Origin of the sequence: Adlercreutzia equolifaciens DSM 19450, from assembly GCF_000478885.1 — a bacterium.
In the GTDB taxonomy this organism is placed as follows: domain Bacteria; phylum Actinomycetota; class Coriobacteriia; order Coriobacteriales; family Eggerthellaceae; genus Adlercreutzia; species Adlercreutzia equolifaciens.
Map to the genome: position 1 here is coordinate 2,072,353 of NC_022567.1, position 57,671 is coordinate 2,130,023.

45 protein-coding genes (2 of these 45 only partly in view) are annotated in these 57,671 nt (G+C 64.3%); 15 read left to right on the forward strand and 30 right to left on the reverse strand.

Annotated elements, in window-relative coordinates; all coding sequences use genetic code 11:
- The 5 genes from AEQU_RS08260 to AEQU_RS08280 all read right to left on the reverse strand — a co-directional run.
- Positions 1 to 2,475: the 5' portion of a molybdopterin-dependent oxidoreductase gene (locus AEQU_RS08260; protein ID WP_022740470.1), read on the reverse strand. It extends 33 nt beyond the left edge of the window; only the first 2,475 of its 2,508 coding nucleotides appear in the window; the start codon lies at positions 2,473 to 2,475; its stop codon lies off the left edge, out of view.
- A gap of 168 nt (positions 2,476 to 2,643) precedes the next feature.
- The gene (locus AEQU_RS08265; RefSeq protein ID WP_022740471.1) at positions 2,644 to 3,582 is read right to left on the reverse strand and encodes a LysR family transcriptional regulator; all 939 of its coding nucleotides are present in this window, start codon (positions 3,580 to 3,582) and stop codon (positions 2,644 to 2,646) included.
- Between the two features lie 29 nt (positions 3,583 to 3,611).
- The gene (locus tag AEQU_RS08270; protein ID WP_022740472.1) at positions 3,612 to 4,391 is read right to left on the reverse strand and encodes a molecular chaperone TorD family protein; all 780 of its coding nucleotides are present in this window, start codon (positions 4,389 to 4,391) and stop codon (positions 3,612 to 3,614) included.
- A 283-nt stretch (positions 4,392 to 4,674) separates the two neighbouring features.
- Positions 4,675 to 6,303 carry an FAD-dependent oxidoreductase gene (locus AEQU_RS08275; protein WP_022740473.1) on the reverse strand — a complete coding sequence of 543 codons (1,629 nt, stop codon included), beginning with the start codon at positions 6,301 to 6,303 and terminating at the stop codon, positions 4,675 to 4,677.
- Between the two features lie 51 nt (positions 6,304 to 6,354).
- Positions 6,355 to 7,002, reverse strand: coding sequence for a cytochrome c3 family protein (locus tag AEQU_RS08280; protein WP_051353414.1), 648 nt, complete (start codon positions 7,000 to 7,002; stop codon positions 6,355 to 6,357).
- 208 nt (positions 7,003 to 7,210) lie between these two features.
- Between AEQU_RS08280 and AEQU_RS08285 the strand changes: the two genes are divergently transcribed.
- Positions 7,211 to 8,116, forward strand: coding sequence for a LysR family transcriptional regulator (locus tag AEQU_RS08285; RefSeq protein WP_041714646.1), 906 nt, complete (start codon positions 7,211 to 7,213; stop codon positions 8,114 to 8,116).
- A 274-nt stretch (positions 8,117 to 8,390) separates the two neighbouring features.
- Here the strand turns inward: AEQU_RS08285 and AEQU_RS08290 are convergent, their stop codons facing one another.
- The 7 genes from AEQU_RS08290 to rlmD form a co-directional block, all read right to left on the reverse strand.
- Positions 8,391 to 9,236, reverse strand: a complete 846-nt coding sequence (locus AEQU_RS08290) for a biotin--[acetyl-CoA-carboxylase] ligase (RefSeq protein WP_022740476.1) — start codon at positions 9,234 to 9,236, stop codon at positions 8,391 to 8,393.
- Between the two features lie 2 nt (positions 9,237 to 9,238).
- On the reverse strand, positions 9,239 to 10,552 hold the full coding sequence (folP, locus tag AEQU_RS08295; RefSeq protein WP_022740477.1) for a dihydropteroate synthase: 1,314 nt from the start codon (positions 10,550 to 10,552) through the stop codon (positions 9,239 to 9,241).
- Positions 10,553 to 10,916: 364 nt separating this feature from the next.
- Positions 10,917 to 13,268: an ATP-dependent zinc metalloprotease FtsH gene (ftsH, locus tag AEQU_RS08300; protein ID WP_022740478.1), complete on the reverse strand. Its 2,352-nt coding sequence runs from the start codon at positions 13,266 to 13,268 to the stop codon at positions 10,917 to 10,919.
- 15 nt (positions 13,269 to 13,283) lie between these two features.
- The gene (gene hpt / locus AEQU_RS08305; protein WP_022740479.1) at positions 13,284 to 13,832 is read right to left on the reverse strand and encodes a hypoxanthine phosphoribosyltransferase; all 549 of its coding nucleotides are present in this window, start codon (positions 13,830 to 13,832) and stop codon (positions 13,284 to 13,286) included.
- A 227-nt stretch (positions 13,833 to 14,059) separates the two neighbouring features.
- Positions 14,060 to 14,797: a Maf family protein gene (locus AEQU_RS08310; protein ID WP_022740480.1), complete on the reverse strand. Its 738-nt coding sequence runs from the start codon at positions 14,795 to 14,797 to the stop codon at positions 14,060 to 14,062.
- A 108-nt stretch (positions 14,798 to 14,905) separates the two neighbouring features.
- The gene (tilS, locus tag AEQU_RS08315) at positions 14,906 to 16,021 is read right to left on the reverse strand and encodes a tRNA lysidine(34) synthetase TilS (protein WP_022740481.1); all 1,116 of its coding nucleotides are present in this window, start codon (positions 16,019 to 16,021) and stop codon (positions 14,906 to 14,908) included.
- Positions 16,014 to 17,384, reverse strand: a complete 1,371-nt coding sequence (gene rlmD, locus AEQU_RS08320) for a 23S rRNA (uracil(1939)-C(5))-methyltransferase RlmD (RefSeq protein WP_022740482.1) — start codon at positions 17,382 to 17,384, stop codon at positions 16,014 to 16,016. Before rlmD ends, tilS begins: the two co-directional genes overlap by 8 nt.
- 44 nt (positions 17,385 to 17,428) lie before the next feature.
- On the opposite strand from rlmD, the gene AEQU_RS08325 reads away from it, so the two are divergent.
- A complete protein-coding gene (locus tag AEQU_RS08325; protein WP_022740483.1) occupies positions 17,429 to 17,800 on the forward strand; it encodes a phage holin family protein in 372 nt (123 codons plus the stop codon).
- Here the strand turns inward: AEQU_RS08325 and AEQU_RS08330 are convergent, their stop codons facing one another.
- On the reverse strand, positions 17,801 to 20,995 hold the full coding sequence (locus AEQU_RS08330; protein ID WP_022740484.1) for an ABC transporter ATP-binding protein/permease: 3,195 nt from the start codon (positions 20,993 to 20,995) through the stop codon (positions 17,801 to 17,803). It abuts the gene before it with no gap.
- 249 nt (positions 20,996 to 21,244) lie between these two features.
- Here AEQU_RS08330 and AEQU_RS08335 point away from each other — a divergent pair, with 249 nt between their 5' ends.
- From AEQU_RS08335 to trhA, 3 genes are all read left to right on the forward strand, one after another.
- Positions 21,245 to 21,760 (forward strand): ferritin, encoded by a 516-nt coding sequence (locus AEQU_RS08335; RefSeq protein WP_022740485.1) that lies wholly within the window; start codon positions 21,245 to 21,247, stop codon positions 21,758 to 21,760.
- An 89-nt stretch (positions 21,761 to 21,849) separates the two neighbouring features.
- Complete coding sequence (locus AEQU_RS08340; protein ID WP_022740486.1) at positions 21,850 to 22,695, forward strand: epoxyqueuosine reductase QueH; 846 nt, start codon at positions 21,850 to 21,852, stop codon at positions 22,693 to 22,695.
- 21 nt (positions 22,696 to 22,716) lie between these two features.
- Positions 22,717 to 23,457 (forward strand): PAQR family membrane homeostasis protein TrhA, encoded by a 741-nt coding sequence (gene trhA, locus AEQU_RS08345; RefSeq protein ID WP_022740487.1) that lies wholly within the window; start codon positions 22,717 to 22,719, stop codon positions 23,455 to 23,457.
- Positions 23,458 to 23,465: 8 nt separating this feature from the next.
- Here the strand turns inward: trhA and AEQU_RS08350 are convergent, their stop codons facing one another.
- Complete coding sequence (locus AEQU_RS08350) at positions 23,466 to 24,302, reverse strand: deoxyribonuclease IV (RefSeq protein ID WP_022740488.1); 837 nt, start codon at positions 24,300 to 24,302, stop codon at positions 23,466 to 23,468.
- A gap of 431 nt (positions 24,303 to 24,733) precedes the next feature.
- On the opposite strand from AEQU_RS08350, the gene AEQU_RS08355 reads away from it, so the two are divergent.
- Positions 24,734 to 25,678 (forward strand): AEC family transporter, encoded by a 945-nt coding sequence (locus tag AEQU_RS08355; RefSeq protein ID WP_022740489.1) that lies wholly within the window; start codon positions 24,734 to 24,736, stop codon positions 25,676 to 25,678.
- Between the two features lie 165 nt (positions 25,679 to 25,843).
- On the opposite strand, the gene AEQU_RS08360 is transcribed toward AEQU_RS08355, so the two are convergent.
- Together AEQU_RS08360 and AEQU_RS08365 are read right to left on the reverse strand one after the other, a co-directional pair.
- On the reverse strand, positions 25,844 to 26,971 hold the full coding sequence (locus AEQU_RS08360; RefSeq protein ID WP_022740490.1) for an aldo/keto reductase: 1,128 nt from the start codon (positions 26,969 to 26,971) through the stop codon (positions 25,844 to 25,846).
- 156 nt (positions 26,972 to 27,127) lie between these two features.
- Positions 27,128 to 27,436 carry a thioredoxin family protein gene (locus AEQU_RS08365; protein ID WP_022740491.1) on the reverse strand — a complete coding sequence of 103 codons (309 nt, stop codon included), beginning with the start codon at positions 27,434 to 27,436 and terminating at the stop codon, positions 27,128 to 27,130.
- Between the two features lie 290 nt (positions 27,437 to 27,726).
- On the opposite strand from AEQU_RS08365, the gene amrA reads away from it, so the two are divergent.
- Positions 27,727 to 29,181, forward strand: coding sequence for an AmmeMemoRadiSam system protein A (gene amrA, locus AEQU_RS08370; protein ID WP_022740492.1), 1,455 nt, complete (start codon positions 27,727 to 27,729; stop codon positions 29,179 to 29,181).
- On the opposite strand, the gene AEQU_RS08375 is transcribed toward amrA, so the two are convergent.
- The 4 genes from AEQU_RS08375 to AEQU_RS08390 all read right to left on the reverse strand — a co-directional run bounded on the left by AEQU_RS08375 (position 29,178) and on the right by AEQU_RS08390 (position 34,675).
- Entirely contained in the window at positions 29,178 to 30,359 is a 1,182-nt protein-coding gene (locus AEQU_RS08375; RefSeq protein WP_022740493.1) for a UDP-glucose--hexose-1-phosphate uridylyltransferase, read from the reverse strand. The genes amrA and AEQU_RS08375 overlap by 4 nt on opposite strands.
- The gene (locus tag AEQU_RS08380) at positions 30,356 to 31,768 is read right to left on the reverse strand and encodes a galactokinase (RefSeq protein WP_022740494.1); all 1,413 of its coding nucleotides are present in this window, start codon (positions 31,766 to 31,768) and stop codon (positions 30,356 to 30,358) included. The genes AEQU_RS08375 and AEQU_RS08380 overlap by 4 nt, the downstream gene beginning before the upstream one ends.
- Positions 31,743 to 33,812, reverse strand: coding sequence for a glycoside hydrolase family 2 protein (locus AEQU_RS08385; RefSeq protein WP_022740495.1), 2,070 nt, complete (start codon positions 33,810 to 33,812; stop codon positions 31,743 to 31,745). The genes AEQU_RS08380 and AEQU_RS08385 overlap by 26 nt, the downstream gene beginning before the upstream one ends.
- A gap of 224 nt (positions 33,813 to 34,036) precedes the next feature.
- A complete protein-coding gene (locus AEQU_RS08390; RefSeq protein WP_022740496.1) occupies positions 34,037 to 34,675 on the reverse strand; it encodes a TetR/AcrR family transcriptional regulator in 639 nt (212 codons plus the stop codon).
- Between the two features lie 321 nt (positions 34,676 to 34,996).
- On the opposite strand from AEQU_RS08390, the gene AEQU_RS08395 reads away from it, so the two are divergent.
- Both AEQU_RS08395 and AEQU_RS08400 read left to right on the forward strand, forming a co-directional pair.
- Complete coding sequence (locus AEQU_RS08395; RefSeq protein WP_022740497.1) at positions 34,997 to 36,100, forward strand: endonuclease/exonuclease/phosphatase family protein; 1,104 nt, start codon at positions 34,997 to 34,999, stop codon at positions 36,098 to 36,100.
- Between the two features lie 48 nt (positions 36,101 to 36,148).
- Positions 36,149 to 37,867, forward strand: a complete 1,719-nt coding sequence (locus AEQU_RS08400; RefSeq protein WP_022740498.1) for a response regulator transcription factor — start codon at positions 36,149 to 36,151, stop codon at positions 37,865 to 37,867.
- A gap of 325 nt (positions 37,868 to 38,192) precedes the next feature.
- Here the strand turns inward: AEQU_RS08400 and AEQU_RS08405 are convergent, their stop codons facing one another.
- The 4 genes from AEQU_RS08405 to AEQU_RS08420 form a co-directional block, all read right to left on the reverse strand.
- Entirely contained in the window at positions 38,193 to 39,908 is a 1,716-nt protein-coding gene (locus AEQU_RS08405) for an FAD-dependent oxidoreductase (protein ID WP_022740499.1), read from the reverse strand.
- Positions 39,909 to 40,200: 292 nt separating this feature from the next.
- Entirely contained in the window at positions 40,201 to 40,755 is a 555-nt protein-coding gene (locus tag AEQU_RS08410; RefSeq protein WP_041714652.1) for a DJ-1 family glyoxalase III, read from the reverse strand.
- A 198-nt stretch (positions 40,756 to 40,953) separates the two neighbouring features.
- Positions 40,954 to 41,382 (reverse strand): type II toxin-antitoxin system VapC family toxin, encoded by a 429-nt coding sequence (locus AEQU_RS08415; RefSeq protein ID WP_022740501.1) that lies wholly within the window; start codon positions 41,380 to 41,382, stop codon positions 40,954 to 40,956.
- On the reverse strand, positions 41,379 to 41,690 hold the full coding sequence (locus AEQU_RS08420; protein ID WP_022740502.1) for a hypothetical protein: 312 nt from the start codon (positions 41,688 to 41,690) through the stop codon (positions 41,379 to 41,381). Before AEQU_RS08420 ends, AEQU_RS08415 begins: the two co-directional genes overlap by 4 nt.
- Positions 41,691 to 41,997: 307 nt before the next feature.
- On the opposite strand from AEQU_RS08420, the gene AEQU_RS13050 reads away from it, so the two are divergent.
- Positions 41,998 to 42,348: a DUF4143 domain-containing protein gene (locus tag AEQU_RS13050; protein ID WP_342341755.1), complete on the forward strand. Its 351-nt coding sequence runs from the start codon at positions 41,998 to 42,000 to the stop codon at positions 42,346 to 42,348.
- Positions 42,349 to 42,363: 15 nt separating this feature from the next.
- Here AEQU_RS13050 and AEQU_RS08430 read toward each other — a convergent pair whose 3' ends face one another.
- From AEQU_RS08430 to AEQU_RS08440, 3 genes are read right to left on the reverse strand one after another with little or no spacing between them, the layout of a single operon-like run.
- The gene (locus tag AEQU_RS08430) at positions 42,364 to 43,227 is read right to left on the reverse strand and encodes a TorD/DmsD family molecular chaperone (RefSeq protein WP_022740504.1); all 864 of its coding nucleotides are present in this window, start codon (positions 43,225 to 43,227) and stop codon (positions 42,364 to 42,366) included.
- Positions 43,228 to 43,287: 60 nt separating this feature from the next.
- On the reverse strand, positions 43,288 to 43,863 hold the full coding sequence (locus AEQU_RS08435; protein ID WP_022740505.1) for a 4Fe-4S dicluster domain-containing protein: 576 nt from the start codon (positions 43,861 to 43,863) through the stop codon (positions 43,288 to 43,290).
- 3 nt (positions 43,864 to 43,866) lie between these two features.
- Positions 43,867 to 46,716, reverse strand: coding sequence for a molybdopterin-containing oxidoreductase family protein (locus AEQU_RS08440; RefSeq protein ID WP_051353416.1), 2,850 nt, complete (start codon positions 46,714 to 46,716; stop codon positions 43,867 to 43,869).
- Here AEQU_RS08440 and AEQU_RS08445 point away from each other — a divergent pair.
- Positions 46,643 to 47,545 (forward strand): LysR family transcriptional regulator, encoded by a 903-nt coding sequence (locus AEQU_RS08445; protein ID WP_022740507.1) that lies wholly within the window; start codon positions 46,643 to 46,645, stop codon positions 47,543 to 47,545. The genes AEQU_RS08440 and AEQU_RS08445 overlap by 74 nt on opposite strands.
- Before the next feature lie 164 nt (positions 47,546 to 47,709).
- Here the strand turns inward: AEQU_RS08445 and AEQU_RS08450 are convergent, their stop codons facing one another.
- Complete coding sequence (locus AEQU_RS08450; RefSeq protein ID WP_022740508.1) at positions 47,710 to 48,855, reverse strand: aldo/keto reductase; 1,146 nt, start codon at positions 48,853 to 48,855, stop codon at positions 47,710 to 47,712.
- 311 nt (positions 48,856 to 49,166) lie between these two features.
- On the opposite strand from AEQU_RS08450, the gene ade reads away from it, so the two are divergent.
- Positions 49,167 to 50,984, forward strand: a complete 1,818-nt coding sequence (ade, locus tag AEQU_RS08455; protein ID WP_022740509.1) for an adenine deaminase — start codon at positions 49,167 to 49,169, stop codon at positions 50,982 to 50,984.
- Positions 50,985 to 51,046: 62 nt separating this feature from the next.
- Here ade and dtd read toward each other — a convergent pair whose 3' ends face one another.
- Entirely contained in the window at positions 51,047 to 51,493 is a 447-nt protein-coding gene (dtd, locus tag AEQU_RS08460) for a D-aminoacyl-tRNA deacylase (RefSeq protein WP_022740510.1), read from the reverse strand.
- Between the two features lie 422 nt (positions 51,494 to 51,915).
- Between dtd and AEQU_RS11925 the strand changes: the two genes are divergently transcribed.
- Both AEQU_RS11925 and AEQU_RS08470 read left to right on the forward strand, forming a co-directional pair.
- Complete coding sequence (locus AEQU_RS11925) at positions 51,916 to 52,860, forward strand: gamma-glutamyl-gamma-aminobutyrate hydrolase family protein (protein WP_022740511.1); 945 nt, start codon at positions 51,916 to 51,918, stop codon at positions 52,858 to 52,860.
- 219 nt (positions 52,861 to 53,079) lie between these two features.
- Complete coding sequence (locus AEQU_RS08470; RefSeq protein ID WP_022740512.1) at positions 53,080 to 53,865, forward strand: DNA/RNA nuclease SfsA; 786 nt, start codon at positions 53,080 to 53,082, stop codon at positions 53,863 to 53,865.
- A 123-nt stretch (positions 53,866 to 53,988) separates the two neighbouring features.
- Here the strand turns inward: AEQU_RS08470 and AEQU_RS08475 are convergent, their stop codons facing one another.
- The gene (locus tag AEQU_RS08475) at positions 53,989 to 55,371 is read right to left on the reverse strand and encodes a Na+/H+ antiporter NhaC family protein (RefSeq protein ID WP_022740513.1); all 1,383 of its coding nucleotides are present in this window, start codon (positions 55,369 to 55,371) and stop codon (positions 53,989 to 53,991) included.
- Between the two features lie 229 nt (positions 55,372 to 55,600).
- On the opposite strand from AEQU_RS08475, the gene AEQU_RS08480 reads away from it, so the two are divergent.
- Positions 55,601 to 57,671, forward strand: partial view of a DEAD/DEAH box helicase gene (locus AEQU_RS08480; RefSeq protein WP_022740514.1) — the 5' portion only. Its footprint extends 617 nt past the window's final position; the window shows 2,071 of its 2,688 coding nt (coding positions 1-2,071); its start codon is at positions 55,601 to 55,603; the stop codon falls past the right edge of the window.

A 57,671-nucleotide genomic window follows, 5' to 3' on the forward strand; every position in this document is an offset into this window, starting at 1 on the left:
GTCGTTGACGGCGGTGTCGGGGGTCGCCTGGCCCATCTCGCTGTGGGAGAGGGCGCCGAAGTGGCCGTCCTTGAACTCGAAGCTGTTGAAGCTGCGGCCCGACACGAGCATCTTCTCCGGCACGCCGGGGTTGATCACGGCCTTCAGGGTCACATCGCCGCTCTTGCTCGCCAGCTTCACGTAGTCGCCCTCGGCGATGCCCTCGGAGACAGCGTCGGCCGGATTGATCTGCACCGTCGGCTCGCCGTCGAGCTCGAGTGTGTAGCCCACGTTCCACCACTGGGAATGGGTGCGCACGCGCATGTGCTGGGAGAAGATGTGGTACGGGTACTCGCCCGAGGTGCGCTCCGCGGAATTCACGTCGGCGTAGCGGGCCGGCTCCCAGTAGGGCATGATCTCCTTGGTCGCGTCGAACTCGGCCGGGGCGTACCAGGGCATGGGCGCGTCATTGTACAGCTTGAACAGGCCCGTCGTGGTACCGAAGCCCTGCTCGAAGGAGACGAAGTTGTCCACCGTAAACTCGCGGGCCGTCTTTGAGGCGCGCAGCGACTCAGGCGTCACGCCCAGGGCCGCCAAAGCATCGCTCGTGAGCAGCTTGTCCAGGTACTCCGAGGCCGTCTCGGTGAAGAACTGGCCGTACCCCATGCCCTCGGCGATAAGCTTGCAGATATCGTAGTCGCACTTGCTCTCGTACATGGGCTCGGTGCACTTTTCCTGAATCATGAACAGAGGCGTAGAGCCGCCGCCGCCTACAAAGTCCTCGTACTCGAACCAGTGGCACACGGGAAGGAGGATGTCGGCGTACAACGCAGTCTCGGTCATGTCCATGTCGGCCACCACCACGAAATCCAGCGCCTTCATCCAGCGCACCAGGCTCTCGTGATCGCCACCGGTGGCCATGAGGTTGCGCATGAAGATGGTCAGGGAATGCACCGGGCAGGACTGACCGGCATAAGTGCCCGACTCCAGTACCTCCTCCATAGAGAGCAGGGGCAAATCGATACCGGAAACGCCCTGGGCCGGGTTGCCCTCGGCATCCACAACTCCGGCTCCGCACAGCGGGTTCACAAAACCACTTCCCTGGGAATAGGTCCAGCCCACTCCGGCGCCCGACTTAGCCATATTGCCGGTGAAGGCAGCCAACACAAACACGGGCCAGTAGTTGAAGTGACCGTTGATGTAGCGGTCGGTACCAAACATGCAGTAGGTAGTCACCGGGCCATCCTGGGCGTACATGCGGGCGAGCTCGCGGATATCGTCCTCGGCGATGCCGGAAAGCTCGGCGGCGCGGGATACCGGATACTCGGCGATGCGCTGCTTGATGAGGTCGTAGACGAGGGTCACCGGGATGTCGTTCACCGTCTCGCGGCTGGTAAGCGACGGCTTTCCCGCCTCGCCCACGGCAGCCGGGGCGTCGGGGGCCTCGTCCCACACCACGAGCGGGTCGATGACGGCCGGCTGCCCGGTCATGGGATCGATCTGGTCGCTCGTCGTGGGTTCGACGCCCAAGTCGCTCATGCGCAGAAGGGCACCGTCGGCCTTCACGAACAGCGGGGCCTCGGTGCGGGCGCGGATGAACTCCTCGTCCTGCCAGCCCTGCTCCAGAAGGTAGTTCAGGGCGCCGAAGGCCAGAGCACCGTCAGTGGAGGGGTTCACGCCGAGGAACCAGTCGGCCTTGCCGGCGTTGGCGTTGAAGACCGGATCGATGACCACGTACTTCGCACCGGCCTCCTTGGCGTCCAAGATAAAGTGCATCGACTGCGGCGTAGAATTGCACGGGTCGGACATCCAGCAAACGAAAACCTTGGCGTTCGGCCAGTCGGCCTGCTCGTTCTGAGTACCGAAGCCACCGTAGCCGAGCGTGTTGCCCATGGCGAAGCTCGTCTCCAGGTCGGCACTCATGTTCGACGAGCTCATCCCCAGTACAGCCTTCAGCTGCTCGATGCTCTTGAGGGCCACGCTGCCGAAGTTGCCCGAGCCCACGTGCAGCACGTTGGAGGCGGGCCCGTCTTTCTCGGCGTACTCCTGGTACTTGGCGCAGATCTCGGCGATGGCCTCGTCCCAGGTGATGCGCTCGAACTCGCCGCTCCCGCGCTCGCCGGTGCGCCGCATGGGGTACTGCAGGCGCTTCGAGCTGTAGATGCGGCCCACATGCGAGAGGCCCTTGGAGCACACGCGGTTGTAGCGGTTGTCGGCCATCTCGCCGGCGGTGGTGCGCACCACTTGGCCGTCGCGCACGTGCACATCCAAGAAGCAGTGGCCCGCGCAGCCGCAGCGGCAGATGCCCGCGAAATGCTGCGTCTCGGGAATCTCCACGGAGGTGTCGGCCAAAGGCGCGTCCTCCTCGTCACCGCCGACCGTCTGCGGAGCGCATCCGGCTAGCGTGCCCAGGGCCGCCGTGGCCGCTGCTCCCTTGATGAAGCTGCGACGCGACAATCCGCGCGCCGGTACCATCGGCTCCTTCGTCTCTTCCATTTCCTCTCCTCTCTAGAAAGCCGCCGGGCACGCAGCCCGGCCTTTGAGGAAATTGTAGGAAGCAAGAAGAAACCAGAACAGAAGGCATTCATTGACTCAAGAGCAACCCCGGGTTTTTACCTTAGAAGAGAATACTAGCGATATGGGAAATTGCTCAGAAAAACACTGCTACCCCGTCTTCTCTTTCCTCTCGTCGATTTCGCGGACAATGGCGGGCCAGTCGATCTCCTCGCCGGCGAAGTAGCGCATCATGTAGGAATCGCCGGCGCCCCGGCGCGCGACGACGCCGTACTTCCACGCGAGGGCTGGCTCCTCAAAGGGTGCGCTCACCAGATTCGGATGCCGCGGATCGTCATCGAGCGGCAGGTAGGTGAGCGTGGCCGCCCGTCCGTCCTCGGCGTCGGCCAGGCGCAAGGGCAGCTCGTTGTCGCTGCGCACCACGTCCAGCGCCACCCCTCGAGCCTGGGCCTCGCGCAGCATGAGATCGGCCACGCCGTTGCCCTCGCAGTGCATGGAGAGCGGCACACCACGCAGATCCTCGATGGTCACTGCGGCGCGAGCCGCCAGCGGATGGTCGGACCGCATCGTCAGAAAGATGCGTCCCTCCCGGGCGATGCGACATTCGAACCGCGTCTCGTCCAATTCCGTGAACACCACGTGGGCGTAGTCCAGCGATCCGTCCAGCAAGGCAGCCAGCAGCGTGGGCCGTGACCCGCGGACGTAGCGCAGCTTCACGTTTATGTCGTGTTCCTCGGTGGGGTACGACCGGAAAGCGCGCCATTCCGCCGTCGTGAAGACATCGTCGGAATCGTAGGTGCCCCCCAGGCGTACCTCCGTTTTCTGGGAGAGCTTCATGGCCGCAACGGCATCCTCCAGCTCGCGGAAGCCCTCGACGAATGTGCGCGAGGCCTTGTAAAGACGATGGGCCGCCTCGGTGGGCTGCAGACGGTTCGCCACATTCACGAACAGCGGCTGACCTACCTCCCGCTCCAGGTTGCGCATCACCTTGCGCAACCCTTGACGCGACACACAGAGGCTTTCGGCCGCATGGGCGTAGTTCGTCGTCTCGTAGACCTTCGAGAAGTAGCTGATCTGAAGAATGTCCATGCGGCCCCTCCCCCTTCGCGTTGTCGAAATTATACCCGAGCGCCTTCAGCAGCGTTACCGAGAAAGGACAGCACGGACAGCACCAGAGCGCCCCATTGGGCCAGAAGGCCATAGGGGGAGGCGCCCTTGCGCAGGGGCGACTCCTGTTGCACCTGCTCCATAAACGCCGGCAGCCATTGGCCGGGGTGGTCGTTCCAGAATCGTCGCGCCTTCCCGAGCCAGTTTTGGGCAACCGACTCCTCGCCGCCCTGAAGCGCCGCCGCGGCAGTTGCCAAAAGCGCCGAGAGAAACGCGAGCTCGTCGGCCACACTGTCGGGCGGTTCGGTGGCATCAACGGGCTTGAAGCCCACCTCGCTCATAGACGCGGCTACCTCCAGCGTCACCGGACTGCGGAAGAGAGACGGCGCTCCCGCGCGGCCTTTCGCGCGATAGCGAAAAGGGGCCTCGTAGGGCCAGACGGGCACCTTCGCGCCCGGTGCCAAGAACAGCAGCGAGTAGCCGCGGCGCAAATCGCGCTGCAGCGCCGCCGCGTTCAAGCCCCGAAAGGACGCGAGCAGCTCGTCGCTCGCTGCAAGAGCTTCCGCCGGCGCGCCGGCGTCGGAGAAGGCGCCCTGCGCATCGGCGGCGAAACGGCCATCTACCAGAGCCACGGCCAGGGCATCCTCTTCCGGAAAGCGAAACGCAACAGACAGCAACTCGCACACATCGGCCGCCCCTGCGAGACGGCGTGCCCCACTTTCCTGAACCGACGGCACCGACGTTTCGTCGCCTCCGGATTGCATGGCCTCTGCCTCATAGACATCATCCATAGCGCCCCCCCTTCCACGTTCCATACTTGAAAAGAGTGTGCCACGAACCCGCTGGAAATAAGAGAAGACGCCCTTATACCCTAGAGGAGCCCAGGGTTGCCCCTTGGGCACCATTCTTTAAAGAGAAAGCGCTTTTCGTTCTCTTGGATCCCGCGTACGCAACACGCCCCCATAGCATCGGGCGCAACGGCTGCAAAGCCGTTGCGCCCGGCAAGGAAATTCGCGCCCCATCAGAGGGAGGGGAAAGAAGGGGCGCACCAGTAAAGCAAGTCTCGCGAAGAGCCTAGGCCAGCGCCGTCTCCTCAGCGATGCCGCGAGCGGCGATGCGGCCGAAGTTCGCACCAGAGCCGTTGCAGCCGCCGACGATATGGATCGCCGCATTACCGGAGGTGGGGAAAAACGCGATCTCGCCCGCCGCGTACAGATGAGTAATAACCTCGCCGTGGCGATCAAGCACCTGCGCCTGCGGATTCACCTTCGACCCACCCTTAGAGGTGCCGATGATGGCGTTTTCCTCGATGCCCCAGAACGGCGGCGTCTCGATTTTCTGCCCCTCGAAAGCCGTGCGCCCATAGGGGTCGGTCTCCCCCGTCTTGCCGATGTAGCTGTTGAACTCATCGACGCTCGCGCGCACCGCATCAGCGGGCAGTCCAAACATTTCGGCCAGTTCCTCGATGGTGTCGGCGGTCTTCACCGAGTCCATGCCGTTGGCCGTCGCCTCATCGATAATGGGCTGAGCATTCGTTTGACCATTCTGGCCCAGGCGCGCCGTCTCATCGAAGATGCATACGTGCCACATCTCGGGCTGCTTCAGCGGCGTTTTCAGGTCATAGAACACGTGGAAGCTGCTTTCGTCGTTGAAGCGCTTGCCGTCCTTGTTCACCTCGATGAGGCTGTCCTTCCAGTTGAAGGGAAGAAGGATGCCGCTTGCGGGTCCGTCGTTGCTCACCGCGACACCGCCAGGTCCGTAATTGGGAGGAGAGGGATAGCAGTAGCCGTTGATTTCCTCGAGCATTCGGTAACCATCGCCCTGCACATCGGCCGGAGCCGCGCCCACGATGCGCTTCGCCTCAGAAGAGAGCTCCTTCATGGTCAGGCAGTGCTTGTTCCACATATCCACATTGTTTCCCAAGCCGCCGACGGCCAGCAAAACACCCTTCGTTGCGCGAATATCAAGGGTCTCGCCGCTCTTGGCCTCGACATGGGCGCCCACGACAACGCCATCGGCGTCGCGATAGAGCTTCTGCGCCCGCGTATCGGACAAAACTTCTATACCGCGCTCCTCGATGGCTCCCTGCAGGCCCTCCATCCAGCCGAGCCCATTGCCGGGAGGATTGGTGTTATACGTGCGGGCGATAGTGTGGGAGGGCTCGTTCAAGGACACGTTCTGAATGACGTCGCAACCCAAATCTTCCAGCCAGTCCACTGTCTCGCCGGACAGCTCGCAGAAGGCGCGAATGACCTCCGGGTCGCCCAAGTCGCCGCCGTCGTTGCGAACGTCCTGGATCATGACCTCCACATCGTCGGTCACGCCAAAGTCCTCCTGAATGCGCGTTCCGCAACCGCACAAGGCGCCGCCGCTCTGCGTGCAACAGCATTCCGTAATAGTGGGAGCGGCGTCAACCACCAGCACATCAAGGCCCAAATCGTAGCCCTCGACGGCACCGCAGGCACCGGCAATGCCGCACCCCAGAACCAGCATTTCCACTTCGCGATCCCAGGTCTCCGGAACCGTGGCGTCCCAAGCCGGGGGCACCTTCGAGTTCTCATTCGCCTGGCTCTCTGCGGGGCCGGTGGCGCTCAGATCTTGGCTGGAGCAACCGCTTAGTACTCCGGCGGCTCCGACCGCCGTTGCCGCGACCGCCGCCGCTCCTCCGCGGATAAACGATCGTCTCGATAGCTCTTCGCTCATGTCTCCTCCTTTTTTCGAACTCCCTCTCCTTCTGAAAGGGCAGTTTGTCTCCTAGTCGTGGCAGGTATAGCATTCGTACACGTTCTGATGGTGGCATCCAAGGCAATACTGGGAGGGATCCGAAGCCGTATGCATGCCGTGGCAGTCGGCGCATTCCGCCTGTTTCTTATGACCTTCGTTCTCGGGAATCGCGTGGGGATTCACCACCGTTCCCTTGCTGTCGGTCAGCACCGTACAATCGGCGGTGCGCTCAGCCAGAGCCTCTTTGCTCTCGTGGCATCCGAAGCAGGTCTCTTCGCTCACCGGGTAGTCGAGACGATTGATCTTGCCTGGCTTCGACTTCTTCGTCTCCTGGTGAACCGTGGCCAATCCCTCAACTTCTGAATGGCAGTCCGTGCAGGAGAGGTTGGCGTGATTCGAAGCCGTGCATGTCGAGTCGGATAGGGAAGCCTGTTCCGTATCGTGGCAAACCGAGCAATCCATGTCGGGGTTCCATTCGGCAAGGCTTGTGCCAACTTCGCCTTCCGATCCTGAACCCGTCCCGGTAGCTTGCGGGGCATTCTCTTCGCTTCCGCTATCCGGCAGATTGGCCGCCTGCGGCGCACAGCCACCCAAAACGCTGAAGCCCGCGACCAGGGTGAGCGCCAACGCCACTTGAATCGTCAGCGCTGCCTTCTTGCGGGAAATTGCTTTGCTCATATTCACCCCCTTCCTCCAAGAGCTGTTGGAACCCATTGTGCTTGCGCAACAAGTCATAGCCGCAAAGGAAGTGGTAATACCACTCTCCCATTCCGGCATTCGCTTTTTACGTTTCGTAATTTGGCTATTCGACCATGGAATAGCCATTTCTCCCCCTGGAAAAAAAACGTTATGCTTTAGTTGGGATGATTTCAAAGGGGAGGACTACATGAACACGGAATGGCTCCAGGAGTACATCGTATTCGCGCGACATCTGAACTTCAGTTCTGCGGCAAAGACACTCAATATGGCGCAACCGACACTTAGCAAGCATATGATTGCGCTGGAAAAATGGGTGGGGGTTCCTCTCATTGAGAGAGGCGGCAGCCCCCAGCTCACCTATTATGGACACCGCTTTCTTGAGTGCGCTCAATCAACTCTCACTACCTTAAATTCGGGAGTGAAGGCTTGCAGGGAACTCAGGCATTCCAATCGGCCCGTTCGAGTTCAATGGTTCGACCATGGCACTTATCTGTCTGACCGGTTGCCACACGTCAAGGGAATTCCATTTGAGCTCACAAACACTTCGACGGAAGGTCTCGACGATCCCTATTTCGCTGTCCTTGACAACGATTCGGTAGACATCGTCAGTTCACTAGACTTCTCGATCATGCCCGATTTCTCGAAAGCAGCCCAAGAACGTGGCATCAAAACGGCGGCAACGGTTGCGGCGCCGGCCGCATTGGCTATGAGCGTCGAGCATCCGTTGTCTCGCATCGGGAAACTCCAGCGCGCCGACCTCACCCAAGCGGAATTTCTCATTGTGGATCGCGCCTATTACGACCTCTGGCGCTCCTACATCGCCCACGTTCTCGGCGGCGACCTCAACCTTCACTTCACTTTGAAATCAGTGCACGGTGTCACTGCCAACATGGGTTCCATAGACCTGGGACGCGGCATCGTCTTCTACACCGCAGAGGAGCTTCGCCGCTTCTACAGTGGCAGGGATGACGTTGTCATCATTGAAGAACTTGACGGAGCACCGTTATCGATGCCCTTGGGGATCCTCTATCGAGAGGACAACGAGAACCCTCTTGTGCATCAGCTCGCACGGCATTTGACGAACAATAGCTGACAAACTCTACCCCCCTTGCAGCTTCATCATCAACGGCGCCGCCCGAACCGCGTTCGCAAGCATCCCCAGCTGTGCCCGTGACACGAAAGGGCCCCTTGGTGCACGAAATCGGACTTATATAGCTTTCGATGGCAAGCCCGACGGCCCGAAAAGGCTATATAAGTTCGAAAGTGCGCAGATCAGCCTCTTCGAAGATTTCCAAAAGTCTATATAAGTCGAATTTCGTGCACCAGGAGGGTGCGTTTTGTCACCGACTGGCAACCAATGCTGCCTTTTACGGCATCACCATGACGTGGGCCTCACCGGAGGCGACGGGGACGGTTTCGTCGGCGGTGCGGACGAGGAGGCGACCGCGCTCGTCGACACCGGTGGCCGTGCCTTCCAAAGTAGCGGTGCCGGCGGCATCCTCGATGCGCACCGCGCGACCGGTAAGGAAGGAGGAGCCTTCGTAGCTGCCCAAAGTCGGCATGAAGCCGAGCTCGCGCCAACGACCGTAGTTCACGAGGATGCGGGCGATAACCTCGCGCTGGATGTCGGTGATGGCCTCCTCGCGACGGGCGGCCTGCTCGCGCTCCGGCAATGCCGCAATGGCTTGGGCCAGCGACACGAAGTGCCCCGGCTCAGAGTCGGGGGCCGGCATGAGCTCGGCCATGTACTCGGGGACGTTGCGGCCCTGCACGGGGCGGTCGACCTCGGGACGGAACACGTTGATGCCGATGCCCACGCACACACCGCCCCCGCAGGCCTCCAGCGAGATGCCGCAGAGCTTGCGGTACTCGTCGGCGCGCTCGCAGTCGGCGGGCATATAAATCACGTCGTTGGGCCACTTCACTTGGATGCCGTCCTCGAACTGCGGCGCCGCCACCTGGCCTAAGGCGCGCTGGACCGAAAGCCCCACCACCAGGCTCAAGGTAGCCAAGCCGCTGCCGGCCACATCGGGACGCAAGAGGATGGACATGTACAGGCCGCCCTCCGGGCTGTCCCATTCGCGACCCTGGCGGCCATAGCCGCTGGACTGGCGTCGGGCGCGAACAATGAGACCCTCGGCCTTGCCCTCGCGCAACGCGTTCTTCACGACCTCGTTGGTGGAGGCCACCTCATCAAGCACGGTCAGCTTCATGGCTAGATCCTCCTTGCCTTCCCAACGCGCTGCGCCTCGGGCACGCGCCCCACGGGGGTTCCGTCCGCCAACTCCCAGCCAGGCAGAATTTCCAGCAGGGGCTTCACAACGAAATCGCGCTCCGTCACATGCGGGTGCGGAAGCGTGAGCTCGTCGTCGGAAGCGACGTACATCTGATAGTCGAGAATGTCGATATCGAGCGTGCGCGGGCCGTTCTCGATAGTGCGCACGCGACCGAGGGAGTTCTCGATGCCGTGCAAGTAGCCGAGCAGCTCTTTCGGCGGTAGGCCGCTGCGCAGAAGCACCACGGCGTTCACGAAGGCATCCTGATCCTCGTAGTAGGCCGGCTCGCTCTCGTAGAACGACGACATGTCCATGATCTGGGTGTCGGGCAGGCTGCACAACTGACCCACGGCGAGGTTCAGCTGAGCGATTTTGGCCTCGGTCTCCTCGCCGGGCTCGGCCACGAGCGCCACATTGGAGCCCAGGCCCAGAAGCACCGCCGGCCTCAGATCCTTCAACGCCGCAGCCGTCATCTCCACGTTATGGGTACGCACCACGCTGGCGCCCAGCTCGCAGGCGAGCAGCGCCTCAGCCGCCGAGGCCACATCGCGGTCGTGAAGCTCTTCCACATGGTAGGCCTCGCCCACGAAGCGCTTGCGCGAGACCGCCACCATGACCGGATAGCCCAGGTGCACGATCTCGTGGAGATTGCGCATGAGCTCGATGGTTTGCTTGGGCGTCTTGCCGAAGCCAGGGCCCGGATCGACGCAGATGCGGGAGCGGTCGATGCCGGCCGCCTCCAAAGCGGCGGCCGCATCGCGCAGGTAATCGCGCACTTCGGCCACCACGTCCTGGTAAACGGGGTTGTCCTGCATGGTAGCGGGCTCGCCCTTCATGTGCATGACCACGCAGCCGCAGCCGCAGCGGCGCACCGCCTCGCGCATGGCGGGATCGCGAAAACCCGACACGTCGTTGACGATGGAAGCGCCGGCATGCAGGGCGCGGACGGCCACCTCGGCATGGCGCGTATCCACCGACACGCAGACGCCGGCCTCCACCAGGGCCGCCACGACCTCGCCGATGCGATCCCACTCCTCATCGGGCGTGACCGGCGTGGCGCCCGGACGCGTCGACTCGCCGCCCACATCCACAATGGCGGCACCGGCGCGCACCATTTCCAGACCATGGGCCACAGCCGCCTTCGGATCGAGATAAGCGCCGCCGTCGGAGAAGGAATCGGGGGTCACGTTCAAAATGCCCATGATGATGGGCGTGCTGGTGTCGAAGTCGTATTGTCCGCAATGCCAAATCATGAATGCTGAAGCCTCGTCTTCCTCGGCGTTTCCTCCCTTAGATTCTCAGCCGATAAGTGTAACGGCGCAAAAAGCCCGTGTACACTGGTTTTCAGATGAGTGTACCGTAATATCTCTTAGAGCGGGCTTCAAGTTTAGGCGCATGCACGAAAAAGAGCGCCCGAAGGCGTCATATCAGCTTCCGCAGGGGGCGACCTTGGTCGCCCCTTGTCGCAAGCGCGGCCTCTTCCGTAGCAAGGGGCGACCTTGGTCGCCCCTTGCTACAGGCATGGTTGCCGTTGCAGAAAGGGCTGACCAAGGTCAGCCCCTACGAAGGTTATGTATGTTGGCAATCGAGGATCGAGTCCAAGCGCAGCGTCCTCGCTCAATCCTTCTTGTTCGGATCAGGGGCGTCGGCGGAGGAATCCATGTCGTCCTCGCGGTCGATCTCGGCGTTCACCTCGGCTTGGGTGGGTGCATCGGCGCGGTCGGCGTGCTCGGCAGGCGTGCGGAAGGGGGCGTTCGGATCCTGGTCGCCCGGCTCTACCGGCTCGTTTCGCCAGTTCGGGTCGGCCAACGTCTCGCCGGCATCGGGATCGGCCGGCGCAGCACCCGAGCCACCCGGCGCGCCCGGCGCGTCGCTCGCGCCATCGCCCTCGCCTTGGGCCGCCAAAAGCTCGGCGTCCTTGGCGCGGGCCGCGGCCTCTTCCGCCTCCTTGGCGGCGATGATGTCGTCCTCGCGCGCCAAGTACTCGTCCCACTTGTTGTCGAGCAGCGCCTCGCAAGCCTCGCCTTCCACGGTCTCGCGCTCGAGCAGCACGCTGGCCATGAGATCCATCTGATCGGCATGGGAGGACAGAATCGCGTGGGCCCTATCGTGGGCCTCCTTCATGATTTTGGCCACCTCTTCATCGATGCGGCGGGCCGTCTCCTCGGAGTAATCCTGGGTGTTGCCGTAGTCGCGACCCAAGAACACCTCGTGGTTGGGCTGGCCGAACACCTGAGTGCCCAGAGGACTCATGCCGTACTGAGTGACGATGGCGCGGGCCATCTTGCTTGCGCGCTCAAGGTCGTTGGAGGCGCCGGTGGTGATATCGTCGCAGAAGATCTCCTCGGCCACGCGGCCTCCCATGAACACCGCCAGCTCGTCTTTCATCTCGGAAAGCGAGTTCAAGACCTTGTCCTCATCGGGAATGGAAAGGGTGTAGCCCAGCGCTCGGCCGCGCGAGATGATCGAGATCTTGTGCACCGGATCGGCATGGTCGAGCAAATGTCCCACGAGCGCGTGCCCGCTCTCGTGGTAGGCGATAGTGTGCTTGGTCTTTTCGTTCATCACGCGGCCCTTGCGCTCCGGGCCGGCGATAACGCGCTCCATCGACTCGCTCACCTCGCGCATGGTGATGATCTTCTTGCCGCGCCGCGCCGTGAGCAGGGCCGACTCGTTCATGAGGTTCGCCAGATCGGCACCGGTGAAGCCCGGGGTGATCTTCGCGATCTTCGCCAGATCCACATCCGACCCGATGGGCTTGTCCTTGGAATGCACCTCCAGGATGCGCTGGCGGCCCTTCACGTCGGGGGTGTCCACGACGATTTGTCGGTCGAAGCGGCCCGGGCGCAGAAGCGCCGGATCAAGCACGTCGGCGCGGTTCGTGGCCGCGATGAGCACCACGGAGTCGTTGGACTCGAAGCCGTCCATTTCCACGAGCAGCTGGTTCAAGGTCTGCTCGCGCTCGTCGTGACCGCCGCCAAGGCCCGTGCCGCGCTGGCGCCCCACCGCGTCAATCTCGTCGATGAAGATGATGGCGGGGGAAGCCTCTTTCGCGTCCTTGAACAGATCGCGCACGCGGCTCGCGCCCACGCCCACGAACATCTCGACGAAGTCCGAGCCCGAGATGCTGAAGAACGGCACGCCCGCCTCGCCGGCCACAGCGCGCGCGAGCAGGGTCTTGCCGGTGCCCGGAGGGCCCACGAGCAGGCAGCCGCGCGGAATCTTCGCACCCATGGACTGGTACTTGGCGGGATTGGCCAGAAAGTCCTTGATCTCCTGCATCTCCTCCACGGCCTCATCGACGCCGGCCACATCGGCGAACGTCACGTCGGGGCGCTCCTCCAGAGTCTTCTTCGCCTTGTTCTTCCCAAAGCTCATCTGGGAATTGTTGGCCTGCTGCATCTTGTAGAAGAAGAACATCAGAAGGCCGCCGATGATGAGAATGGGCAGAAGCGTGGCCAGAACCTCCAGGAAGGGACTCGGCAACGTCACCTGATAGGAGATGTCGGGGTGGGCCGCCAAAAGCTCGCCGAGCGAATCGGAGCCTACGTAGGTGGAGGTGTAATTGTGCTCTTTGCCCAGCGTGGCCGGATCGAGCGTCGTGGTGGCCACGCCGCCGAGCGCCTTGCCGTCATCGCCGTGCTCGGTCGCCATGAGGGCGTTCAGGGAATCGAAGGCCCCGTTGAAGGCGGCGGCGGCCTCGGAGCCGGCGGTGGCCGCCGGGAAGTAGGTGCCCGACACCGTGTAGTCGCCGGCGGAGTAGGTGACCGACTTCACGCGGCCCTGCTCCACCGCTTGGGTGAACTCGGAGGTGATGAGCTGATCGGTCACGGTGGTGCCCATGGCGCCGGTACGCATGAACTGGCTGCCCACGAAAAACGCCACGGCCAAGAGGATGATGACCATGACCATCGTGGTGCGCTGGGTCGACGCCGGCGGGATTGGTTTCTTGGGATTGTTGTCTGCCATAGTTGATTGCTGCCTTTACTGGTAGATCTCGGGCTTCAGAACGCCGATGTAGGGGAGGTTGCGGTAATGCTCGGCAAAGTCGAGGCCGTAACCGACGATGAACTCGTCGGGGCACTCGAAGCCGATATAGCGGCACGGGATGTCGGCCTGGGCCGGCGTGTCCTTGCGCATGAGCGCCGCCACCGTAAGCGACGCCGGCTCGCGGGACTGCAGGTTCTTCAAGAGGTACTTCAGCGTGAGCCCTGAATCGATGATGTCCTCGGCGACGATGACGTGGCGTCCCCGGATATCGGTGCTGAGGTCCTTCAAGATGCGCACCACGCCGGAGCTCTTCGCGCCGTTGCCGTAGGAGGACACGGCCATGAAATCCACTTCCAGCGGCAGATCGATGGCGCGGATGAGGTCGCAGGTGAACACCGCCCCGCCGCGCAGGATGGACACGACCACAATGCCCGCATCCCCGGCAACGTCGGCATAGTCGCGGGTGATGGCCTCGCCCAGCTCGCGCACGCGTATCGCCAGGTCCTGCTCGGAGAAAAGTATCTCTGAGATGTCGTTATGCACGTGAACCACTTTCTCTTTGCCCGCAGCGCGCGCTCCTCGCGCAAACGCCGCAGCGCTCTTTAATCGCAGTCCAGTTTACCAAAGACCTTTTCCCGAACAGCCGTAAGACAGCAACGCCACAAATTATGTGCGCTAATTGTCATCGAGCCGCCAAGGGCCGCATCGATACTGGCGGCATGCCAGAGCCCGGCATCACGCAACCGCAAGACTCAGCCAAAACTGATCGCTTAACATTCTGCGGCCTCGGCGTTCACGAGGTCGGGGAATTCCTTGATGAGACGTTCCGCAGGCAGGCCGATGATGGTGTCGAGGGAGCCGTCGTAGTGGTCGACGAGCTTCGCCCCTTCTCCCTGGATGGCGTAGGCGCCGGCCTTGTCGAAGGACTCGCCGCGAGCCAGATAGTCGGCGATCTCCTCATCGGTCAGATCGCGGAACGTGACGCGGCTCGTGTCGGCGAAGGTGCGGAAGCCCAGCGAGATGTCCTCGGCGGCCGGCGCCGCGATCATCCAGACCGACACGGCCGTGATGACCTCGTGGGTGCGGCCCGAGAGCTGGCGCAGCATGTGCTTGGCATCCGACAGGCTGCGGGGCTTGCCGAAGATCTTCCCGTCGAGCACCACCATGGTATCGGCGCCGATGACGATGAGCATGCCCGTGTAGTTCTGGGCGAGCACCTCCTGCACCACAGCTCCGGCCTTGCGCTCGGCGAGCTTCTTGGCGGCCTCCTCGGGGTTGGCGGCCAAATCGGGCTCGAGGGACTCGTCCACGGGCGTGGCCGGGGTGTGGACGATGAACTTCACGCCGACCGCGTCTAAAAGCTCGCGACGGCGCGGGCTGCCCGACGCGAGGACCACCTCGAAGGCGGCCGGCTGGGATGCGGTTTCCCTTTCTTCGTTCACGGCCTGGCACAGCTCGTCGGCAGCCACCTTCGCGGCGACTTCGTCGTTTAGCTGATCGTCGTTCATGGAATTTCCTTTCGCTATGCCCTTCGGCATTCATCAACTACCATCGCTGAGAGGCGGCCCGGGGGTCGCCCCTGCGGTTCAATCCCACCGTAAAACCCACCTGCAAGTTTAATCGGACGTGCGTTTTCTGCGGGCTCGGAAATAGGCCATGGGCTCCACGAGGACGCCCCGCTTGTTCGCGCTCACGGCCAGATCATACTGGATATTGGCCACGTACCCGCTGTTGGGCGCGCCGTTCGCGAAGCCAGCGAGCACAGCTTCCACGCTAGCGGCCTCCACCCGCGCATCCGGGCCGAGCATGGCCTCCAGAAGGCGCAGCACCGCGCGGCGCTGCAGGGGGCGCTCCGCCTTCCCGAAAGCCGGCAGCAGCCGAAAGCCCTCGGAGCGGTCGATGCCGAAGGTGTCGTCCTCGGCCACCCATTCCGCCGATTCTTCCGCCAGCTTCTCAGCCATACCGCACAGCATGTCGTCCTCGTCGGCGATGAGGTTCATCGAGCGGGTCAGCACCTCGGGCAGCGCGCTGTTCCATTCCTTGGCCACCGGCACGATCTTGTGGCGTACGTAGGCGCGGAAGCGATCGGTGTGGGCGTTGGTGGCGTCCTCGCGCCAGAGCGCCCCGGACCCGTCGCGAACCACCGTCTCCCCCGCCGCCTCCCGGGCGGCAAGGTAGTCGCGCAGCTCGTCGCGCGTGACGTCGAGCAGCGGGCGCACCACCGGTCCGTTGCGGTAGAGCATGCTGCGGAAACCGCCGGGGCCGGTGCCCACGATGGAACGCATGTAGAAATTCTCGATGCGATCATCGGCGGTGTGAGCCGTGAAGATGCGCGCCTCCGAAAGGGGCCGTCCCTCGTGCTGGCACATCGAGCGCAGGGCCTCGTTGGCAGCCAGATAGCGCTCGCGCCGGGCCACGGCTTCCACGTTCTCGCGGCTGCGCTCGGCCTCGGCGGCGATGTCGATGGAGCAGATGAACAGCGGGATGTCCAGCGCCTCGGCCAAAGCCGCCACGAAGCGCTCGTCGGCATCGGCGTCGTCGCCGCGCAGCTGGTGGTTCACGTGCAGCATGGCCACCGGCCCCACATCGCCCGCCTCGCGCAGGGCGGCACCCAAATACGCCAGCGCCGTGGAGTCCGAGCCGCCGGACACCATGAGCAGCACGGCGGCATCGGGGGCTGCCAGGTCATGGGCCGCGATGGCGGTGCGAGCTTTTTCGAGTACGTCAGTCATTTTTCTTCTCCAGCATCACAATGGATTCCACATGGTCGGTGTGGGGGAACATGTCCACGGGACGGATGACGCGCACCTCGTAACCGCTTTCCACCAGTTGGCGCACGTCGCGGGCCTGAGTCGCAGGGTTGCACGAGATGTAAACGATGCGCTCGGGAGCAAGCGATGTCGCGGCCTCGAGGAACTCCGGCGTAGAGCCGGCCCGCGGCGGGTCCATGAGCAGAACGAGGGGCTGCGGGCGCTCTTCCGACGCCGCCAGCTCCTTCATGAACGCGGTAGCGTCCTGCGTCACGAACTCGGCGTTTTCCACACCGTTGTGGCGGGCGTTGTTGGCGGCGTCGCGAATGGCCGACGGCACGGAATCGACGCCGATAACGCGGGCCGCCCCGCGCCTCGCAGCCACCAGCCCGATGGTGCCCGTGCCGCAATAGGCGTCGATGACCGTCTCGGCACCCGTAAGGTTCGCCAAGCGAATGGCCTCGTTGTAGAGCACCTCGGTCTGCGTGGCGTTCACCTGGTAGAACGACTGCGACGAGATGCGGAACGTGAGTCCGCACAGCGTGTCGAGAATGAAACCGGGGCCGAACAGCACACGCTCCTTCTCACCCAAGATGACATTGGTCTGGCGCGTGTTCACGTTCTGCACGATGGTGGTCACCTCGGGCACGCGGCGCGCAAGCTCGCGGCAGAAGGCCTTCGATGCGGGAAACTCCTCGCCGTTGGTCACCACGGTGACGAGCACTTCCCCGCTCTCATGTCCCACGCGCACCACGGCGTGGCGCACGAAGCCCGCGCCCGTGTCCTCGTTGTAGGGCTCCATGCCCCAGCGGGCCATGATGTCGCGGATGGCGAGCGTCACCTTCTTGGCCGTCTCGTTTTCAATGGCGCAGGTATCGGTGGGGATGAGCCGGTGGGTGCCAACCTCGTACATACCCGTGAGGATGTCGGCGCGGGTGAGCTTGACATCTTTCCCCTTGCGCTTTGCGCCCTTGGCCGGAGCATAAGGGGAGATCACCTTGTTACGGTAGTGGAAGGGGACATCCATTCCCAGGATGGGCAGCAAGGCGCCAGCGGGGGCGATGCCTTCGAAAAGAGCGGCCACCTGCTGCTCCTTCGCAAGCAGCTGATCCGCATAGGAGACATCAAGCCGGCTGCAGCCGCCGCAGCGCCCGAAGGCGGGACAGAGGGCGCACGCCGAGCCCTTTCCCGCAGCCTTGGCGGTCTGGGACAAGGGGCGACCAAGGTCGCCCCCTACGGGATCGGCCCCGAAGCGTTTAGGGCGCGGCGGGTTGGCCCGGCTCGTCTTGGGTTTGGCGGGGCGGTTACTGGTGCGTTTCGGATTGTTGTCATGTTTTCTCGTCATGGCCTCATTTTGACATAATGGGGCCACAGGAAAAGGAGGCACTTATGAACTTCATCATTCGCTGGATCGTCACCGCCATCTCCGTCGCCGCCGCCGTGTGGCTCGTGCCGGGCATCGAGATCTTGAGCAACAGCGCATCCTGGGTGGGCATCGTGTTCTTCGCACTCATTCTGTCGCTCATCAACATGTCCATCAAGCCGATTCTGCAGATCCTCTCGCTGCCTGTGACCGTGCTCACCCTGGGCATCTTCTACCTCGTCGTGAACACGCTTCTGCTCTACATCGCCGCGTGGCTCGCCAACGGGCTGTTCGGCGCCGGCTTCTACATCGCCAGCTTCGGCAGCGCCTTTGTGGCCTCCATCGTCATCTCGCTGGTGTCCGCCCTCGTCAACGGCCTCATCGGCAACGACGCGTAACTATTCGCTGCGCAGCGCCTCAACCGGGTCTTTGCGGGCGGCGGCCATGGCGGGGAACAACCCGGCCACAAACGACAGGAACACGCTGATGGCCACCAGGATCGCTCCGGCCACCGGCGGCAGCATGGCGATGTCGGGCACGTCCAAAAGCCCGTACACAATGGCGTTGACCGGAATGCACACGAGCGCCACGACCCCCACGCCGATAAGGCCCGCCGTCAGGCCCTCGATGATGGTCTCGGCGTTGAACACCCGCGAGATGTCGCCCTTGCTCGCGCCGATGGCGCGCAAGATGCCGATCTCCTTCTTGCGCTCGAGCACCGAGATGTAGGTGATGATGCCGATCATGATGGACGACACCACGAGCGATATGGCCACGAACGCGATGAGCACGTAGCTGATCATGTCCACAATCGTCGTGACCGATTTCATGAGCGTGCCCACGAAATCCGTGTAGGAAACTTTCTTGTCGTCCTGCCCCGAGGCCACCATGCGGTCGTTGTAGTCGTCCAGAATGGCGATGACCTGCTGTTTGTCCTCGAAGTTGTCCGGGTAGATGTCGATCTGCGAGGGCTTCGAAAGCTCCGCGTAACCCAACTTGCTCAGGTTCGCGTCGAAGGACCGTGTCCCATTCGTCATGAGCGACATGATGAGCTCGGTCAGCTCATCTTCGGTCATCTTCATCTGGAAGGCGTTCTGGAAAGCGCCGGTATCCACGGACATGGCCAAAGGAATGCTCGCCGCCATGTCGCCCATCACCTTCTGCACCGAGGCCTGGGTCTTGGCGGTGATCGTGGCCATGACCTGCTCCATGTAGGCTTTCATGGAAGATTCCAGGGCCGCGGAGATCTTCGTCGCCATCTCCTTCTGCAGGGCGTTGGCGTCGACGATCTGCGCCGCGTACTGTCCCATAATGGCCTGCAGCTCGGGGCTTTGGGCGTAGGACTCCAGCGTCGACTGCGCCAGCGTCTGGAAGTCCGGCGGCGTGCCCGACGCCGCGGCCTGGGCATAGGCGGCGCCAAGGGCCTGGGTGTAGCCGGCCAGCGCCGCGCCCATCATCTCGCCCATGGCGTCGCTGTTGAAGGCGGAGGTCATGTCCAGGTTCAACGCGCTTGCATCGAGCCCGGGCATCGCCGGCAGATCGCTCGCCGACATCCCCTCGCCCAGCGCACTCGTGTCCATGTTCAGCTTCGACTCATCGAACTTGAAGGCGTTCTGCAGCGCCTCCTCGTCGATGCTGAACAGGTTCTCCATAGAGAAATCCGAGCCCGATTCCTCCTCCTCGGTGAACTCCTTGCCGTTGAACACGTCGATGGTCGGGTAATTCAGTTGCTCCTGCACGATGGCGGCCTCGGAGGCCTGCTCGATCAGATGGCGCGTCAGCTCGGGCGTGTAGTAGATGCCCATGGAAAGCGCCGTGGCTTTCGCGTCCGGCCGCGGCTGCACGATGCCGACGATTTTCAGCTCCTCGCCGGCGTCCACGAGCCCCTTCATGCACTCCTCGTCGCCGGTTTTGTCGACCCAAACCTTGTTCTCCTCGTCGTAGGTGTAGAAGTCGGCGGCGGGCACCATCTTCAGCGACACGCCCATGATCTCGTCGTAGGTGAACGTGAGGTTGTCGTCGGGGCTTTCCACGTCCTCCTCGTTCATGAACTGGTCGATCATGTCCTCGAGCACCGCGTGATCGCGCAGGCCCAGGGCGTAACTCACCAGATCGGGCACCGTGCCGTTCGCGGTCAGCACCACGACGCACTCGTTGTAGGCGGAAGGCCACCGGCCCGCCTTCACGTCGTACTGCTCTTCCACAATGGCGGTGTTGCCCATCATCTCACTGAACACATCGGTGGAGTACATCGTGGACATGAGCGCGTTGGACGAACCGGAGCCCATACCGAAGGCGGAGAACGTCGTGTCCGGGTTGATCTGGCGCACCCCGTCCTCGGTGTTGCCGTCGAAGATCTGGGGCACCACGTTGTAGGAGTACTCGATGGAGTTCACATAGCTGTTGATGTCGCCGCCGTTCTCGTCGAAGAACAGCTTGAGCGAGGCGAGGTCGTTGTTCTCCAGGCTCGCGAACATGTCGGTGACCATGCGCGTCTCGGGCACCTTGCCCTCGGCGGCCGGGTCGTTCTCGTCCCCGTTCTTGCCGCCCTGAAGGCCCATTTCCGCAAGCGGGTCGTCGCCGGCGCCCTCGCCCGTCGCGTCTCCCCCGTCGCCCGTTCCGCCATCGACGGCCATGCCCATGAGCGCCGTCATGTCGAAACCGGTGGACATGATCTGCAGCGGGTACACCGACAAGGTGTCTTCCTCGGTGCGCTCGATGTAGTTGTCCACGCCGTTGGCGAGCGCCAGGATGGCCGCGATGCCGATGATGCCGATGGAGCCGGCGAACGCCGTCATGATGGTGCGGCCCTTCTTGGTCAGAAGGTTGTTCGCCGACAGCGCGAGCGCCGTGAGAAAGCTCATCGAGGTCTTGCGGATGGGCTTGCGCGAGGCGTGCATTTCCGCTTCCGTGGGGAAATAGGGGTCGGTGTCCGAGCGGATGACGCCGTCGGCGAGGTTCACCGTGCGCGTGGCGTACTCGGCCGCCAGCTCCGGGTTGTGGGTGACCATGATGACCAGACGGTTCTTGGCGATCTGCGTGAGCAGGTCCATGATCTGCACCGAGGTATGGGAGTCAAGCGCGCCGGTGGGCTCGTCGGCCAGCACGATCTCCGGATCGTTGATGAGCGCGCGGGCGATGGCGACGCGCTGCATCTGACCGCCCGAAAGCTGGCTCGGCTTCTTGTTCAAATGCTCGGACAGCCCGACCGATGCCAGGGCCTCCTTGGCGCGGCGGGTGCGCTCGGCCTTCCCCACGCCCGAGAGCGTCAGCGCCAGCTCCACGTTCTGCAGGATGGTCTGGTGCGGGATGAGGTTGTAGCTCTGGAACACGAACCCGATGCGGTTGTTGCGGAAAGTGTCCCAATCGCGGTCCTTGTAGCGGTGGGTGGAAATGCCGTCGACGATCATGTCGCCGGAGTCGTAGTGGTCAAGACCTCCCATCACGTTCAAAAGCGTCGTCTTGCCCGAGCCCGACGGCCCCAGAATCGCCACGAACTCGTTGTCGCGGAACGAGATGGAGACGTCGTTTAGGGCCACCTGGGTGAAGTCGCCCGTGGTGTAGGACTTGCAGATATTCTTGAGCTGCAGCATGCGCGCGTTCCCTTCCTTCAATTCTCGGGAGCCATTATGAAGGTGCGGCGGTGCGCGCCGTCTGGCGCTTTCGTTAAAAGCGGGTTATTTGCATAGATTTGCCACGAAGATTAAGCGGTTTCGCGGTATCCTGTCATGCGGTTCACCAAGAAGCGTCGGCGTTCCCCGCCGGCTGCGCGGATGCGGGCCCCACGCTCAACGCCCCGTTGCGCCAGACGGCATCGCGCCGACCAACGAGAAAGGACAACTATGGACGCCAAGGTCTACGAGCTCATCAACGACCAGATCAACAAGGAGCTGTACTCCGCCTACCTGTACCTCTCCTTCGCCGACTACTATGAGGAGGAGGGCCTCTCGGGCTACGCCAACTACTTCGAGATCCAGGCTCAGGAAGAGCGCGACCACGCGATGATCTTCCGCAACTACCTGCACGAGAACGGCGAGGCTGTGAAGCTTCTGGCCATCGACCAGCCGGACAAGACCTTCGCGAACTTCCTGGAGCCGCTCGAGGCCGCCATGGAGCACGAGAAGTACGTGACCTCGCTCATCAACGACATCTATGCCGCCGCGCTCGAGGCCCACGACTACCGCGCCCAGAAGTTCCTCGGCTGGTTCATCGACGAGCAGCTGGAGGAAGAGGACAACGCCGACACCATGATCACCAACATGAAGTTGTTCGGAGGCGACCCGAAGGGCCTGTACGACCTCGACCAGGCCTGCGCCGCCCGCGTCTACACCGTGCCGAGCCCCCTGGCCGGCAAGTAGGCCTCGCAGCATATCGTTATAGACGAGTCGCCTTTTGCAGGCGGCTCGTTTTTTTTCACCGGCACATTGCCAGGCGACAATGTGCTAGCATGGGCGTCATGACAGAGACCACGAAAACCGATTCAGCTATGCAGCCTGCGCCCGAGAACGAGGACAGGCTTCTTCTGCACGCCTGCTGCGGACCGTGCTCTTTGGAGCCGGTCCGCATTTTGCGCTCGGAGGGCGTCGATCCCGTCGTGTTCTACGCGAACTCGAACATCCACCCCGCCGAGGAATACGCGCGCCGGCTGGCCACCCTGCGCGAATGGGCCGCGGGCGCTGGGCTGGAAGTCGTGGAAGGCGTCTACGACCCCGAGGCCTGGGAGACCACCGCCGGCCGCATCGGCAATGCCGCCGATGCCAAGTTCGGCGTGATCACGAACGAGGAAGGCGACCTCGAAGGCGACGCCTCCCCCGCCCGCGCGGCGCGGGAGGCCCGCTGCCGGGCCTGCTACCGCCTGCGCTTCGAGGAGGCCGCCCGCTACGCCCGCGAGCACGGGTACTCCGCCCTGGGCACCACGCTTTCCGTGAGCCCCTACCAGTACACCCGCATCATCCGCGAGGAACTTCAGCGCGCCTGCGCCCGCGAGGGCATCGAGGCCCGCTTCGCCGACTACCGCCCCTTCTACGACGAGGCCACCCGCCGCTCCCGCGAGGGCGGCATGTACCGCCAGAACTACTGCGGCTGCCGCTTCTCCGACGCCGAGGCCGCCGCCGAGCGCGAGGAGCGCCGCGCCGCCCGCAGGGCCGCCCGCGCGGCCGAGCTTGCGGCCCACGCCGACGAGCGCGCTGCCGCCGAAGCCGAACGCGCCCGCACCCGCGCCGAGAAGCAGGCCTACGCCGACAAGCAGGCCAAAAAGCGCGCCATCTTGAAGGCTCTGCGCGAGCAGCAGTAGCTCATACCCAAAGGAGTCATCGTGCCCAACATTCGTCTAGCCCACCCCGAACTTTCCCCCAACGCCGCCGCGGCGGCGGCCAAGGTGTCGCCCGAGATTCGGGAGCTTCTGCGGCGCCACGGGAAGAAAAGCGTCCGCGAGTACACCTTGGGCGAGGAGATCTTCAACGCCGTCACCCATGGCGTAGGGGCGGGCCTGGCCGTGGCGGCCCTCGTGCTTCTCATCGTGAAGTCGGTGTCAGATGGCGGCGGCATCCTATTGGCGGCGGCCCTCGTCTACGGCATCGCGCAACTGCTGGAGTACCTCATGTCCACGCTGTACCACGCGCTGGCAGCAGAACGCGCCAAACGCGTGTTCAAAGTGCTCGACCATTCCGGCATCTACCTGCTCATCGCCGGTACCTACACCCCTTACTGCCTCATCACCTTGGGACATGTGGGCGGCGTCTGGCTCGCCGCCTTCGTCTGGGCCGTCTCACTTGTCGGCATCGCCTTTGAAGCCTTCTGGACCTACCGTCCCCGTTGGATATCGGCCGTGCTTTACGTGGCGCTCGGCTGGTCCATCGTGTTCTTCATCCCGACGCTGTTCGCCGAGCTGGCCCCCGCAGGCTTCTGGCTCTTAGTTGCCGGCGGCATCAGCTATACCGTGGGCGCCGTGTTCTACATCTTCAAAAAGGTGCGTTACATGCACTCGATTTTTCACCTGTTCGTGCTGGCCGCCAGCTGCCTGCAGTTCTTTAGCGTGTACTTCTTCGTGATTTAACGCGGCAGCTACTCGGCATGCGCTGCCCGCAGGGCGGCGATTTCGCGGCCCCAGCCGGAAAGGTCGTCCTGGGGCGTTTCCAAGAAGAAGGGCAGATCGCGCAGGGCCGGGTGGTTCGTCACAGCGGCGAGCGCATCAAAGCCGATGCAGCCCTCGCCGATGGGGGCGTGGCGGTCCTTGTGGGCACCGAGCGGGTTCTTCGAGTCGTTCAAGTGGATGGCGCGCAAACGGTCGAGCCCGATGACGCGGTCGAACTCTTCCAGCACGCCGTCCAAGTCGCCGACGATGTCGTAGCCGCTGTCCCACGCATGGCAGGTGTCCAGGCACACCCCCACTTTCTTGTTCAGTTCCACGGCGTCGATGATAGCGGCCAGCTCTTCGAAGCGACCGCCGACCTCCGTGCCCTTGCCCGCCATGGTTTCCAAAAGCAGCGTGGTGGACTGTTCCGGCGCGAGCACTTGGTTCAGCGCGTCGGCGATGAGCGCGATGCCCGTCTCGGCGCCCTGGCCCACATGGCAGCCCGGATGCATGTTGTACAGCTGGCCGGGGGTGTTTTCCATACGCATGAGGTCGTCGGTTAAGAGCTCGATGGCGAACTGCCGCGTCTCGGGCTTGGCCGCTGCCGGGTTCATGGTGTAGGGCGCATGGGCCAGAAACGTCGTGATGCCGTGGGCGGCAGCGAACTCGTGAAATGCGGCTACATCGGCCGGATCGATGGCCTTGGCCTTGCCGCCGCGCGGATTGCGCGTGAAGAATTGGAACGTGTTTCCGTCGATGGAGGCCGCATCCTGGGCCATCTTCAGATACCCCTTGGCGCTGGACAAATGACAACCGATGGTGAACACGGGCTCATCCTTTCGACGAAGCTAACGCAGCGCTGGCCAGTATACGCCAACGAGCCGCATCGTCGCGCGCTTTCCAGAAAACCCGTAGCCTCTACAACGCGAGGACGCGATGTCGGAACCGCAATGCGCGTCGCGACATCCTCGCCCTCGCCTGCGAGACAATCCGAAGTCCAAATTTGGGCAAGAATTTCGAGTTGTTAGACATTTCGATTCATTCAGCACCTGCCAGTAGCGCCGAAAACACTGAAAGAAGCCGCATCCGATGCCTGAAGAGACCCAAATCGTTCCATAAATCCATTTGCCGCACCCTTGAAAGTCTAACAACTCGATTTTTTTGCCACAATCTATCCTGCAAATTGCTCGAGAAGACCGACGAGGGTCGCAAAGGATCGAGCGAGCGTTCCGCAATCGGAGAAAGAGAGCTTCGCCCTATGACCGCGGGCATGATCGGCATATTTCAAGAGATCGTCACGCTGTTCGTCATCGTGGGGGTAGGTTACGCCGCGAAGAGGCTGCGCTTCATGAACGACGAGTTCGACCGCATGCTTTCAAAGCTGGTCATCAACATCGCGCTGCCGGGCATGATTTTGGGCTCGGTGCTCACGGCCACCGAGCTGCCCACGCAAACGGAAGTGTGGTTGTGCCTGGGGCTTTCCGTGGCGAGCAACCTCGTCATGTTCGCCGTGGCCTACGCCTTCACGCTGCTTATGCGCATCCCCGACGGACATCGGGGCGTGTACCGGTTCATGCTCTGCTTCGGCAACGTCGGGTTCATCGGGTATCCGGTGCTCTCGGCCGTCTTCGGCCCCGACGCCCTCGTGTACGCCGCCGTGTTCAACCTGCCCTTCAACTTCTTCGTATTCACCGTGGGCGCGTGGTTTCTCACCCAGGACACCGACGGCGACGTGAAGGTGCAAACCACCTGGCGCACCTTCGTCACACCGGTCATGCTGTCATGCGTGGCGGCCGTGCTTCTCACGCTAGGCGGCATCCACTACGCGCCGATTCTGGGGGATGCGCTGAACACGCTCGGCTCCATCACCACGCCGGCGGCGCTGCTCATCATCGGCTCGTCGCTGGCGAACCTGCCGGTGCGCGACCTCATCGGCGGCCCGCGTCTTTGGACCTGCTCGGTGTTCCGTCTGCTCGTGATGCCGGCCATCATCTGGGCCGTCTTCCACGCATTCGTGCCGGCGGGACTCATGTTCTCGGTGGCCGTGGTGCTGGCGGGAATGCCCGTGGCCACCAACGGCACCATGCTCTGCTACCAGTATGGCGGCAACTCCCGCGTCATGGCCCAGGGAACCTTCGTCACCACCGTGCTGGCTATAGCGAGCATCCCCATTCTGGCAGGGTTTGTGGGTGCGGTGATGTAACGACACGCAAGCGAGCCTCCGCTCCCGCTAACCGAAGGCGAAAGCTCGCTGTCAACGCTTCCCGGACTTGATGTAGAATCTTTTCGGTGGCGCCTATAGCGCTGCCTCCAAGCGCCGGGGGTTGTCCCCCGGCACCTTTTGTATTTGGGACGGAGCGGCGCTCCCCTATCCCTCGAAGTGCTCTACGGCTTCGGCGAGGTGGTCGATGATGTCGATGGACTGGGGGCACATGGCCTCGCAGGTGCCGCACTGGATGCACTTCGAAGCGGGCCCCTCGGCGGCCTGCCAAGAGTAGAGGCCCTTGACGAATTCGTTGTCCTCGGTAGTGCGCTCCAGGTTCAGCAGGTTCATGGCAATGGGGATCTTCACGCCCTCGGGGCAGTCCTTCACGCAGTAGCCGCAGTTCGTGCACGGAATGAGGTCCACGCTGCGCAGGGCCGCGATGGCACCGTCGATGGCGCCGCGCTCCTCATCCGTCAGCGGCTTACGGGTCTGGAAGGTGCGCATGTTGTCCTGCATCTGCTCGAGCGTGGAGGCGCCGGCGAGCACCGTGAGCACGCCCGGCAGATCGAGGCAGTAACGGTAGGCCCAGCTGGCCTGGCTCGCATCCGGATCAGCGGCGGCGAGCACCGCAGCACCGCGCTCGGGCAGATTCGCCAGGCGTCCGCCACGCACCGGCTCCATGATGATGACTGGCTTGCCGTGGGCCGCGGCCACTTCCATGCAGCGCGCCGACTGGGTGACCGGGTCGTCCCAATCCAGATAGTTCACCTGCAGCTGCACGAAGTCCACCTCGGGGTGCGCCGTCAGAATCTCATCGAGCGTCTCGGGGCCGTCGTGCATGGAGAAGCCGACGTGACCCACGAGCCCGTCGGCCTTCGCCTTCGCCACGTAGTTCCACATGTCGTACTCGTCGAACTTGACCGTGCGCGCGCCACCCAGGTTGTGCAGCAGGTAGTAGTCGATGTAGTCGACCCCCAGCCGCTCAAGGGAGGTGGGCAGGCACGCCTGGGCCTCCTCCTTGCTGGCGCAGGCCCAGGCCAGGCACTTCGTGGCCAGGGTATAGGCGTCGCGCGGGTAGCGCTCCACGAGCGCCTCGCGCAGAGCCGTCTCAGAGGCGCCGTCGTGGTAGACGAAGGCGGTGTCCACATAGGTGCCGCCCTTGGCGATGAACTCGTCCACCATGGCCTTCAGCTGCTCGATGTCGATGGCCGTCACATCATCGGGATCAGTCAGGGGCAGGCGCATGGCGCCGAAGCCGAGCTTGGCCACGCCGTCATAAGATGCGGTCATGAATTCTCCTCTCAATCATTGATACGGAGAATAGTAAAGATTGGAGTCGGCTCTAAGTCAAGACAAACCTCCCGAGACCTTAACGGAAGGCAGAGATGATCTTACAAAAGGCCGCTCACCTTCGAGGCAAGCGGCCCTCCTTGAACAGCGCGGATGCTAGGCGACCAGCTCCATCAACCGCTCTTCGGTCTGCTCGCCCACCAGGGTTTCGGCAAGCTGGCCGTTCACGAACAGGACAAAGGACGGAAAGCCGTTGGGCGCGTAAGTTTTGGCAAGGTCGGGCGACCGGTCGACGTCAACCTGGTAGACCACGGCCTGGCCCTGGACACGCTCGGCCACATCGTTGATGATGGGCATCATGCGCTGGCAGTGCGGGCACCAGGTGGCGAAGAACTCGACGAGCACGTTACCGCTCGATTTCAGAACCTTCTCGTCGAAGTTGCCCTCGTTCAGAATCTCGATCATGATGGCTCTCCTTTGCTGGAATGAGTTCGCAGTCAGATGCGTCCCCTATTGTGGTCCCACGGTACGCCGGGGCCGCCTACGCGACGGTTCTGTTGTCGCCGCGCGACTGATTGTTGCCCGTTCGTTGGAAGACGGCGAATACAATCCCGTGACGCTTTGGCAGTTCGGTGAGGAATACGGACGCGGTGGGTCATCATGAATGCAAGATCCATTGTCACGGGAAGATCCGCGCAAACACCCACACTGGCATTCGGCCCCCACGCGCTCTCCCGAAAAAGGAAGGTGACCCCATGGCCCTGCTCGCCGCCTACGCCGTGCCCCATCCGCCGCTCATCGTGCCCGCCGTCGGGCGCGGCCAGGAGACGGCCATCGCCGATACCATCGCCGCCTACCGCGAGGTCGCCCGACGCGTGGCCGCCCACCGGCCCGACCTTATCGTCATCACCTCGCCCCACGCGCCGCTCTACCGCGACGGGTTCTTCATCGCCGACACGCCGGAGGAAACTGGCTCGCTGGCCGCCTTCGGGCAGCCGGACGAGCGCGTGACGACCCGCACCGACCTTCCCTTCGCCAAGGACGTGGCCGCGCGCCTGCACCGCCGGGGCATTCCCTCGGCCGGTGCCCCGGCGTCCATGGCCGACATCGACCACGCCACCTTCGTGCCGCTCCATTTCTTGGAAGAGACCGTCGACCTGGGCTCGGTGGCCGTGGTGCGCATGGGGCTCTCGGGGCTTTCCGAGGCCGACCACCGCTTCCTGGGCCGGGCCATTGCCGAGGCCGCCCGCTCCTTGAACCGCCGCTGCGTGCTTGTCGCAAGCGGGGACATGTCCCACAAGCTGAAGGAGGACGGCCCCTACGGGTTCGCCCCGGAAGGACCCGAGTTCGACCGCATCGTGACCGAGCTTTTTGCCCATGGGAATTTGGAAGGCCTGTTCGGCCTGGACGCCGCCCTCTGCGATGGTGCCGCCGAGTGCGGGCTGCGCTCCTTCCAGATCATGGCCGGCGCCCTGGAGGCGACCGGCGAGCCTTTCGCTTCCGAGCTCTTAAGTTACGAGGGGCCCTTCGGCGTGGGCTACGCCGTGGCCGCCTTCGAAATCGAGGACGCGCCCGAGAGCACCGAAGAGGAAGCGGCGTCCGAAATCGTGCGGGAAGAGGATCGCGAGATCGGCGGCACCCCCGGCGGTTCGCCGGCCTGGCCGCCGCATCCCGGAGACGACCCGATTGTGGCCCTTGCCCGGGCGAGCGTGGAGTCCATCGTCGCGCAGGGCACCGTCTTCCCCCTTCCCGCCGACGCACCCGAGGAGCTGACCGGCCGGCGCGCCGGGGCCTTCGTGAGCCTGCACGAGCACGGGCAGCTGCGCGGCTGCATCGGCACCATCGCGCCGGTGCGCAAAAGCCTCGCCGAGGAGGTCATCAGAAACGGCGTGGCGGCGGCCACCGAGGACCCGCGCTTCGCCCCCGTGCGCCCCGAGGAGCTCCCCTTCCTCGACTATTCCGTGGACGTGCTCGGCGAGCCGAAGCCCGTTAGCAACCTGGAACAGCTCGACCCTGCGCGCTACGGCGTCATCGTGACCCGCGGACATCGCCGGGGCCTTCTGCTTCCCGATTTGGAAGGCGTCGACACCGTCTTCGACCAGATTGCCATCGCCAAGCAGAAAGCGGGCATCCGGCCGGATGAGCAGGTGCACCTCGAACGCTTCGAGGTCGTCCGCCACACCGCCGGCGGTAAGCCGCGGCGTTCCTAGATAGTCGCGAGGAAGGCTTCCCAGCCGCGGCGGCCGGCGGCATCGTCTTTGAAGACGCCCGTGGCCACGAGAATCTCGTAGAAGGCACGGCTGCATTCGTCCTTGATAGCAGGCAGTTCGGCTGCCAGGCGCGCGGGGAGGATGGCGCGGCCCATGATCTCGATGAGGCCGATGTTCTCCTTCTTAATGTGGAAGAGCCGCTCCGGCACGTGGAAAAGCCCGAAGGGGTGCTCCGGCGTCGTGCGGTTGTTGCGCAGTACGAGATCCATCACGTAGTCGTCGCCCTCGCGCCACAGGATGGGATTCGCCGTGTTGTGCTGTACGAAACGCGCGGGCGAGGCCAGGGCGCCTGAAGCGCTCACGGCGCCTTCGCGGCCGTCGTCCGGGACGAGCGAAAAGGCCCGAATATCGCATTCCTCGAAGCTGAAGGGACGCCAGGCATCCAGGACGCGGCAGGCCGCTTCAGCGAGAAGCCGCCGGTCGCAGCTGCGCAGTCGCACCACGGACGCGGGCCAGCGCACGATGCCGGCCTCCACGCCTTCCAAGCCTTCGATGGAAAACGCGCGCGCAATCGGCGCATTCATCAACGGGAAGCGGTGACCGCCACCTTGGAAATGGTCGTGCCCCAGAAGTGAACCGCCGACGATGGGCAGATCGGCGTTGGAACCGATGAACCACCGCGGGTAGGCGTCCGAGAAATCGAGCAGCCGCGCGATGGTGCCGTGATCGATGGCCATGGGGCGGTGCTCGCGCGACGCCACGATGAGGTGCTCGGGGAAGTAGCCGTAGGGAGAGAACCACCAGGCCCAGGGCTCGCCGCCGAGGGCGATTTCGGTCACGGGCGCGCCCGAGCGCCGCAGGTGCGCCGGGCCGTCTTCCCCCAACGCCTCCCAGCACAAGTCGCAGGACGTCGGGACAGAGGGAGCCCCTTCCCTCGCGTCGCCCTCCACCGTTGCCGCCGCAGCCTCGCCTTCCCCAGCGGGCGTCGCCTCAAGCGCCGCGCCACCGAGGGTTGCCCCCGCTGCAGCGGCGATATCCCACGGGTCCTTTTCGGGCTTGGCCAGGTTGATGGTGATCTCCAGCGGCCCCGCCGGAGAACTGTATGTCCAGAAAGGATTGCCGCGCTCGTCCACGGCATACTCCGAGGCACCTTCCACGCCTCTTGCGACTCCGCTCACGACAGCCGCCTCGCCAGCACGCCGGGGCCGCCCACGACCACCTCGCGACAGGCACGGTAGCCGAGCAGCTTGTCCATCGTCTCCGTGAAGTCGGCGACCTCGGCTCGGGGCACGAGTGCCAGCACCGAGCCGCCGAAGCCGCCGCCGTGGATGCGCCAGGCGCCCTCTTCGCTGAGCAGGTGCGCGCACAGCCCCTGGATGAGCATGGCCGGCTGGCGCTCCCCGGAGCCGGTATCGCGCGGGGACACGTTCTGCAAAAACTGGGCCGACGAGGCCCCCGACAGGCGCACGCACTTCAGAAACAGCGGGAAATCCCCCGCCTCCAGAGCCTCACGCTGCCGATCGACCCGGGCCACCTCGTCGAAGTAGTGCAGCGCCCGCATGGCGCGCCCGTCGCCCAGCGCCGCGCGAACATCCTGCAGGTTCGCGAGCAGCACGTCCGCGGTCGTGTCTCCCAGACGCGCGACGCCCAGGTGGTTGGCCACCATGCGCATGTCGGCGGGTACGGAGGCGAACTCCTCGGTGTGCACCGAGTGGACCTGGCGCGAATCGATGAGCACCACAGCGTAGCCGACGCCCGTCGCGTCGAAGGCAAGCGGCGTCACCCGGGGCACCGCCGACGCAAAATCGAGCAGCACCGTGCCGCCGCAGGCACTGGCCAGCTGGTCCTGAGCACCGCAGGGCTTGCCGAAGTAGCGCTGCTCGGCGGTAACGCCCGCCAGGGCCAGCGCCACGGGATTCAGGGGAACGAAGCAATCCCCCTCCCCTTCCGCAGCGTCCTGGCCCGGCGCCGGCGCTGGCACGCCCGCGAAGGGCCCGGGGCCGAACAGCCCCTCTAAAACGGCGCCCACCATCACTTCGAAGGCGGCCGAGGAGGACAGGCCGCAGCCGGCGGGCACTTCCGAGCAGGTGGCCAGGTCGAAACCGCGCAGCGCGCCGCCGGCCTCATCGTAAGCGGCCAGCATGCCGCGCAGAAGGGCGGCGGAGGACTGGGTCTCCACACCATGGGGTGCCCGCCAGTCCGCATCGTCCAAGTCGATCACATCGGTGCCGAAACCCTCCATGGCCACCCGCACCAGGCGTCCTCCGTTCTCGGCCGCCAGCCCCCACGTTCGCTCGCCGATGGCCGAGGAGATGACGCGGCCGCCCTGGTGGTCCACGTGGTTGCCCGCCACTTCCAGACGCCCCGGCGCCGAGGCGAACGCGAAAGAGCCCCGGTCCGCCACGGGCGCGAACCGGACGGCCGCGTCAGCGCTTCCATCGGCGCCTTCGTCGGGATTTCCGCCGGCGTCTCCTCCGGCGCCGTCGCCCGCCGACCCCGTCACGGGGAACACCTCGGCGAACCGCTCCCGCAGATGTGCCAACATGCGGTCGGCATCGGCATCACATCTCAGCGCTACCGCACTCATCGCCGTCCTCCTTCAGCTTGTTCACCCGCCGGTCGTAGGTAAGGATGCCGTTGCACTCCTCCTCCACGTCCGACAGCTGCGTGTATACATAGGCGGAAAGCCCCGCCCCCTCCAAAGCCGCCGCAGCGTCCAGCGTCCGATGCACCTCCGTGCGCCATTCGGCCGGCGTGTCGGTGGCCCCGTAGCCGTAGGTGCCCGCAAAGGCGCTGTGATCCGCCACGGCGTGAACCACCCCGCCGAATTCCGAAATCGCGAAGGCACGACCGCCCGCCAGCCGCGCGTAACCCGTCAGGTCGCGCCGGTCGCGGTAGACCGCAAGCGGACGGAAATAGTTGTGCACGCTCTGGAAGTCGCCCGCGCCCTGGTCATACCAGCCGCTCACGGCGTCGATGGGACGCGTCGGATCCAGCAGGTGAACCTCCTCGGCGCAGGCCAGGGCGTCGAACTGCCCCCAGCCCTCGTTGAACAGCACCCAGGTGACCACCGAGGGATGAGCGCGCAAGTGGGTCACCGTGCCGCGGCACTCCCGCAGCCATTGGCGCTGGTAGGCGTCGTCATCTGAACCGAGGCGCCGCTGATGGGATGCCGAGGTGTCCTCGTAGCCGTCCCAACTTCCGCGCCACAGCGTCGGCTTGTAGCTGGTTTCCCACCCGTCGTAAGCGCCGCCGCCCGACACCATGTCCTGCCACACCAGCATGCCGAGCCGATCGCAATGGTAGTACCAGCGGTCGGCCTCCACCTTCAAGTGCTTGCGCAGCATGTTGAAGCCGGCGTCCTTCATGGCCTGAATGTCGAAGGCGAGCGCCTCGTCGGAGGGAGCCGTCATGAGGCCGTCGGACCAGTAGCCCTGATCGAGCACCCCGCGCAGAAGCAGCGGCTCGCCGTTCAGGAAGAAGCGAAAGCGGCCGGCGCCGTCCGGAGCCACCTTCACCGTGCGGAAGGCGGTGTAGCTGCGCACCGCATCGGTGCCGAATCGCACGACGATATCGTAGAGGCACGGATCGTCGGGGCTCCAGCGGCGCACCTCGCCGAGATCGAGCCGCAAGCGCACGCGACGGGCCGGCCCCGCTTGCCCCGAGGATTCAACCCCCACCGGCACCGAGCCCTCTTCGGCGAAAGCGGCGCCGGCGCCCACCTGGCGGCCCGTCGGGTCGCAAACGTAGATGCGCACCAGGCCCGCGTCTCCGCTCACATCGACATCCGCCGTCAGAATGCCGGCATCGGCATCGGGATGCAGCGCCAGGGCCAGCACGCGGCGAGCGGGAACGACCTCCATCCACACCTGCTGCCAAATGCCGCTTTGGGCCGTGTACCAGATGCCGCCCGACTTGAGCCTCTGCTTGCCCCGCGGCTGGGTGCCCGCATCGCTCGGGTCGCGAACGCACAGGGCGACCACGAACTCCCGCGGCGGCGCCGGAGCCAAGTCGGCCGCCTCTTCGAGATCGGCCTTTCCCTCCCCGCAGGCGTCGCTTTTCGCGTCTCCGACACCTTCAACCGCCACGTCCCCAGTCACTGCTTCCACACCCTGGAAACGCGCTTCCGCACTCCCCTCGCCGGTCGTCTTCTCTGCCCGCAGCGCCTCGGTGATGTCGAAGGCAAACGGCAGATACCCGCCCTCGTGGGTGCCCACAACCTGGCCGTTCACGCAGCAGGCGCAGGCGAAGTCCACGGCCTCGAAATGCAGCAGGCAGCGCTCGCCCTCGCCCATGGCGGGGACGGGCACTCGGCGCACGTACCACAGGAGCTCGTCAGGCTGAAGCTGGCGACCCACCCCCGACAGCAGAGACTCGGGCGAGAAGGGCACGAGGATGCGCCCGTCGAACGCATCGGGCGGCCGCACGGTACGATGAGCTCCCATGGGAACGAAAGCGTAGTCCCACCAACCGTTGAGGGATATGAAGCGGTCGCGGGCGAATTGCGGGCGCGGGTGCTCGCCGCGCACGGTTTCCGGATCCAACGCCTCGCCCCAGCGCGTGAGCAGCGGACGGGCAGCGCCCGGATCGTGGTCGCGAGGCGCGCTCGCCAGCACTCGCTTGATGTCCATGGCCCCTCCTTCCCGCAATCGCGCACGGGCCCGCCGCTTACGCGGGCGGGCCCGTTACCTTACGAGTAAGATGATAGCCGATAGGCGGCGCGGCGCACAGATCGTAACCGATTCGCCATACCGCCGCGCAACGGCGGCGCGACGCAGGATCCGGCCGCGAAGAGCGCCAGAGCAGCTTGGCAAGATCGCCGACCTTCCAACCAGAAGCAGTGCGGAACCCCGAATTAGGCGAGCTCGCGGGCCTCCTCGGCCTGCTCGATGTTGAGCATGCGGGTGACGACGTCGATGAGCACCTCGTCCTCCACATCCGGATGCGAGCGCAGATAGCTCACCAGCCCCACGATGAGCACGTAGAACGTCTCGTACAGATGGTCGGACTGCTCGCCGTACTTCGTCTGCTCCACCATGGGGTGCGTCACCATGAACTCGGCGCCCTGGGCGGCGAAGCGATTGAGGAAATCCAGGTACAGCGCCGCATTCTCCTGGGTGGAAAGGGCCATGCGGAAGGTGTTCTTCTCGAACAGCACCATGCGCATGATCTTCACCATGGAGTGCAGCGATTCGTCGGTGGCCAGCGCCGTCTGGCTCTCGTGCCAGTGCTGCATGGCCTCCAGAAAATCGGTGATGTACTGGTCGAGCACGGCGCTCGTCACTTCTTCCTTGTTCTGGAAGTAGTGGTAGAACAGCGAGCGTGTCACGCCCACATGGTTGGTGATGTCCTGGATGGAGGTGCGGGCCAGGCCCTTCTCCTCGTACAGCTCGCGCGCGGCGACGACGATCTCCGCCGACCGCTTGGCCGTATCGTTGCTGCGGAGTACCTCGCGCGTCGCCACACCTCGGGTGCTCTTCTTGTTCGACTGCATGAGGGACCTCCTGTCTTTAAGCGCACCCAAGCGACCAACCCGCGAGAAGAAGGGTGCCAAAGGGAATGCTTGCTACCTGCGCAATCCGATGGAGCGTACCTTATAGCTTCCTCTAGCTTGTCGCTGTCGCGTCAGGTCTCTGTTACCTCCCTGTCATTATCTGGATACAGAGTGTTCAGATTCAAATCCAATGGTGAGTTTTTAGTCATCTAATGCGACTGCCTAACGATATGGTTAAGCTAGGGTATTCCACAATGACCCGTGTATCAGGGTGAAGTACAATGACCCAAATGGATTTTTCCCTCGTCAAAGGAGCCTTTTGTGGCCAAACGCATAATAACGGTTCTGCTCGCATTGCTCGGCGCGCTTCTGGCCGTGGCCCTTGTTTACGTCGCCTACGTCATGGTCACCTACAAGCGACTCCCCGACAATCTGGCGCTCACCGTGGACGCGCCTTTGGCTGCCGACGAGGCTGTGCCGGTCGTTTCCGCTGATGAGGAGTTCACCGTGGTGACAGCCAACCTCGGTTTCGGCGCTTACAACCGCGACTTCGACTTCTTCATGGACGGCGGCACAGGATCGGTGGCCGAAAGCCCGGAGGTGGTGCGCGAGGACATTCTCGGCTCGGCCGAGGCCATACGTGCGCTTTCGCCGGATTTCGTTCTCTTCCAAGAAGTGGACACAGACGGCACCCGCAGCCACCACATCGACGAGTACGAGCTTCTGCGCACCCAGTTCCCCAGCGACTGGTCGGTGTTCTGCCAGAACTACGACTCGGCCTTCCTCGCCTGGCCCCTCTACGCACCTCACGGCGCCAACCGCGCGGGGCTGGCCACGTTCTCGCGCCTGCCCGTGGGCGACCCGGTGCGCAAGAGCCTGCCCATTTCCGAAAGCTTCAGCAAGTTCCTCGACCTGGATCGCTGCTACTCCATCGTACGCGTGCCCACGGGCGACGCCGAGCTCGTGCTCTTCAACGTGCATCTGTCCGCCTACGGGGCCGACGCCTCCATCATGGCGGCCCAACGCGAGAAGCTCTACGAGGACATGACGGCCGAGCGGGCGGCGGGCAACTACGTCATCGCCGGCGGCGACTACAACCACGACATGATCGGCGTCTCCGGCGAGGTGTACGGCAACGCCGCCCAGGCCGTGGAAAGCTGGGCGAAGCCCTACGACTTCGATGGCGTGCCGGAGGGCTTCACGGTGGCCGCCAAGGCGAAGCTGGACGAGACGGGCACCGCCGCCTTCCCCGATGCCGCCACCTGCCGCGACGCCGGGCGCCCCTACGACGGCACCAACGACCGCTGGGTCATGGACACCTTCATCTACTCCGACAACGTGGAGTGCCTCGACTGCTCCACCGTGGACTTGGATTTCGCCTACTCCGACCACAACCCCGTCGCCATGAAGTTCAAGCTGCGGTAGCCTTCGCGCCATTCGCGCTACAATGAGGGGGATTGGAAAGGGAGGGCCGTGAAGGAACGCTTCGAAACATGGCTGGCGCCGCAGAACGACGAGCGCCGAGAGGTCGCGCCGCTGCGGCAGCTGGGATGGGCGTTTCTGCTCGCCTGGGTGTTCTGCGTGTTCTACACCAACGCCGCCGGCGTGCTGAGCGGGGACGAAATACCCGGCGGAGGCGGCGCTGCGGCTGGCGCGCCCTCCGGACCCTCTTCGATGGGCGCCGCGCTCTTCTACGCCGTGCTCCCCTTGGCCGCGTCGGTGGCGACCCTGGCGGCCATCGTGCTCGCCGAGCCGCGCATCGGCTCGCCCACAAGCCATCGCCCCCTCTTCGTCGTCGCCCCCGCCCTTACGGCCGCGAGCACTCCCTTCATGTTCGTCTCCGTCGCCGATCCAGGGCTGAACGCCCTGCTTTTCGGCATCGGCGCCGTGGCCACGGGCATCGGAAGCGCGCTTCTGTGGGCGATGTGGGGCGAGTACTACGCCGTCATCCCCCGCGATCGATCGGAATGGCTCGCGCCGGTTTCCGCGGTTTCCGCCGCCGTCATCGTGCTTCTGGTATCCGCCATGGATGGCTGGGTGCCCGTCGCCGTCGCCGCGGCGCTCCCGCTTTTGTCCGGCCTATGCTTCCATCTCGCGTGGACCCCAGAAGCCGCCCGCACCGAAGAGGCGCTCGCAACCGCGCATCGCTTCGCAACCGAGCGTCGCTCCCCTTTGGCGGGACTCGGGCGCACGGGGGTCGGCATCCTCGTCGTTTTCTCTATCGTGAGCATCGCGGGCATGATGAGCGCGGAGCGGGTGGAAGGCATCCCCCTTCAAGCCATCTTGCTGTTCAGCGCGCTCATGATGGCCGTGGTAGCGGCCATGGCCGTATCGGGACCGCGCCGCATATCCCTGTTCTTCCTCTACCGCTGGATATGCCCCACCCTGGTCATCGGATTTGCGGCCATCATCCTGTTCGGGCAGGCCGGCGCCCTTGTTGCCGTGGCCGCATCGCTTGGAGGCCGTTTCACCTTCTGCCTGATCGCCCAGATCTACTTCGCCAACTACGCTGCCGCCGGCCGCGCGACCCCCGCCCAGGCCTCCAGCTTGGGGTGGCTGTTCGTGCATGCGGGCGACCTTCTGGGCCTCGTTTTGTGGATCGTTCTCGAACCGCTGATGTTGGCACAGCCGGCGGGGCTCACCGCGGTGAGCGTGGGGTGCATCGTCGTTCTCGTGACGGTCACCATGGCCGTCATGGGCGAGACCTCCACATTCCTGCGCATCCCCGAGCACAGGGCAGCGACCCCGGCGAAGGAGAGCACCGGCGCAAAGCCATCAGGTGCGACGATTGCCGGCATGAAAACCCGCACCTCCTGCGCTCCCGAGGGCACCTCGGCCGAGATCGCCGCATCCGGGGTCGACTCTCCGATAGAGGCTCCGACAGCCCAAGAAGCTACGTCCGAATCAGGCGCACCGCAGCTGGACGCGCGGCAGGCAGCTACCCCGCCGATCGACGCCGACGCGCCCGGCGAGGCGCACGGCGCGGCGCGCATCGACGAGATCGCCCGAGAGGCCGGTCTCACGCCTCGTGAGGCAGAGGTGTTCGCGCTGCTCGCCCAGGGCCGCTCCATCCCCTACATCCGCGATGAGCTCATCATCAGCCGCGAGACAGCGGCCACCCACGCCAAGCATATCTACGCGAAACTGGGCGTCCACTCCCGCCAAGAACTCATCGACCTCGTGCGGCGATAACGAGCTCATCCTAGCGACTCTATAGCCACAGCCCCTATCGTCGCAACATGAACTCCAATGAGCCCCAAACACTCTGAAATGTGCAAAATGGCACACTTCTCGTAGTCTTCGAGTCCGTCAACTGTTACACGGACGCTCTTCACCTGGGAAAATGCCACCACCTTTCCCTGAGCAGAGACCTGACGCATAAATACAGCTACGAGAAGTGCCCCATTTTGCACAAACCGCTGCACCCGTTCCATAAAAACGGGCTCCCCCGAAGGGGAGCCCTGAGATCGCCTGCTGAAGGGAGGGTTGGCAGGCTCGGGAAAAGCGAGCGGTCGCCCTATTCCACACCCAAGGCGTGCTTGGCGGCGATGCGGGCGAAGGTGGCCGTGCGGCCAGCGTTGATGCCCGTGAAGTTGCTCGGGTAGTTGTGCGGATAGAAGCCGCCCTGGTCGTTGCCGCAAACGTACAGGCCCTCGATGGGCGTGCCGTCGTTCTTGAGCGGACGCGAGTTCACGTCGGTGATGACGCCGTGAATGGTCACCAGCAGCTCGCCGCCAATGCGCGCCGCGTAGAAGGGCGCGGTCTCCACGTCGGACAGACGGTAGGCCGGTTTGCCGAAATCGGTGTCCTCGCCTGCGGCCACCAGGCCGTTGTAGCGCTCCACCGTCGCCAGGAACGTGGCCTTCTGGTCGGCGTCGAACTCCATCATGTCGGCCAGCGCCTCTAAGGTGTCGGCCTTCTTCAGCGTGCCGGCCTCCAGGCGCGGGTTCAGCCAGAACTCGTCCAGGTGCTCCTTGGACATGGCCTCGCAGTCGTACACGTCGGCGTTGAAGGCAGTGCCGGAGGGCGCCGGGTACAGACGGGAGCAGCCGCAGGTGTCGAACTGGGCGATGTCATCCCAGTAGTTGCCGTCCCAGACGATCCAGCTGTAGTGCTTCGGCTGGTTGGCGCCGGCGGCGTAGCTCATGGGGTAGCATTGATCCTCGTTCATGAAGCGCTCGCCGTTCACGTTTACGTGCAGGAAGGGCTGGCTGCCGGGCAAGAAGATGTCGCCGCCCATGCGGTCCTCGTTGAACTCGAAGCCGTCGGGCAGGATGGCGCGGTTCCAGATCATGCAGGCGCCGCCGGCCTCAAGCTCGGCTCCGGCCCACAGCGCCATGCGGATGCCGTCGCCGGTCTCGGTCACCGAATCGCGCAGGGCGCACCAGGCCGAGTTGCCCGGAGCCAGATCGGCCAGCATCTCGTTGTTGGCGCCGTAGCCGCCGGTGCAGATGATGACGCCCTTGGCGGCGTTCACCTGGATAAAGCCCTCCTTGCCCTCGGCCACCACGCCAGTCACGCGGCCAGACTCGTCAATGACGAGCTGTTGGGCCGGGCACTCAAAGCGGATCTCGCCGCCAAGATCCTCGGTGAACACGTCGCGCATCACTTCCAGGTGCGCATAGGAGTTGTAGTTCGGGCCGTCCGGGTTGTACTCGCCGATGCAGGGGTTGTAGCACATGGCCGGGTAGTAGGCGTGCGGGTCGTCCGGGCAATGCCATTCGAAGGGGAAGAGCATGCCCTTGGGGCCCAGTGTGTCGGCCATCCACTCGATCATCTCGCCGGACTTCTCGGCCCAGGTCTTGTACATGAGCATGTTCGCGTCGCCGGCCTGGGTCTGGTTGGCGTGGTTCAAAAGCGTCGGCACGTCTTCCTGATGGTCGGGGGCGAGCTTGGAATTCAGAGCGCCGATGGCCTCGCGAGCGGCGGCGATGGCGCCGGCCTTCTCCAGCACGACCACCTTCGCGCCGTTCTGGGCCGCGGTGGTGGCGGCCACAAGACCCCCGTTGCCCGCGCCCACGACCACGATGTCGGCATCGACGGTTTCCACGAATTCCGTGGGCATCTCCGGCTTGTCGCGCCAGCTTGTCGCGGCCGCAGCCCCGGTGTCGGCGGTCTTCGTGCCGCCCTCGGCCGCGGGAGTCGGTGCGCAGCCCGCAAGGCCCATGGCGGCCAGGGCGCCGGCCGCGGCGGCACCGGTCAGAAATCCACGACGGGAAAGATTGGTTTCCATTGCATCCTCCTAAAGACGGTTCGCGCCCGGCCCTCCCTTACGTGAACCGGCACGCATCCGGCCCTCCCATAAGCGAACCGAACGAGACGCATCTTAAGCGGAATGCAATAGGCTGCACATCGCCCGCATTCGGGTATTCACCCAGCGGTCACCTGGTAAAACATAAAATATACCCGAGAATGGGTGAGAAGGTTTCGACCCGAAACGCACGACGGGCGAAGAGGTTGCGCTTCCTGCGCCGCCCCTTCGCCCGCCGCCGCGCAACCCTCGTCGCGCTATGGCAATGCGATGATTATTTCAGCAGCATTCCCGAAGCCACATCATCGGCGACCTTATCGCCTTCCAGCGTGCGCAGGATCTGGATGCCGAAGGGCAGCGCCGTGCCGGGGCCCGTGGCGGTGATGAGGTTGCCGTCGACGAAGACGTCCTTGCCCGCCTGATAGACGCCCGCCGGCCAACCCTCCTCGCAGCCGGGGTAGCACACGGCCGCCCGGCCGGAAAGCAGCCCCGCGTTGGCGAGCACCATAGGCCCGGCGCAGATGGCGGCCACGTACTCACCGGCCTCCATGCGGCGGCGCAGCTCGGCCACGACGCGGGTGCTCTTGCCCAGGTTGTCCACGCCCACCGAGCCGCCAGGCACGATGGCGATATCGAACTGCGTCAGATCAAGAGTGGAAAGCGGCGCGTCGGCCTGAAGCGTCACCGCCTGAGCCGCCCGCACGGTGAGATCGTCGGACACGGCGGCCAACACCACATCCACCCCGCCGCGCCGCAGCGCGTCCACCGGAGCCGTCACTTCCACTGGCTCACACCCGTTCGCTACAAACACCACTGCCGACTTCGCCATGATTCGTCCTTTCAAGAAAGTTGCTCTTTGATACATCGTAAGAAGCCAATGATCGGTGTCCATTCTAGTGCAGCCGAAAAGCTTCGCGCCCGCGCTCCCGGAAGAACGTTACCGGTACGATGCGGAAGGGCGCAAGCAACCGAGAATCGACCTTCGCCCCTACCCCAGCAGCTGCCGCGCACGGGTGCGCTCCGCGCCCTACAGAGCGACGACCTCCGTACCACGCTCTTTGATGAACTCGAGAGGGCTCATGCGGCGTATGCCCAGATCGCGGAAGGCACCGTCATCTCTTGTGACGATGCACTCGATTTGCTCGATCTCTGCCGCTGCCGCTATGAGACCATCCTCATAGTCGGGACGCTCCAACGGAAGGGCACATCGACAGACCGCTTCGTCAACAGCGATAGGGCGAGCAAGCTCAAGCATGCGCTCGACCGATTCGTAGGCAGCATCGGCGCTCTTCAAGCGCTCCACGAGAAAGAAGACGTCCTTCAGGGAAGTGGCGACCACGCAGAGATCATCGTCCTCGTCGATGCAGTCGTAAAGCGCCGTCAAAGACGCTTCCCAGAAGCCCTCGCGACTCAAAATAATGTCGAGCCACACGTTGGTGTCGAAAAGGACCTTCATGACAGCACCTCGTAGCGAGACAGCAAAGCCTGAAACCTCAAGTCGGAAAGCGCATCGTCGCTAAGGGTCGCCCCTTCGGTTGCCAGCCCCACGAGACCGCGCGCGACCTCGCGCTTGCGTCGGCGCTCCGCCGTCTCGTCACACTTGCATTCCCGCACCAAGAAGCTAGGAACTTCGCGCGTCCGGGCCATGGACGACCACAGCCCGCGGATTGCCTCCGTCGTCGATATCCCGTTGTCGCGAAGCACCTTGTCGCCCCGCTCCTTAACCGTCGCATTCAAGCGCGCATTGATGGTAGCCTGAGCCATAACAACCTCCTTGCCGTACCCATCATACTTGATGCATTATGGTAATGCAATCATAACTTGAATCGAACGGGCGTATTCAGAAGCATCTCTCCGCGCCAGTGGGCCGAAGGCCACGACAACCTCCGCTTCGTATGGGAGCAGGAGAAGAAGAACGGCTAGCCGATCTGCTCGGCCTCGCCCGGGGGCCACTCTCGCCGAGGCCAACGGCGCACCACGGTAATATCTCCCATTACGTCCTGATTTGTGTAAGTTCTAACACTTTTACGTCCTTGTTTTTGCGATTTCTCTCACTTTTACGTCCTTGTTTTTGTATAGTCGCAGAAAAGACGGACGAGGAGCCCTTTTCGAGGAATTCAAAGGGGCGCTCACCGAGCAGTACGCGTGCCAAGAGCTTATAGCAAGCTGTGGGCTTGTCCCCTATTACTGGTCTGCCGAGAACTCCCAGGGAGAAGTGGACTTCCTCGTGCAGTCAGCAGGTACCGTCTACGCCATCGAGGTGAAAGCCGAGGAGAACCTGCGCGCCAAGAGCCTGCGCAGCTTCAAGGAGAAGTACCCGGAAGTTCAGGCCCGGCGCTTCTCGCTTTCCGACTACCGCGAGCAAGACTGGCTCACCAACGTCCCTCTCTACCTGATGGGGAACACGGGACTTTGGCTGTAGCGACGAGGCTACTCTTTAGACCGATATGCTCACCAGCTCGTGGTCTTCGATGCCGAAGGGATGCAGGCGGGCAAGGGCCGCCAGGGCATCGGACACCTCGGCGAAGGCGGCGGCCTCGGGGCTGCCCGGAAGGGCGCCGAGACCCCCGGGGATCATCTCGCCGCAGACGTCGCGCGCCTCCTCGGCCCAGCAGGCGGCCTCCGAGAGCAGCACGGCATCGTTGCGAACGAAGGCGGCCAGCGCCTCGATCATCTGCGGGTAGAGCACCGCCGTCTTCGAGCGGCGCGCGCAGCGGGCGAAATCGTCCACCCAGGTGAGCATATGGTCGCGCACGAAGGCCTCCTCGCCGCGCAGGGACACGGCCAAGGCGCCCACGTTCCCCGCGCGCAACTCGGCGAGAGAGCGCTCGGCCTCATGGGCCATAAAGCCGCACATGGTGGCTATATGGTCGTCGGGAATGCGCATGAGACGCGCAAGCTGAAGCCCGTGCTCGCGAAAGATGGCGCGCACGGCCAGGGTGTTCTCCTGGAAGACGGCCGCATCCTTCGTGCGGTAGGGCGATTCCATCGGCTGGCAGGGCAGCTCGCCCGGGCCGATGAACAGGCGCGTGTACTCGTCGCGGGCCTGCTCGGTCAGCACCGCGCCATCGACGCATTCTCCGAGGTTTTCCAAAAAGCGCCCGAGCCCCTTCATGGAAGGATCATCGCCGGCGTATTCCTCCACCACATCGCGGGTGGTCTCCGACAGCACGCATGCCACCACAGCCGCATCCGGCGTACCGCCGAACAGCTTGTGGAACAGCGTGTACAAATACGTGCGAGACAGAAGCAGCGCCTCCAGGTCGATGGACTCGCGACGCATGTTGACGACATCGGTCATGATGGTTCCCTCCTCTAGCAAAAGGGGCGGCCGCACCGACCGCCCCAGCAGCATTCGCGTTTACAGAACGACCGGGTTGAAGTCCTCGAGCAGGGCCCCGCGGCTGGCGCCGATGAGGATGTTCGGGGTCGTCGTGGCGGCCGGTTCGGTGCAGGGCAGCTCGCTCACGGCATCGGGATGGGCGGCGCGCAAATCGTCCATTTCGCCGAACTCGATGGCGCGCATGGGGCACGCCTCCACGCACACCGGCTCATGGCCCGCCTCGCGCAGCGCCCGGCAGGTGTCGCACTTCTGGACGATCTTGTCCTCCTCGATGAACTGCGGCGCACCATAGGGACACGAGTTCACGCAGGTCTGGCAACCGATGCAGGCCTCGTCGTCGTGCTGCACCGTGCCGTCATCGTCCTTGTACATGGCGCCCGTGGGGCAATTCGCCACGCAGGCCGGACTCTCGCAGTGGTTGCAGGAGAGGTTCAGGTGGAACATGGCCACCTCCGGGTACGTCCCGCATTCGAAGGTGTCCACCCGGCGCAGGCGGGGGCCCGCCACCTGGATGTCGCGACGATCCTTGCAGGCCACCTGGCAGGTCTTGCAGCCGATGCAGCTGGCCAGGTCAACGTAAAATCCCAAGCTCATGACTTAAGCCTCCTGTCCGTTGTCGGCACCGGGCACCATATAGGCGGCCGTGCCCTCAGCATCTATACCCGCGGCCAGAAACGGCCCGCGCTCGAAGTCTTCCACCAACGGCTCGCCGTCGTACTTCTCGATCTCGATGAGCAGGCTGTTGTAGCCGTCCACCTGGGGGAAGTAGTTCGACTGCAGGCCATCGGAGAGCATCTGCTCGCTGCCGCCGCGGTCGATGATGTTCTCGGGGTCGGACTCGTCGAACACCGAGTGCACACCGTGGGGAATGCCCACCACGCCGGGCATGTAGCCCTGCATGGGCTGGGCGATTCTCAGCATGCTGCCGAAATCGTTGAAACAGCGCACCGTGTCGCCGGCTTTGATGCCACGGGCCTCGGCGTCTTCCACGCTCATGAACACCGGGTTGCGGAAGGCCTCCTGGGTCCAGGTCATGTTGTCGTAGCAGGTGTGGGCGCGGCGCATGTAGTGCGGCGTGTAGGCCTGCAGCGGGTAGGCGCCCTTCTCCTTGGCCTCCCAGTTGGCGAATGTCTCCTGGTAGCCGCGGCGCGGCACGAAGTAGTTCGCGTAGGGCTTGATGGGTTCGTCGTTCAAGCCGATGCGGTTCACGTTGTCGGCCTTGTACTGGCAGTAGATCTCCAGCTTGCCGGACACCGACGGGCGCGGCCATGCGGTGTCGGCCACGACGACCGACTCGCCGTCTTCGCCAATGCCCAGCTTGTCATCACGGTAGCCCACGTAGTTGCGCGGATCGCCCTCCGAGCGCTCCACCACGTAGCTTCCGTCGGCCATGAACTGGTCGAAGGCGACCTTGCCCTCTTGGGCCGGGTAGCTCGCGTGGTACTTCTCGTTGTCGGCCTCGGTCCAGGTGATGACTGGCTCCCACTTCGTGGCGTCCTCATTCAGCACGCGCATGCCGAGGAAGTAGCCGAGCCACTGATCGTAGTTGCTCTTCGGGTAGGCGTCATCCGGGTTGTACCCCATGCGCTCGATGATCTCGCGGAAGACGCGCTTCTCCTCGCGGGCCTCGTACATCGGCTTCACCAGGGGCTTCCAAGCGAGCAGGGCGTCCTTGCACTGCTTCTGGCCGTTGCCGTCGCCGAAGGGGCTCGGCCAGGACAGCTCGCCCCAGCTCTCGTCGTCGTTGCCCTCCCAGTGGGTGCACACCGGCAGGATGATGTCGGCGAACTGAGCCGTGAGCGAGAACTTGATCTCGAAGGACACGCAGGTGTCGGCGGCGCGCATCACCTTGATGGCCGTGGACAGGTTGCCGCGCGTCTGCATAAAGTTCGAGTTCGTCTGCACGAGCAGGCGTGGGTTCACCGGCATCTCGCGGGCCTCGTGGTAGACCGGCGTGTTGGCGCGCAGCTTCGTCGGGTCGCCCACCACGTCGCTGGAGCCGAGGTCGTAGGGGCCTTCCGAGGAGGACAGGTACTTGCCGTCGGCCAGCGAGCTCCACCAGGAATTGCCCTCGATGTTGCGGTTGGGGCCCGTGGCGGCGGGGCTGCCCACCAGGTTGTCCACGTAGCCGTAGTCGCCGCCGACGTGCTGGATGAGCCGGTAGCCCGAGTCGCCCGCGTCCCATGTGTAGATGGCCGCCGAGCCGTGGCCGCTCTTGCCGAAGTGCCCGCCTAAAGCCGACACCGTCATGAAGGCCTGGGAGAGGTTCTCGGCGCCCAGGTAGCGGGACGCGGCGTAGCTGTGCAGGAACATGACGGCGTTGTTCTTGCCGGCCATCTCGGCGTACCAAGTGATGTCCTCGACCGGCGTGCCGCAGATTTCCGTCGCCCATTCCGGCGTCTTCGGCGTGTTGTCGTAGGCGCCCAGAAGGTAGTCGCGGAAGTTCTCGTCGGTGGTGGCGTCGGCGGGCATCGTCTCCGGCGTGAAGCCCACGGTGCGCTCGTTCACGAAGTTCCAATCGATGATGTCGCCGCGCTCCTCGTCGAGGCGCACCATCTCGTAGGCCACAGCCAGAAGGAAGGCCGTGTCGGTGCCGGGGCGCACGCGGATCCAGCGGGCGTCCATGGCGGCGGCGGTGGCGTTGTAGTCGGGGCCGACGAACACGAACTTGACCCCGGCCTTCTGCGCGTTCTTCAGCCAATACATGGAGGAGTGCTGCGACCAGGCCGGATTGCAGCCGTACAGCACGATGGCGTCGGCGTTGGGCAGATCGTACTTGTCCGGCGCCATCATGAGGTCGGGATGGTCGCCGTGGGAGTACATGCCCAGCGCCTCCGTTTGGAAGGCCCAGCAGCCGAAGGACTCGCACTCGGTGTTGTACACTGCGCCGCCGATGACCGGGAACATGGCGGAGCCGGGGGCCCAGCGCCAGCCGTTGCAGACGACGGCGTCCTGGCCGTACTCCGCGTAGACGCGCTTCAGCTCGTCGGTCACGAGGGTCAGTGCCTCATCCCAGCTGATGCGCTCCCACTCGTCCTTGCCGCGCAGCTCGCCGTGAGCGTTCTCGCCGCCGCCCGGCTGCCAGCTCTTGCGCTTCATGGGGTACTTGATGCGGTCGGCGTTGTACACCTGCTGGCGCAGGGAGCGCCCGCGCAGGCAGCCGCGCTGCTGGGGGCAGTCGAAACTGTCCGCATGGGAGTCGTCGGTCTTCTGGCGCACCACGACGCCGTCCACCACGTACCCCATGTTCAGGCACATCTGGTTGCAGTTCTGGTGGCAATGGATGGGCATCCACTCGCCCTTGCCCTCGATGATGGCGGCGTCGCTGGCCACCTGATGGGTCGTCGCGCCGGCACTCCCGCCGGTCTCGGCCATGTCGGTGGCCGTGCTCGGCGCGCAGCCCGCAAGCCCGGCCGCCGCCGTGGCGGCCAAGTCATTGCACGTCACCCAGCCGACGCTCTCGCGCCAGCTGGCCGCCTTGGAAGACGAGCTGGGGCACCTTCTGTACCAGCGCAACCGCAAGGGCATCGAGCTCACCGAGCAGGGCGTCATCCTGCGCCGCTACGCCGAATCCATCCTCGCTTTGGCCGACAAAGCCGAGGAGGAGATCGCCCTTCCCACCCATTCCATCGCCGGCAAGGTGCACATCGCCGCCGGCGAGACCCAGGCCATGGAGCTTGTCGCCGAGGCCATGAAGCGCACGAGCGCCGCCTACCCCGGCATCACCTTCGAGCTGTACAGCGGCACCTCGGCCGACCTCATGGACAACTTCGTCCGCGGCTTCTACGACTTCCTTCTGGAATGCGAGCTGCGCAGCCATGTGGACATGCACACCTTGCGCCTACCCCACACCGACACGTGGGGTCTCCTTGTCCGCCGCGACAACCCCCTGGCAGCAAAGGCGGCCGTCATGTCCGAGGACCTGCTGGGCCAGCCGCTCATCAGCTCGCGCCAAGGCGTGAAGGTGGGCGTGCTCGGCCAATGGCTGGGAGACTTGGCCGACGAGATGGACGTGCGCGCCACCTACAACCTGCCACTGAACGCCAAGTTCCTCGTGCGGCAGGGCATCGGCAGCGCGTTCACCTATCGCGGCCTGTTCGAGGCCAACGAGCTGAGCGACTTGGCTTTCGTACCGCTGTCCCCCACCCTGGAATCCACCCAGGGCCTCGTCTGGCGCAAGACCCTCCCCACCCGCCAAGCCCAAGCTTTTTTGGATACGTTGAAGGGCCTCTGCGCCGAGCGCGATTTCGAAAATCCGCCGGCAGATGCCAGTTGAGGGCAGAAATGGCGCGACGCGCCTTCCCAACGCCGGCCATTTCAAGGTTGAACTGGCATTTTCAACCATTTCGGCCCTGAACTGGCACCTTCCATCGGCCATTTCTGCGTCGAAGTGGCATTAGCCCGCCCGAATGCTGAAGACTCCGAAGTTCGCCGGCTCGTTTAGCAGCCGAAGAGCTCCTCCGTCTTTTCCATGCGCTCGATGATCGGCACGTCGAAGGGGCAGCGGGGCTCGCAGTCGCCGCAGGCGATGCAGGCGCCGGCCATGACGTCCATGGCCTTGTAGTGGGCCGCCACCGAGGCGGGCACCTCGCCCGCCATCTCGGCCAAGTCGGCGAACTTGTTGGAAAGTGCGATGTTAATGCCCACGGTGCACGGCGCGCAGTGGCCGCAGTAGGTGCACTGGCCCATGTAGGCGTGCTTGGGCGCCCCGGCCAGCACGCTCGCGTAGTCGCGCTCGGCTGCGGTGGCGCCCTCGTAGGCCAGGGCCTCTTCCAACTGCTCCACGGTTTCCACGCCCACCATGACGCTCGCCACAGCGGGGCGGGTCAGCGCGTAGTGGATGCACTGCACCGGCGTGAGCGCCACCCCGAAGGGCGACGCGTCGGCGGAAAGCAGGCGCCCGCCCGCGTAGCCCTTCATCACCGTGAGGGCCGTCTCCGTCTCCTCGGCGCGAGCGTACAGGCGGGCGCGCGTGGGCTCGATGCCGTCGTCGGCCACGTTCTCGTAGTCGCCGAACAAGTCTTCCAAGTCCTCGGAGGCCGGCATCATGTCGAAGGCCGGGTTCAGCGAGAACATGATGACCTCGATCTCCGGCTCGTCGCAGGCCAGAAGCGCCACCTCGGGGTTGTGGGTGGAAAGGCCGATGTGCCCGATCTTGCCCGCAGTCAAAAGCTCGCGCACGTATTCGATGAAGGGGCCGTCCATGATGGCGCGGAACTCGTCGCAGGCGTCCACGTAGTGGATCATGCCCAGTTCGACGTGATCGGTGCGCAGGCGCGCCAGCAAGTCCTCGAAGGCCGGGCGCACCTGGTCCAGCTCGCGGGTGCGCACGTACTGGCCGTCCTGCCAGGTGCTGCCGATGTGCCCCTGGATGATCCACTGATCGCGCGTCGGCTCAAGCGCCTCGCCGAGGGCCGAGCGCACCGCCGGGTCGCTCATCCAGCAGTCCACGATGTTCACGCCGGCCGCGGCGCCCCGGGCGGCCATGGCGTTCACCTCGGCCTGCTCCATCTTGCCGATCCACTCGGCCCCGAACCCGATAACGCTCGCCTCCAGGCCCGTTCGGCCCAACTTCCGATACTCCATGGCGCGTCCTCTCTTCTTCGCAAACCCTATGCTGCCGCGACGTTCTTCTTCGACCGTCTTGCCTTATCGCGACCTTCTCATTCCCCGCTTCCCCATTAAAGCATTTAGAGCTAACTCCAAGGAAAGGGAACTCCGTGAAGCCCTTCTGCATTCTCGGCCATTGACACCTTCTCGGAAGACGGCGGGCGTACACTGGCGCCATCAGGCCGGCTGCGGCCGCAGGCAGGCATTTCGGCCGCTTATTTGATCGGTCGCCTACGCCGCGACGCCCGCGCACGCCGACCATTCGTCTAGCGCTGAAGGAGGCGCCCATGCTGAACCATTTCTGCAAGAAACCGCTTTGGGAGTGCACGCAAACCCTGGCCGCCGTGGCCCAGGGCCGCCAACCCGCCGACACGGTGATCACGGGCGCGCGGCTCGTGAACGTGTGCACGGTCGAAGTGCAAGACGACATCGAAGTGGCCATCGCGGAGGGCCGCATCGCCTACGTGGGCCAAAGCGCCGCCCATTGCATCGGCGAGGGCACCCGCGTCATTGACGCTGCCGGCCAGGTGATCGCGCCGGGCTTCCTGGACGGGCACATCCACGTGGAGTCCTCCATGATCGGCGCCGGCGAGTACGCCCGCGCCGTCATCCCCCACGGCACGGTGGGCATTTACTGGGACCCGCACGAGGTGTGCAACGTGCTCGGCCTTGAAGGCGTGCAGGTGATGATGGAGGACGCCGCGCGCACGCCGCTGAAGGCAATGGTAACCACACCTTCCTGCGTGCCGGCGGTGCCCGGCTTCGAGGACACCGGCGCTGCCGTGGGCCCCGCAGAGATCGCCGATTCCATGACCTGGGACGGCGTAGTGGGCCTTGGCGAGATGATGAACTTCCCCGGCGTGCTGGCGGGCACCGATCACGCCCACGGCGAGCTGGCCGCCACCCTCGCCGCCGACAAGGTGGTCACGGGCCACTACTCCATTCCTGAGACCGACCAGGGGCTGAACGCGTATATCGCCAGCGGCGTGCGCTGCTGCCACGAGTCGACCCGCGCCGAGGACGCGCTGGCCAAGATGCGCCTCGGGCAGTACGCCCAGCTGCGCTACGGCTCGGCGTGGCTCGACCTGCCGAACCTGGCGGCCGCCATCACCGAGACCGGCATCGACACGCGCTTCGCGAACCTCATCTCCGACGACACGCACCCGCACACGCTCGTGGCCAACGGGCACCTCGACTACATCCTGCGCAAGGCCGTGGAATGCGGCATCGATGTGGTGCGCGCCATCCAGATGATGACCATCAACACCGCCACCTGCTTCCGCATGGACAACGAGCTGGGCTCCATCACCCCGGGCAAGTGCGCCGACATCGTGTTTTTGGACAACCTGGAGGACCTGAACGTCACCCGCGTGCTCATCGACGGCGAGGTCGTGGCCGAAAACGGCGCGTGCACCTTCCCGCTTGCGCCCTTCGAATACCCGGCGTGGGTGACCCACTCCATGCATTTGGGGTGCGCCATCGCGCCCGAGACGTTCCGCGTGGAAGCGCCAGCCGACACCGCCGAGGGTGACGCGGTATGCGTGCGCGTCATCGAGGTACTGCCCGGATCGGTGCCCGACCGCGAGGTTCGCGCCGCGCTCACCGTGACGGACGGCGCCTTGGAAAGCGATCTTGACCAGGACGTGCTGAAGACCTTCGTCTTCGAGCGCCATCACGAGACGGGAACCTTCGGCGTCGGGTTCACCAAGGGCTTCGGCATCAAGCGCGGTGCCATGGCCTCCACGGTGGCCCACGACGCTCACAACCTGCTCGTGGTGGGCACCAACGATGCGGACATGGCGCTGGCGGCCAACACACTCGCCGAGGTGGGCGGCGGCATGGTCGTCGTGGCCGACGGCGAGGTGCTCGGCCTCGTGGAGCTGCCCATCGCCGGCCTCATGAACGACCTGGACGCCCCCGCCATGAGCGAGAAGGTGCACCATTTGGAAAAGACCTGGGCCGAGATCGGCTGCACCATGCCCTCCCCCTTCATGACCATGGCGCTCATTCCGCTCGCCTGCCTGCCGGAACTGCGCCTCACCAATCGCGGCCTGGTGGACTGCACCACCTTCCAATTCGTCGACTTGGTGGTGGACGAAGGCTAACCGCGCAACGCGCCATTACCCCACGCAACGGGGGCGGCTCCTCTTGGTCGGAGCCGGCCCCGTTAAAGCGCATCCGTATCCAGCACCACCGTGAAGGGCCCGTGGTTCACAAGCGCCACGTCCATCATGGCCCCGAACTCGCCCGTCGCCACCGTAAAGCCGTCGGTCCGGGCCAGCTCGGCGAAGTACTCGTACAGCCGCCGGGCGATGGCCGGGTCGGCCGCGTCCGTGAACGAGGGGCGGTTCCCCTTGCGGCAGTTCGCGTACAGCGTGAACTGGCTCACCACGAGCACTTCCCCGCCCACATCGGCCAAGCTCAGGTTCGTCTTGCCCTGGGCGTCTTCGAAAACGCGCATCTTGGCAATCTTGCGCCACAGCCGCTCTGCCTCAGCCTCGGTGTCCCCATGGCCCACACCCAGAAGGATGGCGTACCCCTTCCCAATGGCACCGACCGCGCGCCCCTCCACCGTCACCGACGCCTCGCTCACGCACTGCACTACCGCCCGCATAGACCTTCCCTCCCGCTTCCAAATCTTTCCGCACGCCCAACTCACTCCGGGCAACTTCGCTCTCATTATTTTGACGGATTTTGCGTTTGTTAGCCATAGAACTCGCTGCTCGGCGCCTCGAGAATCCCTCATTCCTGAATCGCAATCGATGAATTATCGTTTTGCGCTTATTTCCGCTAATCCTCACGCCCATTCAGAACCTTTTTCTGCTAACAATCGAAAAATCCACCGAATAATGTGTCTCCGCTTTTTCCGAGCCTTTTATTCCTTGAGATGTGCATCGGTGAGATAGGCAATTGTCGGACGGCATGCGGGGTGGTATGTTCTAACGCGGTAAGTGGTTTCGGCGAGACGGTAGCGCATCCGCAGAAGCAACGCATGCACTGCCAACTCGCCGCGATAGCAACAAAAGGAACAACCCCGTGATCATTGGAATTACGACGACGCTGAACGAGGCCGACGGCTTTCAGCGCGTGAATGTGGAATACATCAACCGCGTGGCAGCTACCGGGGCCGTGCCCATTCTCCTCACCCCCATCGCCGGGGGCGCCGAGGCAAACCGAGAGCACGCCCGCCACGTCATCGAGCTGGTGGACGGCCTGCTCATCACCGGAGGCGGCGACGTGCATCCGCGCTACTACGTGCCCGACCCGGCCAAGAATCGCGATGCGCTGGGCCTGGATGACCTTGCGGCCATGGGCTGCGGCTCCTCCTCCCACTGCCGCTCCACAGGAGCAAAAGTTCCCTTCTGCGGCCATTATGTGCCCGACCGCACCTTCGAAGAGGCCATGGACGGCACCTCGGCCGTGGAAACGGTGGAGTCCCTGGACGGTCGCGACGTGCTGTCCGCCACGGGACGCCCGCCCATTCCCTGCCTGGACGGCTTGCTCGCCGTCTGCGAGGATCGCGACGGTTTCGAGCTGGAGCTCGCCCGTCTCGCCCACGAGCGCAGCCTGCCCACCTTGGGCATCTGCCGCGGCATGCAGGTCATGAACGTGGCCCTCGGCGGCAGCCTCTACCGCGACCTGTACAACTGCGGCGTCACCGAAAAGCAGCATCGCCAGAACCCGCCCTATTACGGCATATCCCACAAGGTCACCATCGCCAAGGGAAGCTTGCTGGAATCGGTGGTGAGCGCATCGGGGGATTTCGAGGTGAACTCCATGCACCACCAGGGCGTCGACCACGTGGCCCCCGCCCTGCTTGTCGCCGCCCGTTCCGAGGATCGGGTGGTGGAAGCTGTGGAGGATCCCGCGAAGCCCTTCTTCCTGGGCGTTCAGTGGCATCCGGAATACCTCGACCGCCATCACGGCCTGTTCAACGCCTTGGCCGCCGCAGCCCACCACCGCGACGCGCAGAGCTCATAACCTTCTGCTTGCAAAAACTTTTCTCTTTTTGGTCACAAAGTCGAGTTTTGAACTCCCAAAGCAGCGATTTGCCCTACTATCCAGTGAATCTGGACAGCCATTAGTGTCGCAATTAATGCTATTCGACTAATTCAGACACGTTCGCCTTAGGCACTGACGCGCGAGGAGTTCAGAACTCGATTTTGTGACCATTTTTTCTAAAATTCTTGCAAGGAGCCCATGGAGCCACGCGATAAAAAGCAGGACGTCTTTCTCCCATTCCCCGAGCCTCTGCGCGAGGGGGTCATTCTCGCGCGGCCGAATCGGTTCATCATGGACGTCGACTTCGGAACCGCCGACGAACAGGGCGAGCCTGCGGGCATCGTGCGCTGCCATTGCCCGGCGGTGTCACGTATCGGCGGCCTGGACCTGGCGGGGCGCCCGTGCCTCGTGTCCGACTCCCACAGCCCCAAGCGCAAGATGCCGCTCACGGTGGAGGCCTACTCGCTGCAGCAGCCGGACGATCCCGACAAGCATTGGATCGGCATCAACCAGAACGCGTCGAACCGCTACGTGGAGCACTTCCTGCGCGAAGGTGCTTTCGCGACCATAACCGGCCCCGTTCGCACGGTGCGCCGCGAGGTGCCCTTGGGCGACTCGCGCCTCGATTTCCTCGTGAACGACGACTTGTATCTGGAAGTGAAGACGCCGCTCGTGCAGATGCAGACGGACATCCCGCCTTACGTGCCGCGCCTACCCGAGGCGCCCTTCAGCTCCACCGAGCGCTCCCTGCGCCATTTGCGCGAGTTGGCCGCATCGCTGGCCGACCACGAACGGGCCGCGATCCTCTACTGCCTCTACTACGACAACTTCGGGTTCCGCTTCTACCACGGCACCACCTACGAGGAGGTGCTCGCCACCGTGGACGCCTGCCGCGCCGCCGGCGTGGAGCTGTGGCAGGCCGATTTCGAAGTGACCCCCGCAGGCGTGGCCCTTAAGCGCTATTACGAACTAGAGGAGTGGTAGACGCTTCAGCTGCCCGGTGCCCTGGCTGGCACCGACCCTACCGGCGGCAGGCTACGCCGCTCATTGCCGAAATTTCGCCAGCTTCCGCTCTGGCATGCGAAGCCCCATCGACACCCGGCCGGCCTACTTGTCGCCCGCAGCCCCCTCCGCCGCGCCAACCGTCGCCTCCATGCGGGCGGCGGCATGGTCGGGTACGTAGCCGCGGTCATCCGGCACGAAGAAGATGAACACGAGCGAGCTTATCAGAAGGAAGAACGGGTAGAACAGAAACGGCATGATCTGGAAAGCCGACACCTGAAAGCCCAGCTCCGTGCAGGCCGAGATGGCCACGAGCATCTGGGCGCCGTAGGGGATGACTCCCTGGAATACGCAGGAGAACGTGTCCAGGATGGAGGCCGTCTTGCGCCTTGAGACGTTGTACGTCTCGGCCATCTCGTGGGCGATGGGGTTCGCCATCACGATGGCCACGGTGTTGTTAGCGGTGGCGATGTCCATGGCGCCCACGAGCAGCCCCATGCCGAGCTGGCCGCCCTTCCGGCTGCGGAACAGGCGCTTGATGCCGTTCAACAGAGCAACAAAGCCGCCGTTCTCGCGAATGAGCGCGCAGATGGCACTCACGAGCACCGCCACCATAGTCGTCTCGAACATGCCGGCGGCGCCGGTGCCCATGTTGCCGAGCAGATCGGTAGCGGCCACGGCGCCTTCGGCCACCACGATGATAGAGCCGGACAGAATGCCCAGCAAAAGCACGATGAACACGTTGATGCCAACGATGCCGCCCACGAGAACGATGAGGTACGGAATGAGCTCCAGCAGGTTGTAATCGTTTTGCACCGTGCCGGAGATGTCGGTGCCCAGCGACAGCACCAGAATGATCACCAGCGTCACCAGCGCCGCCGGCAAAGCGATCTTGAAGTTCTCCCGGAACTTGTCCTTCATTTGGCAACCTTGTCCCTGGCAGGCGGCAATGGTGGTGTCGGAGATGAACGACAGGTTGTCGCCGAACATGGCACCGCCCATGACCGAGGCCACACACAGCGGCAGGCTGAACCCCGAGGCCGCCGCCACCGCCACGGCGATAGGCGTGATGAGCGTGATGGTGCCCACCGACGTGCCCATCGAAAGCGACACGAAGCAGCTCACCACGAACAGCACCGCCACGGAGTACTCGGCGGGAATGACCGACAGCATGAGGTAGGCCACCGACTCGGCGGAATCGCGCCCGACCGTGCCCACGAACACGCCGGCCGCCATAAAGATGAGGATCATGGTGACGATGGTCTTGTCCCCGATACCTCGGCCCATGACGACGAGCTTGTCGTCAAAGGAAAGGCTGCGATTCTGGAAGCACGCCACCAGAAGCGCCACCAAAAAGATCACCACGATGGGGATGTTGTAGAACCCCATGGAAATGCCCATGCCGTACTCGAACAGAATGCCGAGCCCCAGATACAGCACGAGGAATACCCCGATGGGCAGAAGCGCCGCCACATTTCCCTTTTTCACGTTGCACCCTAACTCTCATAAGCGCATCCCTGCGCGCTGGACGCCGCTTCCGGAACGGCGGATCTGCAAGGCTCCAACTTGCCCACGACCCGCCTTCCGCACCAACGGCTCCTTGTTTCAGTAAGCGCCTATACTACACCACGGGAACCGCTGCCGATGCGTCATCTTCGATACGCGGGTCTTACTTATAATAGATGGCGAACGATCGCGCCATTAGAACGGACACCCTATGACCGACACCGCCAAGAACTCCGCCGCTGCCGAAGAGGGCGTCTACGAGACGCCCGAGGACATCGCCGCCGAAGCTGCGAAACCCGCCGAGCGCGCCGCCCGCACCGACGCAGATAGCCCCATCGCACCCGTGGATCCCTTCGAGCCCGGCTCGCTGGGGTGGCTCCTTCCCTGGGCCGAAACCGGTGAGGGCGACGTGCTCACGCCCGACGAGGCGCTGGAGGTATTCTTGGAATGGGTGGACGCCCGCGGCATGGAGCTGTGGCCCCATCAGGAGGACGCGCTCATGGACTTGGCCGTGGGCGACTCGGTGATTCTGGGCACGCCCACAGGCTCCGGCAAGTCCATGGTGGCCCTGGGGCTCTGCTTCATGGCCGTGGCCACGGGGCGCACCGCTTACTACACGGCGCCCATCAAGGCGCTCGTGTCCGAGAAGTTCTTCGACATGGTGGACATCCTCGGCCGCGAGAACGTGGGCATGATCACGGGAGACTCCACCATCAACACCGAGGCGCCGGTCATCTGCTGCACGGCGGAGATCCTCGCGAACCAGGCCCTGCGCGAGGGCCCCGCGTCGAAGGTGGCCTGCGTGGTGATGGACGAGTTCCACTTCTACGCCGACCCCGATCGCGGCTGGGCCTGGCAGGTGCCGCTGCTCACGCTGCCGAACGCGCAGTTCCTGCTGATGAGCGCCACCCTCGGTGACGTGAGCGACATCGCCGCCGCCCTGGAGGAGCGCACCGGGCGGCCCGTCGACCTCGTGACGGACGCGCCCCGCCCCGTGCCGCTGTCCTACGACTACACCTTCGAAACCCTGGAAGCCACCGTGGAGCTGGGTCTGCGCGCCGGCGAGGCGCCGATGTACATCGTGCATTTCTCCCAGGACGAGGCGCTGAAGAACGCCCGGGCGCTGGCCAGCTACGGCGTGTCGGACAAGGCCCAGCGCGAGGAAATCAAGCAGGCCATGAAGGGCACGAAGTTCACCACCCCCTTCGGCAAGATCTTGCAGCGGCTGCTCGCCGCCGGGGTGGGCGTACACCATGCTGGCATGCTGCCGCGCTACCGCCTGCTCGTGGAGCGCCTCGCCCAGCAGGGGCTGCTCCCAGTCATCTGCGGTACCGACACGCTCGGCGTCGGCATCAATGTGCCCATCCACACGGTGGTGCTCACCCAGCTCACCAAGTTCGACGGCACCAAGATGCGCCGTTTGCGCTCCCGCGAGTTCCACCAGATCGTGGGCCGCGCGGGACGGGCCGGCTTCGACACCGAGGGCATGGTGGTGGCGCTGGCCCCCGAGCATGAGATCGAGAACCACAAGGCGATGCTCAAGGCCGGCGACGACCCGAAAAAGCAGCGTCGCGTGAAGAAAAAGCAGCCGCCCGAGGGCTTCGTCAGCTGGAACAAGCAGACCTTCGAGCACCTCATCGAGAAGCCGCCGGAGAAGCTGACGCCCCGCATGCGCATCACCCATTCCATGGTGCTGTCCGTGGTGTCGCGCGGAGGCGACGCCTGGGCCAACGTGCATACGCTCATCGCTGATTCGGCCCAAACCCCCGAGGAGAAGATCAAGCTGAACGCGCGGGCCGACGAGATATTCGCCACGCTTTTGGAAGCAGGCGTGGTGGTGCGCGGCGAGGACGCCGAAGGTCGGCCGTCCTACGAGCTTACCGTGGAACTGCCCGAGGATTTCGCCCTGGATCAGCCCCTTTCGCCCTTCCTGCTGGCTGCGCTCGACTTGCTGGATCCGGAAAGCCCCGACTACGCCCTGGACGTCATCTCACTCGTGGAGGCCACCCTGGAAAACCCCGCCAAGGTGCTGCGGGCCCAGGAGCGCAAGGCGCGCGACGCCGCCATGGCCGAGATGAAGGCCGACGGCGTGGAATACGAGGAGCGCTTGGAGCGGCTGGCCGAGATCACCTACCCCAAGCCCTTGGAAGAGCTGCTCGCCCGCGCCTTCGAGCTGTACTGCCAGGGCGTGCCGTGGGCCCGCGATTACGAGCTGTTGCCGAAGAGCGTGCTGCGCGACATGGTGGAGACGGCGAGCGATTTCAAGACCTACATCGGCCGCT

What these genes read in the sequence shown, in the direction of transcription:
- AEQU_RS08405 (WP_022740499.1), bottom strand. Translation starts at nt 39,908, where the DNA reads ATGGAAACCAATCTTTCCCGTCGTGGATTTCTGACCGGTGCCGCCGCG.
- AEQU_RS08380 (WP_022740494.1), bottom strand. Translation starts at nt 31,768, where the DNA reads ATGAGTGCGGTAGCGCTGAGATGTGATGCCGATGCCGACCGCATGTTG.
- AEQU_RS08335 (WP_022740485.1), top strand. Translation starts at nt 21,245, where the DNA reads ATGGACGCCAAGGTCTACGAGCTCATCAACGACCAGATCAACAAGGAG.
- AEQU_RS08265 (WP_022740471.1), bottom strand. Translation starts at nt 3,582, where the DNA reads ATGGACATTCTTCAGATCAGCTACTTCTCGAAGGTCTACGAGACGACG.
- rlmD (WP_022740482.1), bottom strand. Translation starts at nt 17,384, where the DNA reads ATGACGAGAAAACATGACAACAATCCGAAACGCACCAGTAACCGCCCC.
- AEQU_RS08290 (WP_022740476.1), bottom strand. Translation starts at nt 9,236, where the DNA reads ATGAAGCTGACCGTGCTTGATGAGGTGGCCTCCACCAACGAGGTCGTG.
- AEQU_RS08280 (WP_051353414.1), bottom strand. Translation starts at nt 7,002, where the DNA reads ATGAGCAAAGCAATTTCCCGCAAGAAGGCAGCGCTGACGATTCAAGTG.
- ftsH (WP_022740478.1), bottom strand. Translation starts at nt 13,268, where the DNA reads ATGGCAGACAACAATCCCAAGAAACCAATCCCGCCGGCGTCGACCCAG.
- dtd (WP_022740510.1), bottom strand. Translation starts at nt 51,493, where the DNA reads ATGCGGGCGGTAGTGCAGTGCGTGAGCGAGGCGTCGGTGACGGTGGAG.
- AEQU_RS08365 (WP_022740491.1), bottom strand. Translation starts at nt 27,436, where the DNA reads ATGATCGAGATTCTGAACGAGGGCAACTTCGACGAGAAGGTTCTGAAA.
- AEQU_RS08360 (WP_022740490.1), bottom strand. Translation starts at nt 26,971, where the DNA reads ATGACCGCATCTTATGACGGCGTGGCCAAGCTCGGCTTCGGCGCCATG.
- AEQU_RS08330 (WP_022740484.1), bottom strand. Translation starts at nt 20,995, where the DNA reads ATGCTGCAGCTCAAGAATATCTGCAAGTCCTACACCACGGGCGACTTC.
- ade (WP_022740509.1), top strand. Translation starts at nt 49,167, where the DNA reads ATGCTGAACCATTTCTGCAAGAAACCGCTTTGGGAGTGCACGCAAACC.
- folP (WP_022740477.1), bottom strand. Translation starts at nt 10,552, where the DNA reads ATGATTTGGCATTGCGGACAATACGACTTCGACACCAGCACGCCCATC.
- AEQU_RS08340 (WP_022740486.1), top strand. Translation starts at nt 21,850, where the DNA reads ATGGGCGTCATGACAGAGACCACGAAAACCGATTCAGCTATGCAGCCT.
- AEQU_RS08385 (WP_022740495.1), bottom strand. Translation starts at nt 33,812, where the DNA reads ATGGACATCAAGCGAGTGCTGGCGAGCGCGCCTCGCGACCACGATCCG.
- AEQU_RS08310 (WP_022740480.1), bottom strand. Translation starts at nt 14,797, where the DNA reads ATGAACGACGATCAGCTAAACGACGAAGTCGCCGCGAAGGTGGCTGCC.
- AEQU_RS08415 (WP_022740501.1), bottom strand. Translation starts at nt 41,382, where the DNA reads ATGAAGGTCCTTTTCGACACCAACGTGTGGCTCGACATTATTTTGAGT.
- AEQU_RS08430 (WP_022740504.1), bottom strand. Translation starts at nt 43,227, where the DNA reads ATGACCGATGTCGTCAACATGCGTCGCGAGTCCATCGACCTGGAGGCG.
- AEQU_RS08470 (WP_022740512.1), top strand. Translation starts at nt 53,080, where the DNA reads ATGGAGCCACGCGATAAAAAGCAGGACGTCTTTCTCCCATTCCCCGAG.
- amrA (WP_022740492.1), top strand. Translation starts at nt 27,727, where the DNA reads ATGGCCCTGCTCGCCGCCTACGCCGTGCCCCATCCGCCGCTCATCGTG.
- AEQU_RS08355 (WP_022740489.1), top strand. Translation starts at nt 24,734, where the DNA reads ATGACCGCGGGCATGATCGGCATATTTCAAGAGATCGTCACGCTGTTC.
- AEQU_RS08410 (WP_041714652.1), bottom strand. Translation starts at nt 40,755, where the DNA reads ATGGCGAAGTCGGCAGTGGTGTTTGTAGCGAACGGGTGTGAGCCAGTG.
- AEQU_RS08445 (WP_022740507.1), top strand. Translation starts at nt 46,643, where the DNA reads ATGTCGGTGGCCGTGCTCGGCGCGCAGCCCGCAAGCCCGGCCGCCGCC.
- AEQU_RS08285 (WP_041714646.1), top strand. Translation starts at nt 7,211, where the DNA reads ATGAACACGGAATGGCTCCAGGAGTACATCGTATTCGCGCGACATCTG.
- AEQU_RS08435 (WP_022740505.1), bottom strand. Translation starts at nt 43,863, where the DNA reads ATGAGCTTGGGATTTTACGTTGACCTGGCCAGCTGCATCGGCTGCAAG.
- tilS (WP_022740481.1), bottom strand. Translation starts at nt 16,021, where the DNA reads ATGACTGACGTACTCGAAAAAGCTCGCACCGCCATCGCGGCCCATGAC.
- AEQU_RS08390 (WP_022740496.1), bottom strand. Translation starts at nt 34,675, where the DNA reads ATGCAGTCGAACAAGAAGAGCACCCGAGGTGTGGCGACGCGCGAGGTA.
- AEQU_RS08275 (WP_022740473.1), bottom strand. Translation starts at nt 6,303, where the DNA reads ATGAGCGAAGAGCTATCGAGACGATCGTTTATCCGCGGAGGAGCGGCG.
- AEQU_RS08325 (WP_022740483.1), top strand. Translation starts at nt 17,429, where the DNA reads ATGAACTTCATCATTCGCTGGATCGTCACCGCCATCTCCGTCGCCGCC.
- AEQU_RS08420 (WP_022740502.1), bottom strand. Translation starts at nt 41,690, where the DNA reads ATGGCTCAGGCTACCATCAATGCGCGCTTGAATGCGACGGTTAAGGAG.
- AEQU_RS08270 (WP_022740472.1), bottom strand. Translation starts at nt 4,391, where the DNA reads ATGGATGATGTCTATGAGGCAGAGGCCATGCAATCCGGAGGCGACGAA.
- AEQU_RS08450 (WP_022740508.1), bottom strand. Translation starts at nt 48,855, where the DNA reads ATGGAGTATCGGAAGTTGGGCCGAACGGGCCTGGAGGCGAGCGTTATC.